Annotated in this window: 57 protein-coding genes, 2 tRNA genes, 1 other RNA gene and 1 pseudogene (1 of these 61 running past the window's edge); 27 read left to right on the top strand and 34 right to left on the bottom strand. The window is 69.7% G+C overall.

Going from position 1 to position 54240, the window contains the following annotated elements; genetic code table 11:
- Positions 1–120 precede the first annotated feature (120 nt).
- A complete protein-coding gene (locus tag ABFX50_RS28365; RefSeq protein ID WP_183653411.1) occupies positions 121–765 on the top strand; it encodes a GNAT family N-acetyltransferase in 645 nt (214 codons plus the stop codon).
- A gap of 267 nt (positions 766–1032) precedes the next feature.
- Positions 1033–3969, top strand: coding sequence for an AfsR/SARP family transcriptional regulator (locus tag ABFX50_RS28360; protein ID WP_346150410.1), 2937 nt, complete (start codon positions 1033–1035; stop codon positions 3967–3969).
- Between the two features lie 264 nt (positions 3970–4233).
- On the opposite strand, the gene ABFX50_RS28355 is transcribed toward ABFX50_RS28360, so the two are convergent.
- Positions 4234–5517, bottom strand: a complete 1284-nt coding sequence (locus ABFX50_RS28355) for an FAD-binding oxidoreductase (RefSeq protein ID WP_346150408.1) — start codon at positions 5515–5517, stop codon at positions 4234–4236.
- Positions 5518–5528: 11 nt separating this feature from the next.
- Entirely contained in the window at positions 5529–5984 is a 456-nt protein-coding gene (locus tag ABFX50_RS28350; protein ID WP_346150406.1) for a carboxymuconolactone decarboxylase family protein, read from the bottom strand.
- A gap of 66 nt (positions 5985–6050) precedes the next feature.
- Here ABFX50_RS28350 and ABFX50_RS28345 point away from each other — a divergent pair, with 66 nt between their 5' ends.
- Complete coding sequence (locus ABFX50_RS28345; RefSeq protein WP_346150404.1) at positions 6051–6920, top strand: sigma-70 family RNA polymerase sigma factor; 870 nt, start codon at positions 6051–6053, stop codon at positions 6918–6920.
- On the opposite strand, the gene ABFX50_RS28340 is transcribed toward ABFX50_RS28345, so the two are convergent.
- Positions 6905–8302, bottom strand: a complete 1398-nt coding sequence (locus ABFX50_RS28340) for a DUF7059 domain-containing protein (RefSeq protein WP_346150402.1) — start codon at positions 8300–8302, stop codon at positions 6905–6907. The two genes, ABFX50_RS28345 and ABFX50_RS28340, sit on opposite strands and share 16 nt — an antisense overlap.
- A 93-nt stretch (positions 8303–8395) precedes the next feature.
- On the opposite strand from ABFX50_RS28340, the gene ABFX50_RS28335 reads away from it, so the two are divergent.
- Positions 8396–8683 carry a hypothetical protein gene (locus tag ABFX50_RS28335; RefSeq protein ID WP_183653396.1) on the top strand — a complete coding sequence of 96 codons (288 nt, stop codon included), beginning with the start codon at positions 8396–8398 and terminating at the stop codon, positions 8681–8683.
- Here the strand turns inward: ABFX50_RS28335 and ABFX50_RS28330 are convergent.
- The 3 genes from ABFX50_RS28330 to ABFX50_RS28320 are packed head-to-tail and all read right to left on the bottom strand — an operon-like array spanning position 8673 to position 10886.
- On the bottom strand, positions 8673–9644 hold the full coding sequence (locus ABFX50_RS28330; RefSeq protein WP_346150400.1) for an NAD(P)-dependent oxidoreductase: 972 nt from the start codon (positions 9642–9644) through the stop codon (positions 8673–8675). The two genes, ABFX50_RS28335 and ABFX50_RS28330, sit on opposite strands and share 11 nt — an antisense overlap.
- 34 nt (positions 9645–9678) lie before the next feature.
- Entirely contained in the window at positions 9679–10293 is a 615-nt protein-coding gene (locus ABFX50_RS28325; protein ID WP_221241269.1) for a TetR/AcrR family transcriptional regulator, read from the bottom strand.
- Positions 10290–10886: a GNAT family N-acetyltransferase gene (locus ABFX50_RS28320; RefSeq protein WP_346150397.1), complete on the bottom strand. Its 597-nt coding sequence runs from the start codon at positions 10884–10886 to the stop codon at positions 10290–10292. Before ABFX50_RS28320 ends, ABFX50_RS28325 begins: the two co-directional genes overlap by 4 nt.
- On the opposite strand from ABFX50_RS28320, the gene ABFX50_RS28315 reads away from it, so the two are divergent.
- On the top strand, positions 10873–11340 hold the full coding sequence (locus ABFX50_RS28315; RefSeq protein WP_346150395.1) for a winged helix-turn-helix transcriptional regulator: 468 nt from the start codon (positions 10873–10875) through the stop codon (positions 11338–11340). The genes ABFX50_RS28320 and ABFX50_RS28315 overlap by 14 nt on opposite strands.
- Here ABFX50_RS28315 and ABFX50_RS28310 read toward each other — a convergent pair.
- Complete coding sequence (locus ABFX50_RS28310) at positions 11314–11952, bottom strand: VC0807 family protein (protein WP_183660318.1); 639 nt, start codon at positions 11950–11952, stop codon at positions 11314–11316. The genes ABFX50_RS28315 and ABFX50_RS28310 overlap by 27 nt on opposite strands.
- Positions 11953–12067: 115 nt before the next feature.
- On the opposite strand from ABFX50_RS28310, the gene ABFX50_RS28305 reads away from it, so the two are divergent.
- The 4 genes from ABFX50_RS28305 (at position 12068) to ABFX50_RS28290 (ending at position 15663) form a co-directional block, all read left to right on the top strand.
- Complete coding sequence (locus ABFX50_RS28305) at positions 12068–12904, top strand: SURF1 family cytochrome oxidase biogenesis protein (protein ID WP_346150393.1); 837 nt, start codon at positions 12068–12070, stop codon at positions 12902–12904.
- Between the two features lie 42 nt (positions 12905–12946).
- A complete protein-coding gene (locus tag ABFX50_RS28300) occupies positions 12947–13681 on the top strand; it encodes a tyrosine-protein phosphatase (RefSeq protein WP_346150391.1) in 735 nt (244 codons plus the stop codon).
- A gap of 67 nt (positions 13682–13748) precedes the next feature.
- A complete protein-coding gene (locus ABFX50_RS28295) occupies positions 13749–14945 on the top strand; it encodes an amidohydrolase family protein (protein ID WP_183653381.1) in 1197 nt (398 codons plus the stop codon).
- Between the two features lie 76 nt (positions 14946–15021).
- Entirely contained in the window at positions 15022–15663 is a 642-nt protein-coding gene (locus tag ABFX50_RS28290; protein ID WP_346150388.1) for a DsbA family oxidoreductase, read from the top strand.
- Here the strand turns inward: ABFX50_RS28290 and ABFX50_RS28285 are convergent.
- From ABFX50_RS28285 to ABFX50_RS28265, 5 genes are all read right to left on the bottom strand, one after another.
- Positions 15641–15982, bottom strand: a complete 342-nt coding sequence (locus ABFX50_RS28285) for a YkvA family protein (RefSeq protein WP_346150386.1) — start codon at positions 15980–15982, stop codon at positions 15641–15643. The genes ABFX50_RS28290 and ABFX50_RS28285 overlap by 23 nt on opposite strands.
- A gap of 51 nt (positions 15983–16033) precedes the next feature.
- Positions 16034–17449, bottom strand: coding sequence for an amidase (locus ABFX50_RS28280; protein WP_346150384.1), 1416 nt, complete (start codon positions 17447–17449; stop codon positions 16034–16036).
- 131 nt (positions 17450–17580) lie between these two features.
- Positions 17581–18531, bottom strand: coding sequence for an LLM class F420-dependent oxidoreductase (locus tag ABFX50_RS28275; protein ID WP_346150382.1), 951 nt, complete (start codon positions 18529–18531; stop codon positions 17581–17583).
- A 99-nt stretch (positions 18532–18630) separates the two neighbouring features.
- Positions 18631–19299 carry a TetR family transcriptional regulator gene (locus ABFX50_RS28270; RefSeq protein ID WP_183653369.1) on the bottom strand — a complete coding sequence of 223 codons (669 nt, stop codon included), beginning with the start codon at positions 19297–19299 and terminating at the stop codon, positions 18631–18633.
- 151 nt (positions 19300–19450) lie between these two features.
- Positions 19451–19606, bottom strand: coding sequence for a hypothetical protein (locus tag ABFX50_RS28265; RefSeq protein ID WP_346150380.1), 156 nt, complete (start codon positions 19604–19606; stop codon positions 19451–19453).
- On the opposite strand from ABFX50_RS28265, the gene ABFX50_RS28260 reads away from it, so the two are divergent.
- Entirely contained in the window at positions 19605–20342 is a 738-nt protein-coding gene (locus tag ABFX50_RS28260) for a hypothetical protein (RefSeq protein WP_346150378.1), read from the top strand. The genes ABFX50_RS28265 and ABFX50_RS28260 overlap by 2 nt on opposite strands.
- A 254-nt stretch (positions 20343–20596) precedes the next feature.
- Here ABFX50_RS28260 and ABFX50_RS28255 read toward each other — a convergent pair whose 3' ends face one another.
- The 5 genes from ABFX50_RS28255 to ABFX50_RS28235 form a co-directional block, all read right to left on the bottom strand.
- Positions 20597–21655, bottom strand: coding sequence for an aspartate-semialdehyde dehydrogenase (locus tag ABFX50_RS28255; protein ID WP_346150376.1), 1059 nt, complete (start codon positions 21653–21655; stop codon positions 20597–20599).
- Positions 21652–22926 carry an aspartate kinase gene (locus ABFX50_RS28250; RefSeq protein ID WP_183653363.1) on the bottom strand — a complete coding sequence of 425 codons (1275 nt, stop codon included), beginning with the start codon at positions 22924–22926 and terminating at the stop codon, positions 21652–21654. The genes ABFX50_RS28255 and ABFX50_RS28250 overlap by 4 nt, the downstream gene beginning before the upstream one ends.
- 72 nt (positions 22927–22998) lie before the next feature.
- The gene (locus ABFX50_RS28245; RefSeq protein WP_183653360.1) at positions 22999–23529 is read right to left on the bottom strand and encodes a DUF5063 domain-containing protein; all 531 of its coding nucleotides are present in this window, start codon (positions 23527–23529) and stop codon (positions 22999–23001) included.
- Positions 23522–24121: a recombination mediator RecR gene (recR, locus tag ABFX50_RS28240; RefSeq protein WP_183653358.1), complete on the bottom strand. Its 600-nt coding sequence runs from the start codon at positions 24119–24121 to the stop codon at positions 23522–23524. The genes ABFX50_RS28245 and recR overlap by 8 nt, the downstream gene beginning before the upstream one ends.
- Positions 24122–24124: 3 nt before the next feature.
- On the bottom strand, positions 24125–24475 hold the full coding sequence (locus ABFX50_RS28235; RefSeq protein ID WP_183653355.1) for a YbaB/EbfC family nucleoid-associated protein: 351 nt from the start codon (positions 24473–24475) through the stop codon (positions 24125–24127).
- 333 nt (positions 24476–24808) lie between these two features.
- Between ABFX50_RS28235 and ABFX50_RS28230 the strand changes: the two genes are divergently transcribed.
- The gene (locus tag ABFX50_RS28230; RefSeq protein ID WP_346150372.1) at positions 24809–26206 is read left to right on the top strand and encodes a helix-turn-helix domain-containing protein; all 1398 of its coding nucleotides are present in this window, start codon (positions 24809–24811) and stop codon (positions 26204–26206) included.
- Between the two features lie 1319 nt (positions 26207–27525).
- On the opposite strand, the pseudogene ABFX50_RS28225 reads toward ABFX50_RS28230, so the two are convergent.
- Positions 27526–29319, bottom strand: a pseudogene (locus ABFX50_RS28225) (DNA polymerase III subunit gamma and tau); the annotation flags it as partial.
- A 31-nt stretch (positions 29320–29350) separates the two neighbouring features.
- An RNA gene (gene ffs / locus ABFX50_RS28220) (signal recognition particle sRNA small type) lies at positions 29351–29446 on the bottom strand.
- An 83-nt stretch (positions 29447–29529) separates the two neighbouring features.
- Here ffs and ABFX50_RS28215 point away from each other — a divergent pair.
- A tRNA-Ser gene (locus tag ABFX50_RS28215) sits at positions 29530–29617 on the top strand.
- A 160-nt stretch (positions 29618–29777) separates the two neighbouring features.
- Here the strand turns inward: ABFX50_RS28215 and ABFX50_RS51410 are convergent.
- The 7 genes from ABFX50_RS51410 to ABFX50_RS28185 form a co-directional block, all read right to left on the bottom strand.
- On the bottom strand, positions 29778–30083 hold the full coding sequence (locus tag ABFX50_RS51410) for a tyrosine-type recombinase/integrase (protein WP_379506627.1): 306 nt from the start codon (positions 30081–30083) through the stop codon (positions 29778–29780).
- Positions 30084–30341: 258 nt separating this feature from the next.
- The gene (locus tag ABFX50_RS28210; RefSeq protein ID WP_346150370.1) at positions 30342–31349 is read right to left on the bottom strand and encodes a hypothetical protein; all 1008 of its coding nucleotides are present in this window, start codon (positions 31347–31349) and stop codon (positions 30342–30344) included.
- Positions 31350–31410: 61 nt separating this feature from the next.
- Positions 31411–31833 (bottom strand): hypothetical protein, encoded by a 423-nt coding sequence (locus ABFX50_RS28205; protein ID WP_346150368.1) that lies wholly within the window; start codon positions 31831–31833, stop codon positions 31411–31413.
- A 421-nt stretch (positions 31834–32254) separates the two neighbouring features.
- Positions 32255–32722, bottom strand: a complete 468-nt coding sequence (locus ABFX50_RS28200; protein ID WP_346150366.1) for an AAA family ATPase — start codon at positions 32720–32722, stop codon at positions 32255–32257.
- A 44-nt stretch (positions 32723–32766) separates the two neighbouring features.
- The gene (locus ABFX50_RS28195; protein WP_183653341.1) at positions 32767–33864 is read right to left on the bottom strand and encodes a LacI family DNA-binding transcriptional regulator; all 1098 of its coding nucleotides are present in this window, start codon (positions 33862–33864) and stop codon (positions 32767–32769) included.
- A 12-nt stretch (positions 33865–33876) separates the two neighbouring features.
- Positions 33877–34815: a PfkB family carbohydrate kinase gene (locus tag ABFX50_RS28190; protein WP_346150364.1), complete on the bottom strand. Its 939-nt coding sequence runs from the start codon at positions 34813–34815 to the stop codon at positions 33877–33879.
- Positions 34816–34906: 91 nt separating this feature from the next.
- Positions 34907–35911 (bottom strand): SIS domain-containing protein, encoded by a 1005-nt coding sequence (locus ABFX50_RS28185; protein ID WP_346127658.1) that lies wholly within the window; start codon positions 35909–35911, stop codon positions 34907–34909.
- Positions 35912–36140: 229 nt separating this feature from the next.
- Here ABFX50_RS28185 and ABFX50_RS28180 point away from each other — a divergent pair, with 229 nt between their 5' ends.
- Genes ABFX50_RS28180 through ABFX50_RS28160 form a run of 5 tightly spaced genes read left to right on the top strand, consistent with a single transcriptional unit; the run spans position 36141 to position 41044 of the window.
- Positions 36141–37448 carry an ABC transporter substrate-binding protein gene (locus ABFX50_RS28180; protein WP_183653331.1) on the top strand — a complete coding sequence of 436 codons (1308 nt, stop codon included), beginning with the start codon at positions 36141–36143 and terminating at the stop codon, positions 37446–37448.
- A 4-nt stretch (positions 37449–37452) separates the two neighbouring features.
- Entirely contained in the window at positions 37453–38340 is an 888-nt protein-coding gene (locus ABFX50_RS28175) for a carbohydrate ABC transporter permease (protein WP_312895740.1), read from the top strand.
- 20 nt (positions 38341–38360) lie between these two features.
- Positions 38361–39170: a carbohydrate ABC transporter permease gene (locus ABFX50_RS28170; protein WP_312895739.1), complete on the top strand. Its 810-nt coding sequence runs from the start codon at positions 38361–38363 to the stop codon at positions 39168–39170.
- A gap of 11 nt (positions 39171–39181) precedes the next feature.
- Entirely contained in the window at positions 39182–40018 is an 837-nt protein-coding gene (locus tag ABFX50_RS28165) for a sugar phosphate isomerase/epimerase family protein (RefSeq protein WP_346150361.1), read from the top strand.
- Between the two features lie 42 nt (positions 40019–40060).
- Complete coding sequence (locus tag ABFX50_RS28160; RefSeq protein ID WP_346150359.1) at positions 40061–41044, top strand: aldo/keto reductase; 984 nt, start codon at positions 40061–40063, stop codon at positions 41042–41044.
- A gap of 4 nt (positions 41045–41048) precedes the next feature.
- On the opposite strand, the gene ABFX50_RS28155 is transcribed toward ABFX50_RS28160, so the two are convergent.
- Complete coding sequence (locus ABFX50_RS28155) at positions 41049–41645, bottom strand: LysE family translocator (RefSeq protein ID WP_281388443.1); 597 nt, start codon at positions 41643–41645, stop codon at positions 41049–41051.
- 102 nt (positions 41646–41747) lie between these two features.
- On the opposite strand from ABFX50_RS28155, the gene ypfJ (ABFX50_RS28150) reads away from it, so the two are divergent.
- The 3 genes from ypfJ (ABFX50_RS28150) to ABFX50_RS28140 are packed head-to-tail and all read left to right on the top strand — an operon-like array spanning position 41748 to position 43944.
- Entirely contained in the window at positions 41748–42704 is a 957-nt protein-coding gene (gene ypfJ / locus ABFX50_RS28150) for a KPN_02809 family neutral zinc metallopeptidase (protein WP_346150357.1), read from the top strand.
- Between the two features lie 33 nt (positions 42705–42737).
- On the top strand, positions 42738–43589 hold the full coding sequence (gene ypfJ / locus ABFX50_RS28145) for a KPN_02809 family neutral zinc metallopeptidase (RefSeq protein ID WP_183653312.1): 852 nt from the start codon (positions 42738–42740) through the stop codon (positions 43587–43589).
- A gap of 58 nt (positions 43590–43647) precedes the next feature.
- Positions 43648–43944, top strand: a complete 297-nt coding sequence (locus tag ABFX50_RS28140; protein WP_183653309.1) for a type II toxin-antitoxin system VapB family antitoxin — start codon at positions 43648–43650, stop codon at positions 43942–43944.
- Positions 43945–44015: 71 nt separating this feature from the next.
- Here ABFX50_RS28140 and ABFX50_RS28135 read toward each other — a convergent pair.
- The 4 genes from ABFX50_RS28135 to ABFX50_RS28120 all read right to left on the bottom strand — a co-directional run bounded on the left by ABFX50_RS28135 (position 44016) and on the right by ABFX50_RS28120 (position 45685).
- Positions 44016–44105: transfer RNA gene (locus tag ABFX50_RS28135), tRNA-Ser, on the bottom strand.
- A gap of 10 nt (positions 44106–44115) precedes the next feature.
- A complete protein-coding gene (gene tadA / locus ABFX50_RS28130) occupies positions 44116–44556 on the bottom strand; it encodes a tRNA adenosine(34) deaminase TadA (protein ID WP_346150355.1) in 441 nt (146 codons plus the stop codon).
- Positions 44557–44679: 123 nt separating this feature from the next.
- Positions 44680–45159, bottom strand: a complete 480-nt coding sequence (locus ABFX50_RS28125; RefSeq protein WP_183653303.1) for a tRNA adenosine deaminase-associated protein — start codon at positions 45157–45159, stop codon at positions 44680–44682.
- Between the two features lie 16 nt (positions 45160–45175).
- Positions 45176–45685, bottom strand: a complete 510-nt coding sequence (locus tag ABFX50_RS28120; protein WP_183653300.1) for a tRNA adenosine deaminase-associated protein — start codon at positions 45683–45685, stop codon at positions 45176–45178.
- Positions 45686–45827: 142 nt separating this feature from the next.
- On the opposite strand from ABFX50_RS28120, the gene upp reads away from it, so the two are divergent.
- From upp to ABFX50_RS28095, 5 genes are all read left to right on the top strand, one after another.
- Positions 45828–46466, top strand: coding sequence for a uracil phosphoribosyltransferase (upp, locus tag ABFX50_RS28115; RefSeq protein ID WP_183653297.1), 639 nt, complete (start codon positions 45828–45830; stop codon positions 46464–46466).
- A gap of 120 nt (positions 46467–46586) precedes the next feature.
- A complete protein-coding gene (locus ABFX50_RS28110) occupies positions 46587–46802 on the top strand; it encodes a hypothetical protein (protein WP_183653294.1) in 216 nt (71 codons plus the stop codon).
- Between the two features lie 272 nt (positions 46803–47074).
- Positions 47075–47605, top strand: coding sequence for a PH domain-containing protein (locus ABFX50_RS28105; protein WP_346127627.1), 531 nt, complete (start codon positions 47075–47077; stop codon positions 47603–47605).
- Between the two features lie 96 nt (positions 47606–47701).
- On the top strand, positions 47702–49036 hold the full coding sequence (locus ABFX50_RS28100) for a helix-turn-helix domain-containing protein (protein WP_346150351.1): 1335 nt from the start codon (positions 47702–47704) through the stop codon (positions 49034–49036).
- A 104-nt stretch (positions 49037–49140) separates the two neighbouring features.
- The gene (locus tag ABFX50_RS28095) at positions 49141–49824 is read left to right on the top strand and encodes a FadR/GntR family transcriptional regulator (RefSeq protein WP_183653291.1); all 684 of its coding nucleotides are present in this window, start codon (positions 49141–49143) and stop codon (positions 49822–49824) included.
- 90 nt (positions 49825–49914) lie between these two features.
- Here ABFX50_RS28095 and dnaN read toward each other — a convergent pair whose 3' ends face one another.
- The 3 genes from dnaN to ABFX50_RS28080 all read right to left on the bottom strand — a co-directional run bounded on the left by dnaN (position 49915) and on the right by ABFX50_RS28080 (position 53196).
- A complete protein-coding gene (dnaN, locus tag ABFX50_RS28090; RefSeq protein WP_346150348.1) occupies positions 49915–51012 on the bottom strand; it encodes a DNA polymerase III subunit beta in 1098 nt (365 codons plus the stop codon).
- A gap of 121 nt (positions 51013–51133) precedes the next feature.
- Complete coding sequence (locus ABFX50_RS28085; protein WP_183653283.1) at positions 51134–51793, bottom strand: response regulator; 660 nt, start codon at positions 51791–51793, stop codon at positions 51134–51136.
- Positions 51787–53196, bottom strand: a complete 1410-nt coding sequence (locus tag ABFX50_RS28080) for a sensor histidine kinase (RefSeq protein WP_346150346.1) — start codon at positions 53194–53196, stop codon at positions 51787–51789. The genes ABFX50_RS28085 and ABFX50_RS28080 overlap by 7 nt, the downstream gene beginning before the upstream one ends.
- A 110-nt stretch (positions 53197–53306) precedes the next feature.
- On the opposite strand from ABFX50_RS28080, the gene ABFX50_RS28075 reads away from it, so the two are divergent.
- Positions 53307–54200: an ABC transporter ATP-binding protein gene (locus ABFX50_RS28075; protein ID WP_346150344.1), complete on the top strand. Its 894-nt coding sequence runs from the start codon at positions 53307–53309 to the stop codon at positions 54198–54200.
- A protein-coding gene (locus ABFX50_RS28070) for an ABC transporter permease (protein ID WP_346150342.1) crosses the window boundary here: on the top strand, positions 54197–54240 show its 5' end (the start). The gene runs 631 nt beyond the window's last position; only the first 44 of its 675 coding nucleotides appear in the window; the start codon lies at positions 54197–54199; the stop codon falls past the right edge of the window. Before ABFX50_RS28075 ends, ABFX50_RS28070 begins: the two co-directional genes overlap by 4 nt.

Here is a 54240-nt window from a genome sequence, read left to right as displayed (position 1 = left end):
GATCGCTGAGCCCTACGATCAGCCCCTTGACCTGGGGAAACGGCATCACTGCAGAAAGCTGCAAAAGATAGCCCGTGAGTCCTGGTATCTCGTGGGGCGCGCAAGCCCCATCATGTGCTCATGCCCGCTTTTGTCACCCTGTCCGGGCGCCTCGTGCGCCTGGAACCTCTCAGCCTCGCGGCGGTCGATGACCTCGTCGCCGCGGCGAGTGAAGACCGCTCCACGTATGCCTTCACTCGTGTTCCCGATGGGCGGGAAGAGATGGTCTCCTACGTGGAGGCCGCTATGGCTGAGCAGGCGGAAGGCCGGACGATGCCTTTCGCCATCCGGTGGCTCCACACCGACCGCGTCGTCGGTGCCACCCGCCTCATGCACCTGGAGTACTGGCAGGGCCCCATGCCCTGGCCTCCGGGCACGCGTGGCGCGGTGGGCGAAGTCCCTTCCGTCGCCGACATCGGCTACACCTGGCTCTCCGCTGCGGCGCAGGGCACAGGCGTGAACAGGGAGAGCAAGTTCCTGATGCTCTCGCTGGCCTTCGACACCTGGGGCGTCCACCGCATCACTCTCAAAGCAGACGTTCGCAACACGCGATCCCGGGCCGCGATCGAGGCTCTCGGCGCGCACCTTGACGGTGTGCGACGGGCAGACAGCCGAGGCGCCGACGATACGGTCCGAGATACCGCCTACTACTCGATCCTGAGCTCGGAGTGGCCCATGGTTCGAGAACGGATGGCTCAGAGACTCGGTCTCGTCGAAGCCGCATAAATACGTTCCTACGAACAGAACTCGGACACGAAGGCCCTGCCCGCTTGCGTCGGGCAGGGCCTGGTGTTCTTTCTGGGCCTGAAAGGCACGACCGCCCCCGTTGAACTGGGTCATGCCCTTGTGAGAACAAGCATCCGCCGGAGGGCTCAACGCCCGATCAACGCGGAATCAACGCTTTGGTTAACGAAGTGACCTGCCTCTATGGGGAGCGAGGTCATGGACCTATCATTGGTAGCAAATTGTTCCATTGCGTTGGAGACTGAAGGCATGGCTGGTGAGGGACTACGTTTCGCCGTGCTCGGTCCCATCCGCGCGTGGCGTGGGGGCGACGAACTCGATCTCGGCACTCCGCTTCAGCGTTCGATCCTCGCGATGCTGCTCCTCAGGGAGGGTCGCGCGGTCACCCCGACCGAGATGATCGACGCGGTGTGGGGCGAGGACGCGCCACCGAGGGCTCTGGGCGCGCTGCGCACCTACGTCTCGCGGTTACGCACGGTCCTCGAGCCCGATCGCTCACCGCGCTCACGCCCTGAGCTGCTCACCTCCGTCGGCAAGGGTTACGCGCTGCGCACCTCCGCCCTCGACCTGACGCTCTTCGAGCGGGGGGTCCAGGAGGCCGAGTCGATGCGCAAGGCCGGCAGGCCGGCCGAGGCCGCCGACAGCCTGCGCGCCGCTCTGGCGCTGTGGGAGGGCGAGCCGCTGGCCGGAGCCGTCGGCCCCTACGCCGAACACCAGCGCGACCGGCTGATCGAGTGCCGCATCAGCGCGATCGAGCAGCTCATGGATCTCGACCTGGAGCTCGGCAGGCACGCCTCGGTGGTCTCCGAGCTCATCGCGCTCACCGCCGACCACCCGCTGCGTGAGCGGCTGCGCGCCCAGCTCATGCTGGCCTACTACCGGTGCGGACGGCAGGGCGACGCGCTCGCGGTGTTCACCGACACCCGCGACGCCCTCATCGAGGAGCTGGGCATCGAGCCAGGGCCCGAGCTGGCCGCCCTGCACCAGAAGATCCTCTCCGCCGACCCCGGCCTCGCTGTGGACGAGCCCGTCGCCGAGGAGCAGGAGAGCGTCCACGACCTGCCTCGCCCCGCCCAGCTGCCCGCCGCCGTCAACGACTTCACCGGGCGCAGGGAACTCGTCGCCAGGCTGAGGACGATGCTGTCCACCCAGACCGACAGCGTCCCCGTGGCGACGATCTGCGGCATCGGCGGGGTCGGCAAGACCGCGCTCGCCGTCCACGTGGCGCACGCGTGCGACGACCTGTTCCCCGACGGCCAGCTCTACGCCGACCTGCGCGGCTTCACCGACGAGGCGACGGCGCCCGAGTCGACGCTCGGAGCGTTCCTGCGCGCGCTCGGCATCCCCCCTGACGTCATCCCCGAGGGGCTGTCCGAGCGGGCCGCCCTCTACCGCTCGCTGCTGGCCGACCGGCGCATCCTGGTGCTGCTCGACAACGCGCGCGACACCCGGCAGGTCAGCCAGCTGCTGCCTGGCTCGCCCGGGTGCGCGGCGATGGTCACCAGCAGGGTGAAGCTGGCCGACCTGCCCTCGGCCAGGCTGATCGACCTCGACGTGATGGAGCCCGACGAGGCGCTGTCGCTGTTCGCCGCCGTGGCGGGCCCCGAGCGGGTGGCCGCCGAGCGGGCCGCGGCGATGGACGTCGTCGCGGCCTGCGGCTTCCTGCCGCTGGCCGTGCGGATCGTCGCCGCCAGGCTGGCCGCGAGGCCCTCGTGGACGGTCGCCTCGCTGGCGCCGCGCCTGGCCGACGAGCAGCGCCGCCTCGACGAGCTGCGCGTGGGCGACCTGGCCGTGGAGGCCACCTTCGCCCTCGGGTACGGCCAGCTCGACGCCGCCCAGGCCCGCGCCTTCAGGTTGCTCAGCCTGCCGAACGGGCCCGACATCTCGACAGGGGCGGCGGCCGCGGTCCTGGCGCTTCCCGCGCTCGAGACCGAGGACCTGCTGGAGTCGCTGGTGGACGCCAGCCTCCTGGAAGCGCACGCGCCGGGCCGCTACCGCTTCCACGATCTGCTCAAGCTCTTCGCCAGGCGGACCATGGACAAGACCGAGCAGCCCCAGGCCAGAACCATGGCGCTGAGGCGGCTGCTCGGCTTCTACCTGGCCTCTGCCCAGTCGGCGCACCGGCTCGCCTACGAAGGCAGCATGATCGCCGACAATCTGGTCGTGGTCGGCAGCGGGCGCACGTTCGCCTCGGCCGACGACGCCGTGGCCTGGCTCATCTCCGAAGGCGACAACCTGTTCGCGGTGATCGGGCAGGCCGCCGAGTTCTCGCGCGCCGCCGAGCAGCTGCTGCCGGCCGCCGATCTCATCGTGGCCATGGAACCGCTGCTGGAGTCCGGCACCCACGCCCGGGAGTTCGACCTGGCCGCCAGGGCCACCCTGGCCACCGCCATCAAGATCGGCGACGAGGGCAGCGAGCTGCGCGCCCGTTACGTCCTCGGCCGCACCCTGTTCGGCGCCAACAAGCTTCCCGAGGCCGAGGGGCAGTTCAGGCTCGTGCTCGACCTGTCCACCACCCGTAACGAGCGCGTCCTCATGGGCGAGGTGCTCAACGCGCTGGCCGTGGTCTCCGGACGGCTGCGCCGCCACAACGAGGCGCTCGGCTGGTTCGACGCGGCCACCACGTTCTACAGGGAGAACGGTGTGCCGGCGGGCGAGGCGCTGGTGCTCAGCTACTCGGCCCGCGACCATCTCGGCCTCGGCCGTCCGGACGACGCCATCGCCGCCGCGGAGAAGGGCCTGGCCATCTTCACCGAGATCGGCAGCGGGGCGGGCACCGCCCGAGCCCGCTACCACCTCGGCATCGTGCTGTCGCGCGTCGGACGCCTCAACGAGGCCGTCCACCACCACGCCGAGTGCCTGGCCTTCTTCAGGGCGAGCAACCAGCGGGTGTGGGAGCAGCGGGTGTGCGTCAGGCTGGCCGAGACGTTCATCGCGGCCGAGCGCTTCGCCGACGCCGTGCGCCACGCGGAGCAGGCCCTGGCCGTCAGCCGCGACATCGGTCACCCCTACGGCGAGGGACTCTCGCTCGCGGTGCTCGGCAGGGCCCTGCGAGGCACGGGGAACTCCTCCAGGAGCGCCGACTGCCTACGCGAGGCCTTCGACATCCTCACCAGGCTCGGAGCTCCCGAGGCCGGGGACCTCAAGATCCTCCTCGCCGGGGCTCCCGTCGTCGTCGAGTCCTAAGTACAACTCCTCATCCAGACGTGTCATCCACACATGGTTGATCAAGGCCGGGTCTCTTTTCGGGTGCGGTGCGTGTTGGCCCGACCGACCGTCTGACCGTCACGCTTCGCCAGGGGGCCCGGTTTTCCGGATGCTCCACGTGACGGCTAGCCGCCTCACATCGACGGCCGGCCGGGCGACACGCCCCGTTTCTTTCGAACCCCCCGGGGCGTGTCCACGACTTCGAGCGTGCTCCGGTGCGCATGCAAACCAATCAACGCCCGATCAAACGGGGAAGTTGGCGCGGATCACCCGCTGCGGGTCGCGTGCCCGCTTGATCTCCCTCAGCCTGGCGGCCGTCTCCTCGGGGAAGGCGTCCGCCGCCCGCTCACCGGGGGCCAGGAAGGTGTACGCCTTGCGCCCGCTGACGTAGCCGTCGAGCGCACGGACGAGCCTGTCCTGGACCGAGGTGACGGCCTGGGCCAGCTGCGGGTTGAGCGACAGGCCCAGCATGTAGAGCAGGTAGGGCTCGGCCACGGCCGCGGCCGCTCCCTGCCCCTGCTCGGCCAGCGCCCCGCCCAGGTGCCTGAGCTGGACGTTGATCAGCGGCTCGGTCGGCTCGGCCAGCAGGATCTCCACGGCCGCGTCGTCGAGCCCGGTCAGCAGCTCCGCGCGGGACAGCGCGGGGCCGGGATCCTTGGGCTCCGCGGCGATGTCGCCCAGGTCGGCCACGGCCATGTCGGCGCGCGTGTCGCTCATCACCCCGTCGATCTTGTCGAGGCGGCTCAGCAGGGACTGCGCCTCGGCGCTCTCGCCCAGGTAGGTCACGTCCACGGCGACCATGGGCGGCGCAGAGGGGAAGCGCAGCCGGTTCAGCCAGACCGACAGCTCGGGCGGGGCCTCGGCGGTGATCTCCCTGAAGGCGTCCAGCACCTCGGCCGTGCGGTCGGCGTGCCAGATCATCCGCCCGCCGTAGAGGTCGGGAGCCGGGTAGAGGTCGAACTCGATCGCGGTGACCAGCGCGTAGTCACCGCCGCCGCCCCTGAGCGCCCAGAACAGGTCGGCGTCGGAGTCGGCGCTGACCCTGGCCATGGTGCCGTCGGCGTCGACGGTCTCGAAGGCCCTGACGCTGTCGGCGGCCCAGCCGTACGCGCGACTGAACCAGCTCAGGCCGCCGCCGAGGGTGTAGCCGGCCACGGACACCACGGGCGAGCTGCCCCCGAGAGCTGTCAGGCCGTGCGCGCCCGCGGCGGCCTGCACCTGGCCCCACCTGGCGCCCGCGCCCACGCGGGCCCACCGCTCGTCCACGTTGATCCGCACCTCGTCGAGCCTGCCCGTACGCAGCAGGATCGCGCCCTCGGTGTCGCCCGACGCGCCGTGACCGCTCGGCTGCGCCGTCACCGACAGTCCCGCCTGCCTGGCGTGGCGGACCACCGCCGCCACGTCGTCGGCGTCCTGGGCCTCCACCACGGCCGCGACCGGCTGGGCGACCGACAGGTTCCACGGCTTCGCCGCCTGCTCGAACCCCTCGTCACCGGGGAGGAGCATCGTGCCCTTGATGTTCGTCATCTCTCGCTCCTCTAGGACCAGTCGCCTGCGACCTGCTTGGTGCTGGCGTTGAGCCGGTTCCACAGATTGACCGTGGAGATCGCCAGGACCAGCGCCCCGAGCGCCTGCTCGTCGTAGTGATCGGCCGCCGCGTCCCAGATCTCGTCCGAGACCGACTCGGGCCGGTCGGCCAGCCGGGTGACGGCCTCGGCCAGCGCCAGCGCGGCCCGCTCCTCGTCGGTGAAGTACGGCGTGTCCCGCCAGCCCGCCACCGACCAGAGCCGCTCGTCGCTCTCCCCCGCCTTCTTGAGGTCGCGGGCGTGCATGTCGACGCAGACGCCGCAGCCGTTGATCTGGCTCGCGCGCAGGTAGACGAGATGGAGCGTGATCTCTGGCACACCGCACTTCTTCACGACCTTGCCGAGCTTCAGCAGGGTCTGCATCGCGTCGGGGACGACGACAGCGGGGTTGCCCATTCGTGCTTTCATGAGTGCTTCCTCCAGTGTTCTTGGCCTGTCACCTCCATGACGACCCGCGACGAGAGAATGTGACCGATGGACGCGAACAATGAGCTGGCCCTGCGATTCGAGGAGCACCGCACCCATCTGAAGGCGGTCGCCTACCGGATGCTCGGCTCGTTGAGCGAGGCGGACGACGCCGTCCAGGAGGGCTGGCTGCGGCTGAGCCGTACCGACACCAATGACGTGGAGAATCTGGGCGGGTGGCTGACCACGGTGGTCGGACGGGTGTGCCTGGACATGCTGCGCTCACGCGAGCGGCGCGAGGAGCCCGTGGGCGAGCGGCTGCCCGATCCGATCGTGGCCGGCGATCAGCCGGGGGATCCCGAACGTGAGGCGATGCTGGCCGACTCGGTCGGTCTGGCGATGCTCGTGGTGCTCGACACGCTCGCACCCGCCGAGCGGCTCGCCTTCGTGCTGCACGACATGTTCGCGGTGCCGTTCGAGGAGATCGCGCCGATCGTCGAACGCGCCCCCTCCGCCACCAGGCAGCTGGCCAGCAGGGCGCGCCGCAGGGTGCAGGGGGTGGCCCCGGTGCCCGACAGCGACCTCTCCCGTCAGCGCAAGGTGGTCGACGCCTTCCTGGCGGCCGCCCGCGGCGGCGACTTCCAGGCGCTCGTCGCGGTGCTCGACCCGAGCGTCGTGCAGCGCGCGGCCGCTCTCGGTCATCTGACGGTCCTGCGCGGCGCCGCGGCCGTGGCCGAGCAGGCGATGACCTTCGCGCGCGTGGCCTCCGGCGCGCACCCCGTGCTGATCAACGGCGCCGCGGGCGTGGTGGCGGCGACGCCGGACGGCAGGCCGTTCTCCCTGCTGGCCTTCACGATCGTGGACGACAGGATCGTCGAGATGTACGCCTTCGTAGGGCCGGAGCTCGTGGAGGAGTTCGCCGGTCAGAGCTGGAAGTAGCCCTCGGCGATCAACGGGCGGAGGGCGTCGGCGCGCAGGTGCTCGCCGTCGTCCACCAGCTCGGCGATCACGTTGAGCAGCGGGCCGAGAGCCAGCTCGCCGTCGCAGACCCCGGCAAGCGCCGCCTCCACCGTGCCGACGTCGGTGCTGCGGAGCAGGCCGCGGGTCTGGCGCAGCACGATGCGTGAGGGGTCCTCGGCTCCAGGCGCGCCGATGCGCTCGTCGAGCAGGCCCTCGGCGACGCGCAGCCTGGCCGTCTCGAGGTCGCGGGTGCGGTGGGCGGCGGCGATCGAGTCGAGCACGTCGTCCACGTAGCCGCCGACGGGCAGCGCGACCTGGTGGGTCAGGCGCTCGACGCGGACCACCGGGTCGAGCGTGCCCGAGTTGCGCAGCGTGATCCAGCCGAAGCCGATGCCCTCCACCCTGTTCGCCTCGAACCAGGACAGCCACTCGTCGTAGCGGGCGGCGTAGGCGGGGGTGCCCTGCTCGGCCGCGTCGCGCAGCCACAGCTCGACGTACTCGGCGGGGTCCTGCACGTCGCGCTCGACCACCCAGCCGTCGCAGCCCGTCTCCCCCACCCAGCCGCCCACCCTGTCGCGCCAGTCCTCGCCCTCGACGTGCAGCCAGTTGGCCAGGAACTGGGCGTGGCCGTGGGGGTTGAGGTAGGTGGGCGCCTGCCGTACGAGGTCGCGGCAGAAGGCGTCGCCCTCGGCGCCGGTCTCGCGGTAGGTCAGGTGGCCCCCCGGGGAGATCACGAAGGGCGGGTTGGAGACGACGAGGTCGAACAGCTCGCCCTCGACGGGCTCGAACAGCGAGCCGACGCGGGCGTCCACGTCCGTGACGCCGGACAGCCGCCAGCTCAGGCGGGCCAGCTCCACCGCTCGCGGGTTCAGGTCGGTGGCGACGATCCTGTCGGCCCGCTCGGCCAGGTGCAGCACCTGCACGCCGCAGCCGGTGCCGAGGTCGAGCGCGCGCTCGACCGGCCTGCGGGAGACGAGCTGGGCGAGGTTGGCCGAGGCGCCGCCCGCGCCGACGACGTGGTCGGAGCGCAGCGCGGGGTCGCCGGGCCTGACCTTCCTGTCGGAGACGACGAAGGAGTGCTCCTCCCACGGCTGCAGGTGCACCGTGGAACGCACCTCGTCGCCGTCGAACTCGACCAGGCCCGACTCCATCACCTCGAACGGCAGGCCGGTCGCGCTGACGGGCACGCCGAGCCACCACAGGCGGATCAACGTGTCGAGCGGATCGCCGCTCCTGGTCGCCCTGAGCGCCGGGACCAGCTCCTCCCTGGCCAACGCCGAGGCCGCCATGTCGCCGAGCCGTTCACGAACGCCGTCGATCGTGTAGCCGGTCTTCAGGAGATGGTCGCGCAGTCGTTCCACCCGCTCATCCTAGATCCGAGACTGAGGGTAATCGCACCGTTACGTCTGTCATACTCCTTGTGCACCACAACCGCGCCGGAGGAAACGGAACCGATGCTGCTTCCCTGCCTCGCCTGCGAGACCAGGTTCAGGCCCGAGGAGTACTTCAGCGCCTGCTCCGACTACGACCGCGGACTCGACAGGGTCGCGTGGACGTGTCCGAGCTGCGGCAACCGCGACGACCTGCGGGTCTTCACCGGTGAGCTCGGCTTCGGCACCGCCGGGCACGGCCGCTTCGACGTCCACGACAGGGTGCGGGTTCCCGGTCTGCGGCGGCACCGGCACGAGATCGCCCTCGACATCACCCTCGACCGCCGCCACTGGCACGTTCCTAGGCGGTGACGCGCGCGCCCACGGGCGTGCAGGCGTGCCTGGGCGCCTCGCCGCGCAGGAGCCTGGCGATGTCCTCCACGATCGACTCGGCCCTGTCCTCGGCCGTCTCGCCCGTGGCCTGGCCCAGGTGCGGGGTCAGCACGACGTTGGGCAACCTGGCCAGCGGGTGCGCGGGGTCCAGCCACTCGCCTTCGAAGTGGTCGAGCCCCGCCCCGCCGAGATGGCCCCATCGCAACGCGTCCACGAGGGCGGACATGTCGTGCAGCGCGCCGCGAGAGGTGTTCAGGTAGATCGCTCCAGGCCGCATCGACGCCAGCTCGGTGTCGCCGATGAACCCTCTGGTCTCGGCGGTGACCGGCACGTGCAGCGACACGACGTCGGCCTCCGACAGCAGCTGGGGCAGGGTGTGGGTGGCCTCGGGCACGTGAGGGTCGCAGGCGATCACCCGCATCCCGAGCCCCTGGGCGCGCCACTGCACGGCCCTGCCCACCCTGCCGAGCCCGACCACCCCGAACGTACGGCCCGACAGCCGCGAACCCCGGTAGCGCTCGGCGGCCGGCACCCGCTTGCGGCCTGCCGTGCCCCGCCGTACCTCTCTGTCGGCGGCGACGATGTTCCTGCTGACCGCGAACAGCAGCGCGAGCGTGAGCTCGGCGACGGCGTCGGCGTCCTGGTCGGTGTCGTGGAGCACGGTCACGCCGCGCTCGGCCGCCAGCGCCAGGTCGATGGTGGTGAGGGCGCCCATGCAGGCCACGATGTCGAGGGGAAGGTCGAGAACGCATCGGCGGACCTCGTCGTGGTCGACGATCAGAACGCTGGCGCCCGTCTCGATCACCAGGTCGGCCAGCTGCTCGTCGGAGAAGCCGAGGCGAGGTTTTTCGGCGACCTCGGCCACGTCGGCCACCTCGCGCAACCGCGCGAGGGCGCGCTCCGGCAAGCCGGTCAGGAGAAGCGCACGCGGTCGTCTCACAATCGCGACAATAACACCACAGAGGGTGCCTGGATCATTGCTCCCTGTCGCTCTGGCGCAGGCTCTGCCATGCCGCCTGACCCAGGCCCTTGATCTCCTCCTCGCTCGGGGCGTGCGCGCCCGCGAACCACAGGCGGCACATCTCCTGGGCGGGACCGAGCCAGAGCACGTAGCACATCGTCGGCGCGACCGGCTGGAGCAGGCCGTTCTTCATGTGCGGGCGCCACCAGTCGGCGACCTGGCGGAAGAAGGCGCGGCGGGCCTCGGCGACCTCGGGGCCGCCCGGCTCGTTCTTGCGCGGCGGGCGCTCGCTGATCAGGATCCTGGCCCGCTCGGGGTGCTCGCCCGCCCAGCGCATGTGGAAGGCCACGACCGCCTCGATGCCGGCGCGGGCGTCCTGGTGTCCGACCAGCTCGGCGACGAACGCCTGCTGGTAGGCGTTGAGGATCTCCGAGTAGAGCACGCCGAAGACGTGCTCCTTGCTGGCGAAGTGGTGGTAGAAGCTGCCGACGCTGACGCCGCTCTCTTCGCGGAGGCTGGCCAGCGTGGTGGCGGAGACCCCGTCCTGGCTGAAACGCCTGAGGGCGCCCTCGATGATGCGGGTGCGCCCGTCGCGTCCGTTCTTGGCACCACTCACGTGCGTCTTCATGAGGTCAATGGTGGTCCAACAGAACGTTGTTCCGCAAATGTCACGGCCGGTTGGATCATAGCGGTCACTTCGACGGCCCCGGAAGAGACTGTCATCTTCGCGTCGGGCCACATCCGCCTGATGAGCTTGAGCACCTTTCTGTTCTCGCCGAGGACGTCCATGCCGACTGTCGTCGCGCCGGCGCCGGCGGCCCTGCCGAGGAGCGTGGCGATCAGCTTGCGACCGAGGCCGCGACCCTGCCACTCGTCGGTGACCACGATCGCGATCTCCACGTCCGCGAGACCGCCCCTGTAGCTCATCGCGTGGCCGATGATCTCGCCGTCCCGCTCGGCGACGATCGCGTCGCGCTGGCCGTCCACCGCCAGCAGCGCGCGCACCAGGGCGTCCTTGGGCGACGGAATCCCGGTGAAGAACCTCAGGGTCTGGGTGTGGAGCGACAAACCCACCAGGAAGCGCCTGATCCGCGCCTCGTCGTACGGCCCGGCAGGACGGATCTGAGTTCCAATCACAGACTCAGCATTCCGCCGCACGCTGAGTCTGTCAATTGGACTCAGCGTTCGCGCGAAGTACTCTTCACCTATGAGCGTGCGCATCCGGGTGGACAACTGCTCGATCGAGCGGACCCTGGACATCGTCGGGGAGAAGTGGACCTTCCTGGTGCTCCGCGAGGCGTTCAGCGGCATACGGCGCTTCGCCGACATGCAGGCCGTCACGGGCGCCCCGCGCCAGGTGCTGAGCGCGCGGCTGAACCGCCTGGTGGACGAGGGGCTCCTGCGCAAGGTGCCCTACCGCGACCCTGGGCAGCGCCAGCGTGACGAGTACCGCCTCACGCAGAAGGGCCGCGACCTCTATCCGATCCTGGTCGCGCTGATGCACTGGGGCGACAAGTACGTGGCCGACGACGACGGGCCGCCCATGCTGCTCACGCACCGCGACTGCGGCGCCGCACTCGAGCAGCACTTCAGGTGCGCCGACGGGCACGAGGTGGAGGGCCCGCGCGAGGTGACGGCGCTGCCGGGCTCAGGGGCGAAGCTGAAGAGCGCCTAGGGTCCTGCGGAAGTCGAGCACCGACCCGAGGGCCACGCCGCCCAGGAGCAGGGCCACGCCGGCCGTGCGGACGACCAGGAAGACGCCCATGGCCTCGTGGAACAGCATCCACAGGGTGAAGGTGCCGTTGAGCAGCTGCGCGCCTCCCCACAGGAGCGACTGGCGGGCGAAGAAGCGGCGCATCAGCGGATGCCGCTGGACCTCGTCGGGCATGGGCACCAGGTCGGCCGCCACCCGTTGGAGCATCGGCCTGCGCGCCCTCGTCGTGCACAGGAAGGTGGCGCTGGCGCAGAAGATGCCCAGTGTGGGGATGAGGAAGAACCACTTCGGGTCGTGGAAGACCACCGCGAGCACCAGCCGTACGGTGACCATCAGGGCGGCCAGGAGCACCGAGCCCGGCACGTCGGAGCGCTTCACCAGCCGCCAGCCCGCGCCGCCGTAGACCCACAGGACCATCGCCGCGATGCCGCCGGGGATGCCGGCCACGATCAGCCCCAGATAGAACGAGGCGACCGGCATGATCATGCTTTCGAGGACCCTGGGCGCGGCATGCCGGAGGATCGCCGACATGCGCGGCATGACGACCGCGTGAGGCGCGGTGAGCACGGCCATGAAGAGGTGCAGCTCCTGAGGGGATGGGGAGACAAATCCCGACCGTAGACGATGACCGCGCTCTCTGTCCCGGGTTCGGTGCGGGACCGGTGTGGAGAGTGCCTACCCTGAAGACGTGTACCGGTTCCTGCTCACGCCCAGGTGGCTGGCGCTCCACGTCGTGGTGCTGCTGGTCATCCCCGCCTTCGTCTTTCTGGGCCAATGGCAGTTCGGGCGCTACGAGGAACGCTCGGCCAACAGCGACGTCGTCACGAGGAACCTCGAGGCCGAGCCCGTTCCCCTCACCGAGCTCGTCGCTCCCGGCGGGGCGGTCGACAACGGCAACCGCTACAGAACTGTCACCGTCCAGGGCACCTACGACCCCGCCCACGCGCTGCTGGTCCGCAGGCGCACGCAGAACAGCCAGCTCGGCTTCTACGTGCTGACCCCTCTGGTGACGGGCCAGGGCCAGGCGGTGCTCGTGAACAGAGGCTGGGTCAAGGCGGGCGCGACGGCCGACGCCCTGCCCGAGGTGCCCGCCGCTCCTTCGGGGCAGGTGACCGTCACAGGACGGCTGCGGCCGAGCGAGACCGAGGCCTCCTCGGGCATCAGGGATCGCGGCGGGCTGCCCCCTGGCCAGGTCCTGCTGATCAACGCCGAGGCCATCGGCAAGGGCCTGCCGTACGAGCTGGTGGGCGGGTACGTCTCGCTGACCGAGCAGCGGCCCGCGATCTCGCCTGCGCCCGAGCCCGTGCCCCCGCCCGACGTGGGCGCCGGCGGCGGCCTCAACTTCGCCTACGGCATCCAGTGGTGGCTGTTCATCGGGGTGGCCGTCGGCGGGTGGCTGCTGATGATCAGGCGCGAGGTGCAGGACAGGTCAGCCGAACAGGCCGGAGAGCCCGGCGATACCCAGCCCGACGACGAAGGCGAGCAGGATCGCCACAAGACAGCCGCTCCCTCCGTCGAGGCGTGAGCGGGCGGGCGGTATCCATGCTCCCAAAGTAGGGTATTTCCCGTGACGCGCCATCTCGAATTCCTGCGGCTCCACAACTTCCGCGATATCGGCGGGTATGTCACCCGCGACGGACGGACCGTGCAGTGGCGGAGGTTCTACCGCGCCGACTCCCTCGGCTGGCTGTCGGGCGACGACCTCGACAGGTTCCTGGCCCTCGGGATCCGCACGGTGCTCGACCTGCGCCACCCCTTCGAGATCGAGCGCACGGGCCGCGTCCCCGACACCGACGGCCTGACCTACCACAACCTCCCCGTGGAGGTCCGCAGGTGGAACGTCGAGACCTACGACCCCGAGCTGGGCGTCGGCAGGTTCCTGGCCGACCGGTACCTGGAGGTCACAGAGGACGGCGCCGACCGGCTCGGCTTCGCCGTCCGGACCATCGCCGACGAGGCCGGCGCGCCCGTCGTCGTCCACTGCGCGGCGGGCAAGGACCGCACCGGCGTCCTCACGGCGCTGGTGCTGTCGCTGGTCGGCGTCGCCGAGGACGACATCGTCGCCGACTACGCTCTCACCGGCCTGGCCACCGAGCGCTTCATCGCCGACTGGAAGGCCAGACACCCCGAGGCCACGCTGTGGCCGGGGTTCGGCATGGCGCCGGCCGAGGCGATGCGCCACTTCCTCACCGACCTGGCCGCGCGGCACGGCTCCGTCGAGCGCTACTGCGCCGACGTGCTCGATGTCGACCAGGCGACGATCGGGCGGCTGCGGGCCGTACTCCTGGATGATCCCCGGTGAGCGCCCGATACCAACAGGTGACCAGTCGGCTTGTTCGACGTGATGCGCACGTCGTACCGTTGCCTGCGTGACTACGCCGCTCCTTCCCGACCCCGAGCCGAGGCGGCGCGACTATGTGATCATCTCTGCCGATGATCACCTGATCGAGCCTCCAGACCTTTTCGAGGACCGAGTGGCGGCGAAACACGCCGACGCGGCCCCCAAGGTGGTCGAGACCGAGGCTGGTCACCAGGTCTGGCGGTACGGCGGAGCCACCTACCCCTGCGCGGGGCTCGACGTCGGCGCAGGGCTGCCACGCGAGCAGTGGACCCTCGACCCCGTCAGGTTCGAGGACATGCGCCCTGGCTGCTACGACATCGAGGCCCGCATCGAGGACATGGACCTCGCCGGCATCTGGGCGGCGCTCTGCTTCCCCGGCATGCTCGCCGGCCAGTCGGGCATGCCGTTCGCCAGGACCCGCGACCAGGAGCTCGGCCTCGCGCTGACCAAGGCCTGGAACGACTGGCACATCGACGTGTGGGCCGGCACCTATCCCGAGCGCATCATCGGCCTGCAGCTGCCCTGGCTGCCCGACCCCGAGGTCGCCGCCAAGGAGATCCGCGCCAACGCCGCGCGCGGCTTCAAGGCCGTCGTCTTCCCCGAGTTCCCCACCAGGCTGCGGCTGCCGTCGATCCACACGCAGCACTGGGACCCGTTCTTCGCCGCCTGCGAGGAGACGGGCACCGTCGTCTGCCTCCACACCGGCGCCTCGTCGTGGTCGCCGGTCCCCTCCCCCGACACGCCCATCGAGGCCATCACCACGCTCATGCCGGCGAGCGCGATGTTCGCCTGTGCCGACTGGCTCTGGTCGGGGGTGCCGCTGCGCTTCCCCAACCTGCGCATCCTCGTCGTCGAGGGCGCCGTGGGCTGGCTGCCCATGCTGGCCGAGCGGGCCGACTACGCCCTCGACCACCCCGTGGGCACCGAGGCGCTGTGGGAGGGCGGCCTGAAGCCCAGCGAGGTCCTGCGCCGCAACTTCTTCTTCGGCACCCTCGACGACCACGCGCTCTCGGGCGTACGGCTGGCCGTCGGCCTCGACCACGTCCTGCTGGAGAGCGGATATCCGCACTCCGACTCGACCTGGCCCGACACGCAGCAGGCGGTGGCCCGCAACCTGGGCACCCTTCCGCCCGCCGACATCGCCAGAGTCGCCTACGGCAACGCCGCCCGCCTGTTCGGCCACCCGCTTCCCTCACGCGCCTGGCTGCGGATGGAGCAGCTCTGAGCACGGCTTGATCTCAAGCGTGGTTGAGGTCGCAGAATGCGGATCGTCTGATCCGTTTTCCAGCAGAGGAACCCCCATGCAGGTGGAGATCTACGTCGATGTCCTGTGCCCCTGGTGCTACATCGGCAAGCGGCGCGTCGCCGCTGCGTTGAGCCAGGTCGACGGGCGTGACCAGGTGCAGATCATCTGGCGGAGCCTCGAGCTCGCCCCCGAGTCAGGACGCGAACCGGGACAGAGCGCCGCCGAGGCGATGAGGGAGTGGTGGGGCGACCAGGCCGAGGCCAGGGTCGCTCACATCCAGGCGCTGGGAGCGGCCGAGGGCCTGGAGCTCAACCTGCATCTGGCCCGGCCGGTGAACACCTTCGACGCCCACAGGCTGTGCCATCTGGCCGCCGATCGCGGGCTGGCCGACGAGGTGATGGAGCGGCTGCTGCGCGGTTACCACACCGAGGGGCTCGACGTGGCCGACCCCGTGGTGCTGGAGCGCCTGGCCGTCGAGGCCGGGCTGGAGGCGGACGAGGTGCGCGCCCTGCTGGCCGGCGACGCCTACGCCGAGCGGGTCAGGGCCGACGAGCGGCGCGCGGCCGAGCTCGGCGTCGCAGGGGTCCCCTCCATGGTGATCGACGGCGGGGCCCCCGTGTCGGCAGTCCAGCCTCCTGCCGCGCTGCGGCTGTTGCTGGAGAACGCGGCTCAGGTCAGCGCTGGACCTGTCCCATGATGCGCTTGCGCTCCCACTCGACGTATCGGCCGCTCTCGCCGAGCATCGAGGCCGCCAGCCACAGGAACACACCGAAGTCGTCCGCGACACCGATGAGCACCAGGAACTCGGGGACCAGGTCGACCGGCGAGACGATGTAGGCCACGCCGAGCGCCATCATGGCCAGCTTGCTCTTGCCCATGCCCTGGTAGTCGCCCCGCATCACGCCGCCGATCAGGCGGGGGATCGCCCTGATCCTGGTCAGGATGCCTGGCGAGCCCGGCGTGCTGACCTCTCTGTACGTCTTCCAGACCGCAGCGGCCCTGGATGCCTTCACCATCGCGAGTACCTCCTCTTCGCGATATAACGCATTACCCGTGAGGGAGGTTCCCTAACGCATGGCGGCGTGATCGAAGGGCCGGGCGTGCTCGATCTGGGCGGCCAGCCGTACGAGCAGATCCTCCCTGCCGGCCGCGGCGATCAGCTGCACGCCGACGGGGAGCCCTGCGGGGGTCCTGTGCAGCGGCAGGGAGATCGCGGGCTGACCCGTGGCGTTGAACGGGGAGGTGAACGCGACGGCGGGCCCCGTACGGCCGAACGCGGTGCTCAGGTCGTCGGGCGGCAGCCAGCCCAGAGGGAAGGGCTGGATGCCCAGCGTGGGGGCGAGCAGCACGTCGTGGTCGGCCCACCAGGCGGCCATCCTGCGGCGGAAGCCGTCGATCCACTGCAGCGCGAGGATGTGGTCGACAGCGCTGCGGTCGCGCCCCGCCCTGGCCATCGCCTGGTTGCGCGGCTCGAGCTCGGCAAGGTCGACGGGCTTGCCGCGCCACCTGCCGATGTTCTCCACCTCGGCGGCCACGTTGGTGGCGACGATCGCGCCGAAGTGCAGGGCGAAGTCAGGTTCGGCCAGAGCCTCTGGCCGGCTCGGCGTGACCTCGTGGCCCAGCTCTTCGAGCAGCGTGGCCGCCGCCGTGACGGCGTCCGCCAGCACGGGGTCACCGGGGACGTCCTCGCGCGGGTGCTCGGCGACGAACCCGATCCTCAGCCGTCCTGGATCGGCGCCCACCTCCGCCCCGAGCGGGCCCGGCAGTCCGGGCGCGTCGTACGGGTCGCCGTGCACGTAGCCCGTGAACAGGTCGAGCACCGCGGCGGTGTCCCTGACCGTACGGCTGAGCAGGCCGAGCGTGGACATCCCGCTCCAGGCCTCCCCCGACGCGGGGCCGTAGCTGGAGCGGCCCCTGGTCGGCTTCAGCCCCACGAGCCCGCACATGCCGGCGGGGATCCTGATCGAGCCGCCTCCGTCGCTGGCCGTCGCCACCGCGACCATGCCCGCCGCGACCGCCGCCGCCGACCCTCCGCTGGAGCCGCCCGGCGAATAGGCGAGATCGTAGGGATTGCGGGTCGGCCCGTAGGCCACGGGCTCGGTCGTGATCGTGGTGCCGAACTCGGGGGTGTTCGTCCTGCCCAGGATGACGAATCCGGCTTCACGCAGGCTGGTCACCGCGTGCGCGTCCTCGCCGACCTCCACGCCGTCGAACGTCCTCGACCCCGCTCTGTACGGCTCGCCCGCCTGACCCCAGCCGAGGTCCTTCACCAGGATCGGCACCCCCCTGAACGGCGCCCCCTCGGGGAGACCGTCCAGCTCGGCGAGCGCCCGCTCGAACCTCGGATGGACGACGGCGTTGATCTCGGCGTCATGAGCTTCGATCTTCGCGATGGCCGCTTCGACCAGCTCTCGCGGGCTGATCAGCCCCTCGCGTACGGCCTGCGCCTGCCCGACCGCGTCCAGCCTCAGAACCTCGTCCACGCCGTCTCCCTTTTCAGGTGATCTCCCTCCACACTCCCTCGGGATCGCCCGCGTGAGAACCCCGATCGGGGCCGTGTGAGCAAGCCCACGTGCGGGGCCCGCCTCGCGACCGGCGACCCTGCCCGGCCGCGTCAGCGAGCCAGGGCGCGGACGGCCTCGGGGACGGGGAGGTCGGCGGGGACGGGCGCGAGGATCGGGGTGTCGAGCCCGTTGTCGACGTACTCCTGCACCCTGGCCCTGCAGGTGGCCGCGTCGCCATGGACGATCAGCGCGTCCACCACCTCGTCGGGGATCGCCTTCAGCGCCGCCTGCCGATCGCCCGCCGCCCACGCCTCGTGCATCGGGCGCAGCACCTCGGCCCGCCCCAGCCAGTCGTGGAAGGCCGCGTAGGCGGGCACGGTCAGGTAGCTGGCCAGCATCCACCTGCCCATCTCACGCACCCTGTCGGAGTCCTCGCTCACGCAGACGAAGATGCGCGCGATGAGCTCGGTCGAAGGGCCGACCTCGGCCCGCACCTGCCGCACGTCCTCGGGTGACAGCCAGTTCGTGATCGCGCCGTCGGCCTCGGAGGCCGCCAGGTGGAGCATCCTGGGGCGCAGCGCCGCCAGCACGATCTTGGGAGCGACCCTGGGCGCCCGCTCCAGCTTGAACCCCTTCACCCCGAAGGTCTCGTACTGCTCGGACACCTTCTCCCCCGCCAGCGCCTTCCTGAGGAAGCGCAGGGTGTCCCTGGTCCTGGCGTACGGCCTGCCGAACTCGGCCGCGTTCCACCGCTGCACGATCGCAGGGGAGGAGGAGCCGATGCCGAGCACGAACCGCCCCGGCGCCAGGTCGGCCAGCGTCGCCGCCGACATAGCCAGCAGTCCTGGGCCGCGGGTGAACACCGGCACGATGGCGGTGCCCAGCCTCACGCCCTGGGCCCACTCCGCGGCCATCGCCAGCGGCACGAAGGCGTCGGCGCCGTTGACCTCCGCCGACCAGACGTCGGTGTACCCGAGGCCGGGCAGTTCGGCGATGAGCTCCTTCGACTCAGCGAGCGAGCGGTCGAAGAAGGGGATGGTCATGCCCCAGTTCTGGGTCATCGCGAGCCTCCAGGGAGGTGTCCGTCATTTACCCAGGACCATACCAACCAGACGGTATGCCGCCAGGGGCATGGCGGCGGCCACCGCCCGTGGCCGGGGTCAGGCGCGCAGCTCGTGCACCGCCGCGATGAAGTCCTTGGTGATGCCCCGCAGGCCCGGCAGGTGCGAGAGGCCGACGAGCCGGTCCACGAGCGGCACGGTCACCTCGATGAGCCTGTAGGTGCGAGCGCATCCTGGCGAGGTGTCGTGGACCCAGTACAGGACGATGCCCATGGACATCAGCCACAGCAGCTCGGGCAGCTCCTCGCGCAGCTCGGCGTCCATGCGATCGCGTGAGCCCTCCACCACCTGCCGGTAGATGGCGATGGAGGCCTCACGGGCGGGCGTGGACTGGGAGCTGAAGGGGCTGAGCGGGTTGGTCGGCTCGGCCGCGTGCTTGAAGAACTTCACCGCGAACTCGTGGTACGGCTCCGACACCCGCACCCACTCCCTGAGCACGCCCGTCAGCCGCGCGGCGAAGGAGCGCTCGGTGGCCAGCAGGTCGCGGCAGGCCTCCTCGTGCGCGATCTGGGCACGGTCGTAGTACGCCTGCACCAGTTCGTCCTTGGAGGCGAAGTAGTAGTAGGCGTTTCCCACGGAGACCCCGGCCTCCGCCGCGATCGCCCGCATCGTGGTCGCATCGAAGCCGCGTTCCCTGAACAGACGCAAGGCCGTCTCGACGATGAGCTCGCGGGTGCTCTCCGATCCTCGGCTGCGCGGTTCGGACACGCTCGTCACTTTACGTTAGACGGGGCCGTGAGGTCATGGAGCCGCACGGTGATCACCGCCACAGGGTAAAGATCGCTTCGGAGGAGGGATCATCCACCCTGAACCGTGGCATTGATGATTTTGGCGGAAGGGCAACTCCGCGAAAAGGGCATCACATGTGGATACGTTGGTTGGTGCGGTTCTTCGTGGCCGCGCTCATCGCCATACAGACCTGCATCATCATGCTGTCGGGATCGGCTTCGGCCGCGCCCGCGCGATTCACCCCGGCCGCTGACGATGCTTCCGCCGAGGCTCTGCCTCCGATCATGGGAACCTATCGACCAGGGGGCGTCATCGAGACCGCCCGCTGGTACGTGGCCGAGGCTCACCAGCCGAAGGCCCGCCCGCACAGGGCACAGCAGTCCCCGGCGAGCCGCTCCGCGGCGAACCGGCCCGCCGGGCGCCGCGTCGAGGCGCCGCGCTATGAGGCGCGTCACGTCGAGGCGCCCCGCTCCGAGGCGCGTCACGTCGAGGCGGCCCGCCATGAGGCGCGTCGCGTCGAGGCGCCCCGCTTCAAGGCGCGTCCTGTCGAGGCCCGTCACGCCGAGACCCGCACCTGGCGGACTCGCGAGTCCGCGGCGCTCCTGTCCAGGGCCCTGCCTCGCCACGCGGTACGCGTCTCGCACGCCTTCGCCATCGACAGGCTGGCCCAGGAGGGGCTGAGCTGGAAGTCCAGCGGCCACTGCGCGGACAGGCACAACAGGGTCTGCACCTCGATGCAGGCCATGAGGTCGGAGACGCTCGCCGGGGTGATCAACCTGAAGCGCGAGAGCGGCTGCAAGATCGTCGTCACCGGCGGCACGGAGGCGGGCCACGCGCCTGGCGCCTTCAGCCACGCGGCGGGCTACAAGATCGACATCCGCCACAGCGAGTGCGTGGACCGCCACATCACCCGCACGTACCCGAAGGCCGGCGTCAGGAGTGACGGCGCCGCCCTCTACCGCTCCGCTGACGGCGCCCTGTTCGCCAGCGAGTCCGACCACTGGGACATCCTGTTCCGGTGAGAGCGCCTCTCCCGTGCGGCACGGCCCTGCCGTCCGTGACGGCGCCGGGCGCGCGCGCCCGAGGAGCGTCCCCTGGACGGGCCTCAGCCGGTGACCACGGGGGCGCGGGGGGCGGCTTGCCGTACGGGAGAGAGACGGACGGCGCCGGCAAGCACAGCGCCCTCCGGTCGCGGTGACCGGAGGGCGCGTGGAGAGGCAGGGCCCCGAGAGAGCCCCAGGAAGCGACTCCAGGGGATCTCGGACGGCGGGCGGGATCAGAACTCGGTGGCCACCAACTCGGCGATCTCGGCCGCGTTGAGGGCCGCGCCCTTACGGAGGTTGTCGCCGCAGACGAACATGTCGAGCGTGTTCGGGAAGTCGACCGCCTGGCGGATGCGCCCGATGTAGGTCGGGTCGGTGCCCACCACGTCGACCGGCGTCGGCCACACGCCGTTGGCGGGGTCGTCCATGAGGACCACGGTCGGCGCGGCCTCGAGGATGCGGTGCGCGTCGGCCACCGTGATCTCGCGCTCGAACCTGGCGTGGACCGCCAGCGAGTGCGTGGTGACGACGGGCACCCGCACGCAGGTGGCCGAGACCTTCAGGTCGGGGATGCCGAGGATCTTGCGCGACTCGTTGCGCAGCTTCAGCTCCTCCGAGGCCCAGCCGCCGTCCTTGTAGGAGCCCGCCCACGGCACCACGTTGAACGCGATGGGAGCGGGGAACGGCGAGTCGTCCTCGAGCTTGTTGGCCAGCGCCTTGCGCACGTCGCCGGCGCTCTGGCCGACCGTGCGGTCGCCCGCCAGCGCCTCGATCTCGTCGTAGAGCCGCGCGGGACCAGCCACGCCAGCGCCCGAGACCGCCTGGTAGGAGGCGACGACGAGCTCCTTGAGCGTGTACTCCGCGTGCAGCGCGCCGATCGCGGCCATCATCGACAGCGTGGTGCAGTTGGGGGTCGAGATGATGTTGCGCGGCCTGTCACGCGCGTCGAGCGGGTTCACCTCGGGGACGACCAGCGGGACGTCGGGCTCCATGCGGAACGTGCCCGACTTGTCGATGGCGATCGCGCCGCGGGCGGCGGCCACCGGCACCCACTCGGCCGACACCTCGTCGGGGACGTCGAAGATGGCGACGTCGACGCCGTCGAACACCTCGGGCGCCAGCGCCTGGACCACGACGTCCTCGCCGCGGACTCGCAGGAGCTTGCCCGCGCTGCGGGCCGAGGCGACGAGACGGATCTCGCCCCAGATGTCCTCACGGGTCGAGACCAGCTCGCGCATCACGGTGCCGACCGCTCCGGTCGCGCCGATCAGGGCGAGAGTGGGCTTGCTCATCGTCCGCTACCTCCGTACACCACAGCTTCAACCTGGTCCGAGTCGAGGTCGAACGCGCGGTGCGCCGCGGCCACAGCCGCGTCGACGCCGTCCTGACCCACGATCACCGAGATGCGGATCTCCGAGGTGGAGATCATCTCGATGTTGACGCCCGCGTCGGCGAGCGCGGCGAAGAACGTCGCGGTGACGCCGGGGTGCGAGCGCATGCCCGCGCCCACCAGCGACACCTTGCCGATCTGGTCGTCGTACTGCAGCGACTCGAACCCGACCTGCTCCTGGATGCGCTTGAGCGCGGCCAGCGCGGTGGAACTGTCCGTCGAGGGAAGCGTGAAGGAGATGTCGGTACGACCCGTCGCCGCCGCCGAGACGTTCTGCACGATCATGTCGATGTTGATCTCGGCTTCGGACAGCGTTTTGAAGATCGCGGCAGCCTCTCCGACCTTGTCGGGAACACCGACAACGGTGATCTTGGCCTCGCTCCGGTCGTGCGCGACGCCGGAGATGATCGGCTGCTCCATCTCGGTTCCTTCGGTGTAAGGGTCGGCCACGACCCACGTGCCTTCCTTGGTGCTGAAAGAGCTGCGCACGTGGATCGGCAGGTTGAACCTGCGAGCGTACTCGACGCAGCGCAGGTGCAGGATTTTCGCCCCACAGGCGGCCATCTCCATCATCTCCTCATAGGAGATCCTGGGGATCTTCTGCGCCTGGGTGACGATGCGGGGGTCGGCGGTGAAGATGCCGTCGACATCGGTGTAGATCTCGCAGACGTCGGCTTCCAGAGCCGCCGCCAGCGCCACCGCCGTGGTGTCGGAGCCACCACGGCCCAGCGTGGTGATGTCCTTGGTGTCCTGCGAGACGCCCTGGAACCCGGCCACGATGGCGATCTGGCCTTCGTCGAGCGCCTCACGGATGCGGCTCGGCGTCACGTCGATGATGCGCGCCTTGCCGTGCGTGGAGTCGGTGATCACGCCGGCCTGCGACCCTGTGAACGAGCGCGCCTCGTGGCCCAGGTTGGCGATCGCCATCGCCAGCAGGGCCATCGAGATGCGCTCACCCGCGGTCAGCAGCATGTCGAGCTCGCGCCCAGGGGGCAGCGGCGACACCTGCTCGGCCAGGTCGAGCAGCTCGTCCGTCGTGTCGCCCATCGCGGAGACGATGACGACGACCTCGTTGCCGGCTTTTTTCGTCGCGACGATCCGCTGCGCGACCCGCTTGATGCAGGACGCGTCGGCGACGGACGAACCACCGTACTTTTGCACAACGAGCGCCACGAGAGTCTCCCAGTCTGGACTGTGAGCTGCCAGTCTACTGGGGGCTTCTCATGGACCCGATGGTTCGGACCACTATGTGGACAACGCCTCTTCTGCCACATCCAGACGGGTGTGCGCCGCCAACGCCTGGAGCGCCCGCATCGCCGCGCCCGCGTGGTTGCCCCAGGTGTTGAAGTAGGAGTACTGCCACCACCACAGCGCCTCCAGCGGCCTGCCCGCGTGATAGTGGCGCAGACCGTGGATGAGGTCGGCCGCCACCGCGGTCAGGTCGTCGGACAGCCGGTACGGCGTGACCGCGGTGTCCTTGTACGGGTCGAACACCTCGGCGTAGTCGTCCACCGCCTCGAGGCGTTCGGCCAGCGCCGTACGGACGCCGTCGACGTCTGGGTCCTCGCTCAGCGGCGGCTCCCAGTTGCCCGACAGGATGACGTCCTGGCTCGCGCCGAGCTGGGCGCCCGCCAGGCTCACCTGGGCGACCTCGACGAGCAGCAGCGACCAGATGGCGTCACCGCCCTCGCCGCCCGCGACCCTGGTCAGGCCATCCAGATAGTTCTGCGCGTGTCCTGCGATCTCGTCGGCGAGAGCGCGCCACTGATCAGACATCCAGCAGCCTCCGTCCTTCGAAAGCGCGGCCCAAGGTGACCTCGTCGGCATACTCGAGGTCACCGCCCACAGGCAGGCCGCTGGCCAGTCGTGTCACTTTCACGCCCATCGGCTTGACCAGCCGGGCGAGGTAGGTCGCCGTCGCCTCCCCCTCCAGATTGGGGTCGGTGGCGAGAATGAGCTCGGTCACGCGGCCGTCGGCCAGCCTGGTCATGAGCTCACGGATGCGCAGGTCGTCGGGGCCGACGCCGTCGATCGGGCTGATCGCCCCGCCGAGCACGTGGTAGGTGCCCCGGTACTCGCGCGTCTTCTCGATCGCGACGACGTCCTTGGACTCCTCCACCACGCAGATCACATGAGGGTCGCGCCGCGCGTCGCGGCAGATCCGGCACTCCTCCTCGGAGGCGACGTTGCCGCAGACGCGGCAGAACCGGACCTTCTCCTTGACCTCGAGCAGCGCGTGGGCCAGTCGCTTCACGTCGGTGGGATCGGCCGCCAGCAGGTGGAAGGCGATCCGCTGCGCGCTCTTGGGACCGACGCCGGGCAGCAGGCCCAGCTCGTCGATCAGGTTCTGGACGACCCCTTCGTACATGGCCTAGAGCCCGGGAAGCTGGCCGAGGCCACCGCCGCCGAGGCCCTGGGCCAGCGGGCCCAGCTTCTCCTGCTGCAGGTCGGCGGCCGCTCGCACGGCGTCGCGGACGGCCGCGATGACCAGGTCGGCGATCGTGTCGGCGGTGTCCTGCGGGTCGTCGGCGTCGATGACGGACGGGTTGATCTTGAGTTCGAGCAGCTCACCTGAGCCGTTGACGACGGCCGTGACCATGCCGCCCCCGGCCGAGCCCTCGATCTGCGCGTCGTTGAGCTCCTGCTGGGCGCTCACGAGCTGCTGCTGCATGAGCTGTGCCTGCTCCAGCAGCTGCTGCAGGTTGACATCCCCTGGGTTCACCTTCGTGCGCTCCTCGCCTGCTCCGCGTCCTTAACTGTCACGAGCCTACGGGTTCTGAGCGCCGTCATGTACTGGGGAGCACATGCGTTTCATCTCTGTGCCACCGACCTGGGCCTTATGGCCGGATCCCGGCCCCCCTCCAGCGTCCGGGACCCGGCCATCACGCCGACCGGAGCGGCCGCACCATGTCAGCGTGGTCCGTGACACTAGCGAGACCAACGTTGCACACAGGTTGCGAGCATTCAATCACCCTGCGCAATCCCCCGAACGGGTTGCGGACGGAGGTGATAACACGGATGCTTCGCCGTACAGCCCGACTACTTGGAGTGGCCGATGGGTGACGCGAACCTCGATGCGTACTCTCGCCGGCTTCGCCGGATCCACGAGACGACGGTCGGAGAGCCCCGACAGCTGATCAGCGCGTCGTGGCGGAGGTCGAAGGCGGCGGGGGTCGATCCGGAGAGCCGTGCGGCGCCGCTGGTGTACGACGGCTCGCTCATCAGGGACGTCCGCGAGTCGCATCCTCTCCAGCCGGTCCTGCCCATGCTCGCCGAGACGCTGCGGCGCATGGCCGACGAGTCCGAGCACATCATGATCGTGACGGACGCCGAGGGCAGGATCCTCTGGCGCGACGGTGACCTCGGCACCATGCGCCGCGCCGACGTCGTCGGCCTGGCCGACGGCCACCACTGGTCCGAGATCTCCGTCGGCACCAACGGCATCGGCACCGCGCTCGCCACCCGCAAGCCCGTCCACGTCTACTCCGAGGAACACCTGCTGCGGGTCCTCCACTGCTGGTCGTGCAGCTCGGCGCCGATCATCGACCCCGACACCGACACCGTGCTCGGCTGCGTCGACGTCAGCGGCATCACCCGCAGCCTCCACCCCGCCACGGTCGCGCTCGTGGCCACCACCGCCAAGCTGGCCGAGGCGCGCCTCGCCCTGATGATGCACGAGCGCGACGAGCGGCTGCGCAGGAAATACGACGCGCTCGTCCAGCGCACCGGCGTCCTGATCACCAAGACGGGACGGGTCCTCGCCGGCGACCACTCGGGCAGGCTCGGCGCCCGCATCACCCTCCCCGAACCAGGCGGCACGGACTGCCCCGCCGGCATCCTCGAACCGTTCTTCGACGGCTACCTGCTGCGGCCCGCCTCCCGCACGGAGGCGCTGCCGCTGCGCCTCGCCTTCCTCGGCGAGGGCCCGCCCATCGCCCGCTACGGCGACCGCTTCCTGACGCTCTCGCTGCGCCACGCGGAGATCCTCACGCTGCTCGCGCTCTATCCCTGCGGCCTTACTGCCGAGCAACTCTCCTATTACCTGTATGGCGACGAGGGCAACCCCGCCACGATCAGGCCAGAGATCTACCGGCTGCGCGCCCAGCTCGGCGAGGCGGTGGCGGCCAAGCCGTACCGGCTGGTCGCTCCCCTGACCGCCGACTTCCTCGAACTGCGGCAGCTGCTGACGGCCAACGACCCCGAGGCCGTCGCCCGCGCCTATGCGGGGCCGCTGCTGCCGCGCTCGGAGTCGCCGGAGATACGCAGCGCTCGCGACGAGCTGGAGGTCCAGGTGCGCGCCAGCCTGCTCACGCACGGCTCGGCCGACGCCCTGTGGACGTACGCGCAGACGGTGAACGGCCGCGACGACTTCCAGATCCTCGAACGGGTCGCCGCCGCCCTGCCCTCCTCCGACCACCGCGCCGCCGCCGCCCGCGCCCGCCTCTCCCCCTGACCCTTCAACCCCATCCCCACCCGTTGCCTAACGTTGCCGCCCGTACGGCAACCCGGGCCAAGCGCCGCGACCCGAGACTGCTCGTGGTGGGGCGGTCCGTGGCGCTCGGGCCGTGGGGCCGGTCTCGGGGGTCGATCAGGTGTGGGCGATCAGGTGTGGTCGATCTCGCCGATCATCTGGGCGCCGAGTTCGCGCTGGAGCAGGGCCATGCCGCTGAGCTCGTCGATGTCGGCGTTGGCGTCGTTGAGCGGGTCCACTTCATCCGACTCGGGACCGCGCCGGCGTCCGGGGATCGCGTCGGGCCAGCCACCCGATCCCGATCCGCCGCCCTGCCTGGAGGCGGGCACCCGGGGTCCGGCCTGCGCGGCCGCCTGAGCCGCCGCCTTCGCCGCCGACCTCGCCGCGGCCAGCCCCGGGCTGGGCGTGCGGCTCGCTCCCTGCGCGGCACCTGAGGAACGGCTCGTGCCCTGGCTCGGACTGGGCATGGGAGGCATGCCGGGATCCGGGTCGTCAGGCGCCTGAGGCCACGACTCGTCGGTGGTCAGCCGCTCCCGCCCCTGGGCGTTCTCGACGCCGTTAGCCTCCCCGGCCGCACCGCCATGAGCCCCTTCGGCCCCGGCACCACCGGAGACCGCGCCACCCCCGGCGCCCACGCCAGTCGCGGAGCCACCCGAGCCGCCGGAGCCCCAGCCATCCGCGGAGCCACCGGAAACGTCAGCTCCGGCGCCGGGCTCACCGCCTCCTGCGCCACCGGAGACACCGTCGGGAGCGCCACCACCGGCACCGCCTACCCCGCCGGGTCCGCCTTGCTGAGCACCGGCCGGGCCGGAAGCACCTCCGGGAAAGCCGCCACCCGGGACACCGCCCTCAGGAGCACCGCCGCCCTGGAACCCGCCGCCCACGACAGCTCCAGGCCCCCCGGCCCCCGTGACGCCGCCAACAGGAGCGCCGTGTCCAGGAGCGCCATCCGCGGGCGCACCACCTTCAGCGGCACCGGCTGGATGGACACCAGCCTCAGGAGCACCACCGCTGGGGGAGCCGCTTCCTGCGGGGTCACCGAATGAAGCACCGGCCACCCCCTGAGGGCCGCCCTGGGGAACCCCGGCCACGCCGTGAGGACCGGCCTGCGAGACCCCTGGGCCACCATGAGGAGCGCCTTGCGAGGCGACGGGCGCCCCGTGCGAGGCGGGCGAGCCGCCGTGCGGGGCGGAGGGAGCGCTGGGGCCGGGCTGGGCCGAGCGGCCCTGCGGGGCGGGTGAGCCGCCGACGACGGCCTCCACTCGCCACGTGCCGCCCAGGACATCACCCAGCGCGGAGGCCACGACGGCGTCCTTGCCGCCGCCTGTGAAGTTCTTCATCGCGCCCACCTGGGTGAACCCCAGCGTGACCACGTTGCCCTCGACGCCGACCACCTGCGCGTTGGTGTTGACGTTCGCCCACACGACGATGCTGCGCTTCTTCAGCGCGGCCAGTACGGCGGGCCACTGCTGCTGCAGCTGCCCGGCTCCGCCCTGAGTGGGTGCCGCGTACGCGGGCGCCTGCTGCACCGGCTGGTGCTGGACCGGCTGCTCGGGCTGCGCCGCAGGAGCACCCGGCCGAACAGTCTCGGGCCAGTCATCCCCGCCGGAAGAAGCAGGGGAACCGGCGACCGCGCCCGCCGCCGTCCCGGACGACGCCGTCCCGTCAGAGATCCCGGCCGAACCCGCGGGCGGCCCGGAAGGTCCGGACGCCGCGCCCGAGGAGCCGGACGCCGCGCCAGGAGCGCCGCTCGCCGTACCCGCAGAGCCGGAGGCGTCCTGGGAACCGGGCACCGCTGCGGCCACGCTCGAAGGGCCGGCCGCAGCCGCGTAAGGAGCGGCCGTCTCGTCGTGGCTCGGGGCCGCCGTGACCTGCGGCGAGGCGCCGTGCGCGCCTGCCGTACCGCCAGGGCCTGGACGGAAGGCCATCTGGGCGACCACGCCGCCGCGCTCGAGGCGTTCGAGGCGGGCCAGCAGCGCGCCCTCCCCCTGCGCCGCACCGGGCAGCAGCACCCGCGCGCACATCAGCTCGAGCAGCAGCCGGGGTGAGGTGGCGCCGCGCATCTCGGTCAGGCCCGCGTTGAACAGCTCGGCCGCGCGGGTCAGCTCGGCGGGCCCCATGGAGGAGGCCTGGGCGACGAGACGTTCGAGCTCGTCGGCCGGACGGTCGAGCAGCCCGCTGGTCGCCGCCTCGGGGACGTTGGCGAGGATCACCAGGTCGCGGAAGCGTTCGAGCAGGTCGGCCGCGAACCTGCGAGGGTCGTGCCCGCCTTCGATGACGCGGTTGACGGTCTGGAAGACGGCGGCGCCGTCGCGCCTGGCGAACGCGTCGACCACCTCGTCGAGCAGGTCGCCGTCGGTGTAGCCGAGCAGGGAGACGGCCTTGGCGTAGGTGATGCCGTCGTCGTCGGCGCCCGCGAGGAGCTGGTCGAGGATGGACAGCGAGTCGCGCGCGGAGCCCGCGCCCGCCCTGACGACCAGCGGCAGCGCGGTGGGCTCGTAGGGGACGCTCTCGGAGGAGAGGATCTCCTCCATGAGCGTCTTGAGCGTCGCGGGCGGCATCAGCCTGAACGGGTAGTGGTGGGTGCGCGACTTGATCGTGCCGATGACCTTCTCGGGCTCGGTCGTCGCGAAGATGAACTTCAGGTGCGGCGGGGGCTCCTCGACGAGCTTGAGCAGCGCGTTGAAACCCTCGCGGGTCACCATGTGCGCCTCGTCGATGATGTAGATCTTGAAGCGCGCGGAGACGGGGGCGAAGAACGCCCGCTCACGCAGGTCGCGCGCGTCGTCGACGCCACCGTGGGAGGCCGCGTCGATCTCGATGACGTCGAGGTGGCCGGGGCCCGTGGGGGCGAGCGCCACACACGACTCGCACTCGCCACAGGGGTCGGGCGTCGGGCCCTTCTCGCAGTTGAGGGAGCGCGCCAGGATGCGCGCGCTGGAAGTCTTGCCGCACCCGCGTGGGCCGCTGAAGAGGTAGGCGTGGTTGATCCGGCCGGTGCGCAGCGCCTGCCGCAAGGGGTCGGTGACGTGCTCCTGACCCTTGACCTCGGCGAAGGTTCCGGGCCGGTACTTGCGGTAAAGCGCAAGACTCATGCGACCATCCCGCCTGCGAGGGGGCTTTCAATGAAGAGACCCCTCGCACACCCGCCAGAGCCCGCTTATCCTTGCTGCCTTCCGGCCCTGGGGAGGTTCACAGGATGACGCCGCGCGAGGGGTCCTACGACAGTCTAGCCCTGTATGGCAGTGCTCGCTCACGCTAAATCGTGGTCTCTTCATCGCGAAGAGTCCGGTAAGCTTCTCGACGGAGGATTCGCCTAGTGGCCGAGGGCGCACGCTTGGAAAGCGTGTAAAGGGCAACCTTTCGGGGGTTCAAATCCCCCATCCTCCGCCAGCTCAAAGGGGTTGTGCCGTGATCAGCGGCACAACCCCTCTTGCTTTGGGGTCTCAGTTTGGGTCTCAGTTGGGCTCGTCGGGCGACTCTTTGATCTCCGCTTGCGCCTCCCAGATGAGACCACCGACTTGCTTGGCAACGGTCTGTCGGATGCCATCCGTCACGTGCTGGTACCGCGCGGCCACCCCATGATGGCCATGACCGTACGCTCAGGCACGCCCAAGATCAGTAGCACCGTGGCGGCAGTGTGACGGGCGTCGTGGAGACGTCCGTCCCGTAGGCCGGCGCTCTTTAGCAGGGCCTTCCACTCGTGATAGTCGGTGTATGGACTCACGGGCTGACCGGTTGCCGTGGTGAAGACCCAACCGCCCTCTTGCCAGAGCTGACGAGCTGCTTTGCGGTCCTTATCTTGCTCTGCCTGGTGTTTCCTGAGGAGGCTTACCAGCTCATCCGGCAGGCCAATCACGCGCCGGCCGGCTTCCGCCCCACTGGTAGGCCGGGGCTTAGGCGATCGCCACAACCTGAGGCCCTGAGAGGGCGGTTCGCGGGTTGATGTCCCTTTGACCGCTTGCGCTGCATGAAGAGGGCTGGCGCGCCAGGGGCAGGTCCAGGGCCAGGCAGAGGTCGCGTGCTCGTGATGGGCGACGACGACCTCGGCCTTCTCCACGTCGGCGATTGTCGCGGGATGACCATCGACGTCGCCACGAGTTTCGCGCGCGACCGCCTAATGGGCCAGCCAGCGCAGCTTTCCTTCGGTGGTCAGGAGGGCCAGCTCACCGTCCGCGGTGTAGGCGGCCGAGGCGGTGCCCGAGTGTCTGGCCACCGTACGGCCGGCCGGGTCGATCACTTCGGCCGCACCGCCGTACGTGATCACGAAGGTTGTGCCGGACGGATGGGCACGGATCTGCGCCTCGTCGGCTATCTCGCGTGACCACGTCTGCTTGCCGAGGGAGTCGACGCCGCTGATGCCGGTGAACCGCCTGCTGCCTCCGTCGCGCCAGTAGGCGTACACGACGAGGCCGTGCGTCCCGGCGGCGCATCCGGCGACGACCGGGAGGCTCGTGGTGATCGGTACCGGCTTGCCCGAGCCGGTCAGCACATAGGCGCGCTCCCCCTTGACCACCGCGGTGGCGCCCGATGCGCAGAGCGACCTGACCGGTTCGTCGAACGTGTTGCCGGCCACCTTGCGCCAACCCCGCCGGTCGTGCCGGAACCACAGCGCCTGCTTGCCGGAGGTCGCGACCGCGGTGGTCCTGGACGCGTCCTCCGCCCAGGAAAAGGCGCCGTTCAGTGGGATGCGCAGGTCCTTGCCCGAGGGCCGGATCAGGCGCAGGCTGCCCTCTTCCGCGCCGTCGCTCTCGACGATCACGGCGTCCGAGGCATCGCGTGCTGTCAGCACTCGCCTGATCCGGGCGTCAGATTGCGCGAACACGCCCGAGAGGGAACGTGGCTCGGGGTCCGGTGCCTCCGCTGAGCCGGAGAACACCGGCTTGGGACAGCGCGCCTGGCAGATCACGTCGGCGCCCCCGGCGTACGCGGCGGGGTCTCGCCAAAGCTCCCTGCCCGACCGGTCCAGACCGTAGAACGCCTCGGCCCGGTTGTCGGCCACCACGACACCCTCCGCGGACACGGCCACGATCGCCGGCGGCCGCGCGTCGGGCTCCGGCTGAGCGGTCGCGGCGCTGCAGCCGGTCAGGAACACCAGCAGGGCGAGCACGGCTCGGGACATCACAGATTCTGCTCCTGGGAGAGAGGGTGTGCCGCGCCGCCCGCCGCACACCCGTCACGTGGCGTCAGGCCTTACCGGTGGTGGCGGTGCACTTCGGGTCGATGCCGCCGACATCGAAGACGAACTTGGCGTCGACGTGCCACCTCTTCTTGTACTCCACCTGCCGCCAGGTCTTCTCTTTGTGCCAGCCCGGCTTGACGTTGTCTCCGGAATTCCACTCCCACAGCGTCTTGTCGGGCCGATCGGCCAGGGACTCGCGGATCCTCAATCTCACGTTGCTCTTCTTGCCAAGGTCCCTGTTGTTCTTGGTGCCCAGCCAGTACTTGATCTCGTCGACAACGTCAGCGTAGCCGTTCGGCGTGTAGAAGACCCTGACCTGCCCTTCGTAGTCGTCCCACTCTACGCAGCTGTCATTGAGCTCCCGCTGCCCCGAGGCGGAGGTCGCCGAGGCCGAGACGCCGGCCGTGGGCATGATCGACAAAGCCACCCCCAGAGCTCCGAAGATCGCGGTCTTCCGAAGTATGCCTGTCACTCGCATGACGCCCTTTCGTCTGGGGTGATTCGGTACGGACGAAGGGCCACTTTAGGGATGGGCGGTATGTCGGTGGTATGTCCACTATGCGCGTGACCCAGCACCCCCGCCGCATACCGGCTCCCTGCGGTCCCCGACCACCCCGCCTACCAGCAGATTTTCACCCTCATGACCAACACCGGCCTGGCCCACACGAGCGCGCGACCTCTGCCTGGCCCTGGACCTGCCCCTAGCGCGTAAGAAACATCGTCTCGAACTCGTCGACCTCCTCGATCAGGTGAACGAGGCCTACGAGCGGTTTCGGCGGCGTCGGTGACGAGCCCCGGGAGCGGGCTCAGGGGGCGGGGGCTTTCTTGCCGGCGGAGAGATCCAGGGGTCAGGCGAGCTCCTCCAGGCGGCGGACGACGCTGTCGAGCGGCACCCTGGTGTCGATCTCGAGGGTCGAGGTGGCGCGCAGCAGCGGCTCGACGTCGGCCAGGTCGCGCAGGACGGCCTCGCGCTCCTCCGGCCGCTTGCCGTACGGATTGTTGGTCCTGGTGGCGATCCTCGCGAGCATCACCTCGGCGGGCGCGCTCAGCAGGACGACATGGTCGAAGCGGGAGTAGAACTTCCCCTGGTTGGACTTGCACCCGGCCACGAACAGGCTGCCCGTGGTGTGGCCGTCGAGCAGCTCGGCGATGGCCTCCTCGCGCCACACCCAGTCGGACGACCCGTCGGGCAGGGTGACCCAGTGGCTCCATCGGTCGTCGTCCGTGTCGACGGTCCTGTGCCCTCGTGAGGCCAGGACCTCCAGAGCGGTCGACTTGCCCGTGCCCGACATCCCGGTGACCAAGACCTTCGGCATGGAGGCGAGACTAGGACGCGAGGGGGCCGCCCCGCCAACCCGGCTCAGACGCCGGCCGGCGGGGCCACGGAGGAGCGGACGATGAGGCGGGAGCGCAGCGTGTGCATCTCCCTGCGGGGCTCGGCTCCCGCGATGGTGTCGAGCAGCACCTCGGCCGCCTTCGCGCCCAGTTCGTGCACGGGCTGCTCGATCATCGTGAGGGGCGGCTCCATGACCGCCGCCCACGAGCTGTCGTCGAAGCCGATCAGCGCGACGTCACGCGGGCAGGACAGCCCCGCCGTCCTGAAGGCGCGCAGCGCGCCTGTCACCGCGTCGGTCTCGGTGCAGAACACCGCGGTGATGCGGTCGGGAAGGGCCAGCATCCTGGCGACCTCCCCCGGCACCCGCTCCTCCGTCTTGCGTCCGACCATCACCAGGTCAGGGTCGAAGGGGATGCGCGCGTCGTCGAGAGCGTCGAGGTAGCCGCGTAGGCGCTCGCCGTCCGTCCACAGGTTGCGGGAGGCGGCGGTGAGCAGCCCGCGCCGGGTGGCGGGGGCCTGCGCGAGCGGCGGGCCCCACACGAACCCGATACGGCGGTGGCCCGCCGCGATGAGCATCTCCACCCCCTCCCTCGCCGCGTCGCGGTTGTCGATGACGACCGCGTCGAGGTCGAGCGAGGAGACCGCGCGGTCGACGAGGACGACGGGGATGCCGCGGTCCATCGCCGCCTTGATGTGGGCCACCTCCGTACGGTCGACCGCGGCCGAGGCGATGATGACGCCGTCGACGCGCTTGTCGATGAGCACGTTCGTGGCCGCCACCTCCTCGCCGAGCTCCTCGTACGTGCTCAGCACGATCGTGTCGAAGCCCCTGGCGCGCGAGGTGTCGGAGATGCCGCGCACGACACCGGCGAAGAAGGGGTTGCCGATGTCGGCGACGATCACCCCGAGGGTGTGACTCACCCCCGTCGACATGCTGCGGGCGAGCGCGTTGGCGCGGTAGCCGAGCTTCTCGGCCGCCGCGAGCACCCGCTCGCGCAGCTCGGGGCTGACGTACCCATACCCGCCGAGTGTCCTGGCCGCCGTGGCACGGCCGACACCCGCCTCGGCGGCCACTTCGGAGATCGTCGGCGGCCCCGCCGCACGGCCCCGGTCAGCTGGCATGGATGGCGTCCCTCATCTCTCGTGTTCGGCGGCTCGCCACATGCTAGCCACGGGAGGTCTTTCCGCGGCTCTGCCGTGGCCGAAGGCTCCTTCGACGAAGCACTGCTCGTACGCTGCCGCGGCGCCGTCGTGCAGAGCCCGCTCGATCGCGGCCTCCCCCGGCGAGCCCGCGGCGGCCGGCGACACCGCAGAGGTCGCGACAGCCGACCAGCCGCCGCGCAGCAGCGAGACGGCGAAGCCGGCCAGGAAGGCGTCGCCGCAGCCCATGGTGTCGACGACCTGCTCCTGCTCCACGGCGCGCGCCGGCGCCGCCACCGTGACGCGGCCGTCGTGGGCGATCGCCCCGTCCACACCTCGGGTGGCGAGCGCCATGCGCGCGCCCCGCCGTACGGCCTCGGCCAGCAGGGCGCGCGTGGCGGACTCGTCGAGGTGGGAGCACGACAGCAGCACCAGGTCGGCGTGCGGGCAGACGCGGTCGAGGTAGGAGGGGGTGCGGAACTCCTCCTCGCTGGAGAGGTCGAAGCTCACGAGCGGACCGCGCCCCGCCAGCTTGGGCAGCTCGCTCTCGCTGCGGGAGTAGACGCTCGAGTGGACCAGGTCGAAGGACGACACGTAGTCGAGCAGGTCGCCTTCGAGCACCAGCGGCTCGCTGACCGTGACGCCGCCGCCGTTCCACCCGAGGAAGATCCGGTCGCCGTCGTCGACGCGCAGGGTGGAGACGCCGCTCTCCCCCTCCTTCACCACGCAGCGGTCGACGGCGACCCCCTGGGCCGCGATGGCCTCGCGCAGGAAGCCGCCGAGGTCGTCGTCGCCGAAGACCCCGAGGTAGGCGGCCTCGAGGCCGAGCCTGCGCGCGTAGACGGCGACGTTGACGCTGTTGCCGCCCGGATAGTCGATGCCGCGGTCGACGAACCGGTCGACGATGTTGTCACCGAAGCCGAGGACTCTCATGGTTCTCCTGTGCGCGGGCGGGAGTGCGGACGTTGACACCGGGACGCGCGGACGGGTGCATCCCGCCCGCCACGGCCCATGAAGAAGGGGCTCAGTACTCCATGACCCGGTAGTAGCGGCGCAGGTCGAGCGAGTGGTCGCGGACGCGCTCCAGGTGCTTGCTGACCCTGCTCAGCACGGTGTCGAGCACCAGCGGGGCGAGCAGGCCGCGGAACTCGGGGCTGATGCCTTCGAGCGGGTAGTCGCGCGTGTCGAAGACGGTGACGTCCTCCGAGACGCGCTTGGCGAAGGCCTCCACCCTGTCGGTGAGGGGACGCGTCTCGTCCTCACCCTGGAAGATGATCACGCTGGTGTCCTTCTCGATCAGCTCGAGCGAGCCGTGGAAGAACTCCGCGCTGTGCACCCTGGTGGTGCGCAGCCACTGCATCTCCTCGAGGATGCACATCGAGTAGAGATAGGTGAATCCCCAGAGGTTTCCGCCGCCGACGAGGAAGTGGTAGTCGGAGTCCTTGTGGGCCTCGGCGAAGGCGGCGGCCACGGGCTCGGCCTGCTTGGCCACCTCGACCAGGACGCCGGGGATGCCCGCGAGCTCGTCGGCGAGCTTCTCGTAGCCGTCGAACTCGCCCCTGCGGGCGAGCAGCCGTCCCATGAACAGCAGCATCTGCATGTCGAAGGGCCACGTCTTGGGCTCGGAGATGAGAGCCACGTCGACGCTCTTGGCGATGGGCGAGTCGGCGTAGCCGGTGAAGCCGACGGTGTAGGCGCCCCTGGCCTTGCAGTACTCGATGGCGCGGATGCTGTCGTCGGTCGTGCCCGAGACCGAGGTGAAGATGACCACGGAGCGCTCGCCCAGGGTGACGTCACCCGAAACGATCAGCTCCGCCGCGATGGCGGACCGCACGGGAAGGCTCGAGGCGCGCCTGGCGAGGTGCTCGTACGGCCACATCTGGGCGTAGGTGCCGCCCGCGCCGACGAGGAAGAGGTTGTCGAACCCCTCGTCCACGAGGCGGTCGACGAGCTCCTCGATCTGGGGGCGCAGGGCCACCGCGCTCGCCGTCTGTGAGAGGAATTCGGGCTCGTTGAATCCGAGCATCATCGCGTCCTTTCGAGAGTGTGCGGCCAACCTGAGACCGGTATCACGCGGGGCTCACGCTGACACAGAGAAACCGATGACGTCAATACAGCAGTTCAAAGCCCTAATAGTAAAGATCTTGGATCTGAGTCTGGTACCGGTATCAGTTCCTCTGTACAGTCAGCCCTCACCAAGCGGATCTGAGGTGCCACTGCACCGGCGGTCCCCTCTCCCCCCGAGAGAAAGGAAGCCCATGCGCCCACTGACGACGTTCGCGGCACTGCTCGGAACGCTCGCCCTCACCGGCTGTGCCGGTGGCTCGGGCGAGGCTCCCGCAGCCGACGTCACGGCGAAGCCGGAGTTCTCCGGCACGCTCAGCATCCTCACGAAGTTCGCGGGCGACCCGTTGAGCCCGTACTTCGAGAAGCTGGCGGCGGCCTACGAGAAGAAGCATCCGGGGGTGAAGATCGAGCTCATCCAGGAGACGGACCAGAGCATCAAGGACAAGTCGAAGACGCTGACCGCCTCCGACGCGCTGCCTGACATCTACTTCACCTGGACGGGCAACTGGGCGGAGAACTACGTCCGCGGCGGTCGCGCGGCCGACCTCACCAAGGTGATCGGCCCTGACACCGAGTGGGGCAAGACCTTCAGCAAGGCCTCCCTGTCGGCCTTCGCCTACGACGGCCGCTACTACGGGATCCCGCTCTACAACAACGGCAAGTTCATGGGCTACAACAAGGCCGCCTTCACCAAGGCGGGCGTCAAGCCGCCCACCACCTTCGAGGAGCTCATCAGCAGCTGCGCCACCCTGCGCAAGGCCGGCTACGAGCCCATCGCCTTCGGCAACAAGGACGGCTGGCCCGCGCTGCACTACCTCCAGCAGCTGTTCGCCTACAACGTGCCGAGCGCCACCCTGCGCGCCGACTTCCACCCCTCGACGGCCAAGCTCGCCGACCCCGGCTACGTCACCGCGCTCAAGCAGTTCAAGACCCTGGTCGACACGTGCACCGACACGGGCAGCGGCACCAACGGCGTGCTCTACACCTCGGCCCAGGAGGCCTTCTCCAACGGCAAGGCCGCCATGTACTACCAGGAGATCCTGGAGTTCGACAGCGCGACGGCCGGCCGCGGGATCACCCCCGAGGACTTCGGCATCTTCCCGCTGCCGGTCCCCGCGGGCGCCGCAGGCAACCCCAAGGTGATCGAGGGGGCGCCGGAGGGCTACCTGGTCAACGCCAAGTCGCCGCGCGCCGCGCTCGCCGTCGACTTCATGAAGTTCGTCACCGAGCAGGAGAACGCGAAGACCCTCTCCTCTCCCCCGTACGGCCAGCCCAGCACGGTCGTCGGCGCCGTCACCCCGGAGACCTCGAGCAAGGCCGTCTTCGAGGGCATCGAACTGGTCAACAAGGCGCCCGAGCTGGCCAGCTGGCTGGACATGGTGACGGTGCCCGAGGTGGCCGACGCGTGGCTGGCCGGCGGTGAGGCTCTCATCAGCGGCGGCAAGAAGCCTGAGCAGGTGCTCGAGAGCGTCCGCCAGGCCTCAGAGTCTGCCAAGTAGTCCGGTGCGCGCCATCGTCCAGCGGACGCTCGGGCTCGCGTGGGTCGTCCCCGCCCTCGTGCTCGTCGGGGTGTTCGTCTACCTGCCGCTCGTGCAGAACATCGGGTTCAGCACGCTCAAGTGGGACATCTACAGCGGGGACCAGGAGTACGTCGGGCTCGACAACTACACCAAGCTCCTCGACGACCCGATCTTCTGGTCCTCGTTCGGGAACAACCTGCTCTACGCGGTGATCTCGATCGTCTTCCAGGTGTTCGGCGCGCTGCTGCTGGCCGCGCTCATCGAGAGCATCCGCAGCGACCGGTGGCGGCGCAGCCTCAGGGCCATCTACTTCATCCCGTCGGCGATCTCGCTGACGGTCGCGGGCCTGCTCTTCTACTTCATGTACGAGCCGAACCTCGGCCCGCTCAACCACGCTTTCCAGGCGGTGGGGCTCGGGCTGTTCGACCAGTCGTGGCTGGGCCAGGAGAGCACCGCGATGTACGCGATCATCGGGATGAGCCAGTGGCAGGGCTTCGGGTACTCCACCCTGCTGTTCGCCGTCGCGATCCAGCGCATCCCCTCCGAGCTGTACGGCGCCGCCGCCATCGACGGCACCGGGCCGATCCGCCGTTTCATCCACGTCACCGTCCCGCTGGTGCGTGAGATGACCGGGCTCATGACGATGGTCACCATCTCGGGGGCGTTCCAGGTGTTCAACGAGGTCATGGTCATGACCAGCGGAGGGCCGAACAACTCGACGCAGGTCATGGGCACGTGGCTCTACCGCAGCGGGTTCGTCCGCAACAACTTCGGCTACGCCGCGGCGATCGCGACGCTGATCTTCGTGATCACGCTCGGCATCGCCATGGCGCAGCTGTGGGTCACCCGCAGACGAAGGGTGGAATGGTGAAGCGCCTGAGCTTTCTCGGCGTGATCGCACGCGTGTTCATGTGGGCTTTCCTGCTGGGTCTCGCGGTGATCGTGCTCTATCCGCTGCTGTGGATGGTGCTCAACGGGTTCAAGACCAACGCCGAGCTGTTCGGCAACCCGTTCGCCCTGCCCGTCGACTGGAGCTTCACGAACTACCAGAAGGCGTGGAACAGGGGGGTGAGCGACTACCTCACCACCAGCGTGCTGGTCACGGTGACCTCGACGATCGTCACGGTCTTCGTCAGCGCGTGGGCCGCCTACGGCCTCACCAGGGTCACCATCCCCTTCAACAAGGCGATCACCGCGCTGATCCTCGGCGGGCTCATGCTCGCCCCCACCGTGGCGCTCGTCCCCCTGGTGAAGATGTTCCAGGCGATGGGGCTGTACAACAGCTTCTGGGCGCTGCTCATCCTGTACACCGCCTTCCGCGTGCCGTTCACCACGTTCCTCATCCGCGCCTACATGATCGACCTTCCGCGTGAGGTGGACGAGGCCGCGGAGATGGACGGCGCGGGCCGGTGGACGGCCTTCTGGCGGATCATCCTGCCCATGAGCAAGCCGATCATCACCTCGACGGTCCTGCTGCACGTCCTGTTCGCCTGGAACGAGTATCTCTTCGCGATGGTGTTCACCAGCGGCAGCGGCGTGCAGACTCTTCCCGTGGGCCTGACCAGCCTGATGAGCAAGCACGGCACCGACTACCCCGTCGTCTTCGCCGGCATGGTGATCGCGGCCGTCCCCGTGGTGCTGCTCTTCTTCTTCGGCCAGCGTTACATCGTCAAAGGCCTCTCTGACGGCATCGGCAAGTAACGGAGCTCCCCATGACCCTCACACTCCAGCAGCTCACCGGCTCGAACTTCGCCTACCAGCAGCTGCCGTTCGAGCGCTTCCTCGACGACGCCGCCGCTCTGGGGCGCGAGAGGCTGGAGCTGTGGGGCATCGCGCCGCAGTTCCACATCCCGCAGGTGAGCGACGCCGAGGCGCGGGCCGTACGCCGGAGCGCGCGGGCGCGCGGCCTGAGCGTGCACTGCCTCACGCCCGAGCAGGTGATGTACCCGGTCAACGTGGCCTCGCCCGTCACCTGGCTGCGCGCGGCGAGCATCGCCATGTTCCGCCGCGCCGCCGAACTGGCCGCCGAGCTCGGCGCGGAGCTGCTGCTGCTGACTCCCGGCCGCGGCTTCGAGGACGAGCCGCTGGAGGCGGCATGGCGCCGCTCGGTCGACGCGGTCGGCGAGATCGCCGCCTACGCCGAGACCCTCGGGGTGGCCTGCGTGCTCGAACCGCTGCAGCGCGTGGAGTCGAACCTCGTCAACGACTCGCGGACGCTCGCCAGGATGCTCGACGAGATCGGCTCGTCGAACGTCGGCGCCGTCCTCGACACCGTGGGCATGGCGGTGGCGGGTGAGAGCGTCGACGACTACTTCGACTCCCTCGGCGACAGGGTGCGGCACGTGCACCTGGTCGACGGGAGTCCCGCGGGCCACCTGGCGTGGGGCGACGGCCGGCTGCCGCTCGCCGAGTACCTGACCGCGCTGGAGCGCAGGGGGTACGGCGGGCGCATGACCTTCGAGCTGTTCGGCGACGGCACCTACGCCTTCGACCCCAGGCCCGTGGTGGAGCGCTGCCTGTCGGCGGTGACGTCGGCACTGCCGAGGTAGGCCGATTGGACAGCCGACGGCCCCGCCTCCGATGCTGAGGACATGGAACAGCGGATCATCGGCAGGACCGGCCAGAGGGTGTCAGTCGTCGGGCTGGGCACGTGGCAGCTCGGCGCCGACTGGGGCGAGGTGGAGGAGAAGGACGCGCTGGCCGTCCTCGACGCCGCCGTCGAGGAGGGTGTGACCTTCTTCGACACCGCCGACGTCTACGGCGACGGTCGCAGCGAGCAGCTGATCGGCGCCTACCTGCGCGAGCGCCCCGACGCGGGCGTCATGGTCGCCACCAAGATGGGCCGCAGGGTGGCGCTCGACCCCGCTCTCTACACCCTCGACAACTTCCGCGCCTGGACCGACAGGTCCCGCGCGAACCTGGGCGTGGACCGTCTCGACCTGGTGCAGCTGCACTGCCCGCCCACGCCGGTCCACTCCTCCGACGCGGTCTTCGACGCGCTGGACACGCTCGTCGAGGAGGGCAGGATCGCCGCCTACGGGGTGAGCGTGGAGACCTGCGACGAGGCGCTGACCGCGATCGCCCGGCAGGGGACGGCCAGCGTGCAGATCATCTTCAACGCCTTCAGGCTCAAGCCGCTCGAGCGGGTGCTGCCCGCCGCCGCCGAGGCGGGGGTGGGCATCATCGCCCGCGTGCCCCTGGCCTCAGGGCTGCTGTCGGGCAAGTACACCAAGGACACCGTCTTCGCCGCCGACGACCACCGCACGTACAACCGCCACGGCGAGTCGTTCGACCAGGGCGAGACGTTCTCGGGCGTGGACTTCGCGACCGGTGTCGAGGCGGCCGCGGAGTTCGCCGCGCTGGCTCCCGAGGGCGCCACGCCCGCGCAGGCGGCGCTGCGCTGGGTCATCCAGCAGCCAGGCGTGACCACGGTCATCCCAGGGGCCCGCTCTCCCGAGCAGGCCAGGGCCAACGCGGCGGCCGCGGCGCTGGCCCCACTACCCGAGGCGACGCTGCGGGCCGTACGGGAGATCTACGACGGCAGGATCCGCGCGCAGGTGCACCACCGCTGGTAGCCGCTCACGCCGCGACGGCGCGGGAGCGGTCGGTGGCCAGGTGGATCGCCATGCCGCCGAGCACGGTGCCCATGAAGTAGCGCTGCATCCGCAGCCACAGCGGGCGGGCGGCGAGGAAGGCCGCCAGGCTGCCCGCGGTGATGGCGATCAGGCCGTTGATCGTGGTGGCGACGACGATCTGCACCGATCCGAGCGCGAGGCTCTGCAGCAGGACGCTTCCCGCCGCGGGGTCGATGAACTGCGGCAGCAGCGAGAGGTAGAGAATCGCGATCTTGGGGTTGAGCAGGCACGTGAGCAGCCCCATGGAGAAGAGCCTGCGGTTCGAGGCGTGCTCGAGCTCGCGCGCCTCGAACACCGATCCGCCGCCTGGCCTGAGCGCCTTCCACGCCAGCCACCCGAGGTAGACCGCGCCCGCCAGCTTCAGCGCGGTGTAGGCCGCGGGGACGAGGGCGAAGATCGCAGTCAGCCCGAGACAGGTGGCGGTCAGGTAGATGGTGAACCCGAGGACCACGCCCGTGAGCGAGACGAGCCCCGCGCGTCGTCCCTGCGCGATCGACCGCGAAATCAGATAAATCATGTTCGGGCCTGGTGTGAGCACCATGCCGAGAGATACCAGTGTGATCCCGATAAGCCCGCCAGTCATATGCCCACCATAGTCCGATTACGGAGAGTATCTGATCTGTTACGAGGGAAGGGCACTGGCATGCAGTTCGACGACGACGCCAGGCTCGACCCCTCGCAGGTGGAGGACGTCAGAGCTTCGGGCCCCAAGGCGGGCGGCGGCGGCGGGGGCGGCCGCGGCATGATGCCGGGCGGCTGCGTACTGCCCGTCGGCGGGAAGGGCGGCGGCTGCCTGCTCCTTCTGGTGGGTGTGGCCGCGCTGTTCCTCTTCCAGATCGTGCCGACGAACTTCAGCGGCGACGAGCCGCAGAGCCCCGCCCCTTCGGCGTCGAGGCCCGAACCGCAGGGCTCGCCGAGCGGCAATCTGGCCTCTCGCTGCCGGACGGGCGCGGACGCCGACCAGTCGGAGGACTGCCGCATCGTCGGCACCGTCAACAGCATCCAGGCCTACTGGAAGCAGGCCTTCACCGGCAGGGGCCGCACGTCGTACACCCCCGCCAGGACCGTGCTGTTCTCCAGGGCCGTCAACACCGCCTGCGGGGCGGCCGACTCCTCCGTCGGCCCGTTCTACTGCCCGAGAGACCAGAAGGTGTATCTCGACCTGACCTTCTTCGACACCCTGCAGCGCGACTTCGGCGCCAAGGGCGGGCCCTTCGCGCAGGCCTACGTCATCGCCCACGAGTACGGTCACCACGTCCAGCACCTGCTCGGCACCATGAACAGGGTCGGCAACGACCGGCAGGGTGCCACCAGCGGAGCCGTACGCCTGGAGCTGCAGGCCGACTGCTACGCGGGGGTCTGGGCCGGCAACGCCGTGCGCACGGGGTTCTACACCCAGCCCTTCACCCAGGCCGACATCGACGAGGCGCTCAGCGCGGCCTCGGCCGTCGGGGACGACAGCATCCAGCGCCGCTCCCAGGGCAGGGTCGTGCCGGACGCCTTCACCCACGGCACCTCGGCGCAGCGGGAGAAGTGGTTCAGCGTCGGCTACAAGAGCGGTGACCCGGCCCGCTGCGACACCTTCACCGGAGGGATCTGACTGATTCGCGGTCTGGAGGGCAGATGCCAGGCCATGGATTTCCGAGACGAGGCCCAGCTCGACTCCTCACAGGTCGAGCAGCGCGGCGGCCGCGGCCTCCCCGGTGGCGGACTGGCCATCGGCGGCGGCATCACCGGCATCATCGCGCTCATCGCGGCCGTGATATTCGGGGTGAACCCCGGCAACATCACTGGCGGTGATCCAGCCGGATTACAGCCCACCTCCAACCTGTCCGAGCAGTGCAGGACAGGGGCAGACGCCGACCAGTCCGAAGAGTGCAGGGTCGTCGGCGTGGTCAACAGCATCCAGGAGTACTGGGGGAACACCGACGGCTACCAGCAAGCCAAGACGATCCTGTTCACCCAGGCCGTCAACACCGGCTGCGGCGCCGCCGACTCCTCCGTCGGGCCCTTCTACTGCCCGAGCGACCGGCAGGTCTACCTCGACCTGACCTTCTTCGACACCCTGCAGCGCGACTTCGGCGCCAAGGGCGGCCCCTTCGCGCAGGCCTACGTCATCGCCCACGAGTACGGTCACCACGTCCAGAACCTGACAGGCCAGATGGAGCGCGTGGGCCAGGACCGCCAGGGTCCCGACAGCGGCGCGGTGAAGCTGGAGCTGCAGGCCGACTGTTACGCCGGGGTCTGGGCCAAGCACGCCGTGGACACCGGGTTCTACGAGAGGGCGTTCACCCAGGCAGAGATCCAGCAGGCGCTGGACGCCGCGGCCGCCGTCGGGGACGACCGGATCCAGGAGCGCAGTCAGGGCAGGGTCGACCCGGAGGCGTTCACACACGGAACTTCCGAACAACGCGTCACGTGGTTCGGAAACGGCTACCAGAGCGGCGATCCGGCCGCATGTGACACCTTCAAGAAGGGCATCTGAGCTGCGATGGGAGCGCTGAGTAACGCAGGGATGCGAATTCTCTTCTAAAATCGATGGGGTGATCTTCAAGTTGGTCGGCGACGGACGCCCCTATCCCGAACACGGTCTGAGCAATCGCGAGTGGGCTCAGATCCCCCCGAGGCAGGTCCGGCTCGACTCGCTGGTCACCACCAAGGCCATGCTCGACCTGCACTCCCTGCTCGCCGCCGACTCCACCTTCTACGGCGACCTGTTCCCGCACGTCGTGCAGTGGCGGGGGGAGCTCTACCTGGAGGACGGCCTGCACCGCGCCCTGCGCGCGGCGCTCCACCAGCGCTCCATCCTGCACGCCAGGGTGCTGGAGCTGCCCTCCTGACCTCAGGATGCGACATGCCCGGAAACGACACGATCCCGCCCGATCGAGATGATCGGACGGGATCAGTTGTCTGGCGGTGGTGGTGGGATTTGAACCCACGGATGAGTTGCCCCATCACACGCTTTCGAGGCGTGCGCCCTCGGCCACTAGGCGACACCACCGCGGACGAGCTTACCGGATTCTCCGAGTAGCGAAGAACTTCTTAAGCGTGGAGGAACACTCCTCCTCCAGAACGCCGAGGATCACCTCGGGCCGATGGTTGAGCCGGCGGTCGCGTACGACGTCCCACAGCGACCCGACCGCGCCGCCCTTCGCGTCGACGGCCCCGAAGACGATGCGGTCCACTCGCGCCAGCACGGCGGCCCCCGCGCACATCGTGCAGGGCTCCAGGGTGACCACGAGCGTGCAGCCGCTCAGCCGCCAGGTGCCCAGCGAGGCGGCGGCGCCGCGCAGCGCCAGCACCTCGGCGTGCGCGGTGGGGTCGTGGCTGGACTCCCTGTCGTTGCCGGCTCGCGCGAGCACGTCCGCGGGCTGGGGCCCCACCACCACCGCGCCCACGGGGACCTCTCCTCGCTGACCCGCCAGCTCGGCCTGCTCCAGCGCGAGGCGCATGGCGCCCTCCCACGGGCTTGGGCTCACCGCAGGCTCACCCGCTGGCCACGCGGTCGCACGGCAGGCCCGACAGGCTCGCCGCATGGCGGGCTCACGCGGCCTCCTCGCAGGCTCATCGCGGGCTCATCGCAGGCGGTCGAGCTCGTCGGCGAAGGCGAGCCTCTCGGCGATGATCGAGAGGATGTCGGCGGGCAGCACGCCCTCCTCCATGCTCAGCTCGAGCAGCTCCTCCTTGCTGACGCCGAAGTCCTGCAGCAGCTCGAAGTCACCGGCGGGCCGTACGCCGAGGTCGGTGCTCTCCTTGTCGGGCGCGACGCCGGCGAACTCCGCGAACAGCTCGCCCAGCTGACCGTTCACGCCCGCCTGCGCGTCGGACAGGAAGACCCTCGGCTCCTCGTCGCCCCTGTAGCGGGCGATGGCGAACCATTCGTCCTCGACCTCGACGCACAGCAGCGCGAGCTCGTCGCCGACCAGACCCAGACTCTCCTGGACGGCGTCGCCGAGGTCGTCGACGATCTCCGCGGCGCTCAGGTCGACCTCCGCGCCGCTCCACCCTTCGGGTGTCCTGACGAACGCGGCCGAGAAGATGGCGCTGGAGGGCATGCCGGTGCTCCCGAGATCAGCCGAAGACCGAGTCGATCGCGCGCTCGAACGGCTCGGAGAAGCCGAGCCGCGCGGCGATGCTGGACAGCACGTCCTCGGGGTGAAGGTCGATGTCACCGGAGAGGATGCCCAGCTCCATCTCGTCCAATCCGAGGTCCACGAAGATCGACAAATCGCCCGCGGGCAGGACGGTGTCCTCGTCCTGGAGAATCTCGTCTAGCTCGTCCTCGTCGGGGACCGGGACGTCGAGATATTCGAGGACCTGCTGCGCCAGCGGGTAGTCCCACGAGGCGGCGATGTCGGAGAGGAACACGTCCACCCGATCGCCCAGCACGCGCAGCGCCACGAAGAACTCGTCGCCGACGGCCACCAGGCCGATGGTCCCGCTCTCGCTCGGCTGCTGCTTCAACGCGTGGATCAACCCGTGGAGATCGGAGGTGAGTGCGACGGGAAGCAGCTCGGCGTCCCAGCACTCGTCCTCTCGATAGACCACGATGGCGAAGTCGAGCGCATCTTCGTCTGTCATCGTCCACCCCACCCGACGTGGCCTCTACGACCTTCAATGCTTCCAGAACCGTCCACTGAGCGTAGGGCCCTCCGACCAAATTGTGATCAAATCCAAGTACGCGACGTGCCGGTACCTTCCACACAAGATAGCGTTGTCCGTTATGGAGACCCTCGTCGTCGATCACCCCCTTGTCGCACACAAGCTGACCACGCTGCGCGACGTCCGCACCGACTCGCCCACATTCAGGCGGCTGGCCGACGAACTGGTGACTCTCCTGGCCTACGAGGCCACCCGCGACGTCCGGGTCACGGACGTGACCGTCCAGACCCCCGTGGCCCCGGCCGACGGCGTACGGCTGGCCAAGCCGTACCCGCTGGTGGTGCCCATCCTGCGGGCCGGGCTCGGCATGCTCGACGGCATGACGCGGCTGCTGCCCACGGCGGAGGTCGGCTTCCTCGGCATGATCCGCAACGAGTCGACGCTCCAGGCCGAGACCTACGCCACCCGCCTGCCCGACGACCTGTCGGGGCGGCAGTGCTATGTGGTGGACCCGATGCTGGCCACGGGCGGCACGCTGGCGGCGGCGATCCAGTTCCTGTTCGACAGGGGCGCCGTCGACGTGACCGCGCTGTGCCTGCTGGCGGCGCCGGAGGGCCTGGCCTACATGGACAAGGTCTTCGCCAACTCAGGCAAGCCGATCAGGGTCGTCACCGCGGCGCTCGACGAGCGCCTGAACGAGCACGGCTACATCGTCCCGGGTCTGGGGGACGCGGGAGACCGTCTCTACGGCGTGGTCTGATCAGCTCTTTTCCTCCTCTAGGCGCTCGCGTTCGTTACATTCTGTGGTTGCATGGGTACGTAGAGTGATGAACGCATCTCTTAGGCACCGCGTTCCGAGCGGCGCATACCGGGGAGCACCATGAGCGAGCCAGCCACGAGTCCGTACGCGGAGGTCGAGTCCGCCCTCCGTGACGAGTTCGCGGGGATCCACTCCGCGAGCACCGTCACCCGCTGCGTCGAGGCCGCGCACTACGGCGCGCTCGAGGTCACCGGCTATGCCCACCCGGGCCTGGTCGAGAGGATCGCTCGCAAGCACCTTCATGTCCTCGCGCTGGTGGCCAGCGAACGAGGTTAGTCAAGATCGAAATCCCGTGACGCTTAAGACTTGTCGTGGTCTGTTGCGCTTTACCGGGCCACCTGGCTGGGTAATGTATACGGCGGGTGTAGTGGGTACGTGGTAGTGGAGGCGACAGTGCAGGTCAAAAAGGTCCTCACGTATGGTGGTATCGCATTCGTTGCGTACTACCTCTTCGCGCGACCAGCCGACGCAGCGGACGCGGTACGAGGCGCGTTCGACACAGTGTTCAACGCGGCCGACTCGCTAGCTCAATTCTTCAACAGCCTCGCATGAGACTTGTGACCCACGGGGACTCTGCTCCGTCGTCGGTCAACCGGTACCTACTCCCCCACGAACACCAGGTCATCATGGTACGGCGGCATCCCGCCGTACTTCTGCGTCCGGTCGCCGAGGTCTTCGGCGGCCTGATCGTCGCAGGGCTGCTGAGCAAGTTCTTCGGCGACCAGGGCGGCGGCACCGCCTTGGTCGTCGTGTGGTGGCTCTGGCTCCTGTTGCTGATCCGTTTCGTATGGAAAGTCGCGGAGTGGTCGGTCGACTACTTCGTGGTGACCTCGAAGCGGATGTTGCTCACCACGGGGCTCATCACGCGCAAAGTCGCGATGATGCCACTACAGAAAGTCACGGACATGAGCTTCCAGCGCTCACTGCTGGGGCGCATGCTCGGTTATGGGGAGTTCATCCTCGAGTCAGCAGGTCAGGACCAGGCGCTGTCGACCGTGGAGTACATCCCGTATCCCGAGACCCTTTATCTCGAGGTCTGCCAGATGCTTTTCCCGAGCAAGGACGAAGGGGACGATTAACCCTCTGTGAAGAGATTTCTCGGGTGGGGATACCCGATTCGGTCGCTTCATGCAATCATTGCGACACATTGACCCTTCCCCGCCCTGAGAGATGAGATGCCGAGTCAGGGAACAATCGGTGACCGCGTCCGCGGACTGCGGCTTAACAGGCGGATGTCCCAGGCCCAACTGGCCGGGCCCGACCTGTCGGACAGTTACGTCTCACTCATCGAGTCGGGCAAGCGCACGCCGACTCCGGTTGTGGCACGACTCTTGGCCGAACGGCTTGGATGCACCACCGAGTTCCTCCTTCACGGGATAGAACCTCGGCAGCGCATCGACACCGAGCTCGGCCTTCGTCATGCCGAGCTCGAACTGCGTCACGGCGACCCCAACGTCGCCGCTGAGCGCTTCACAGAGATCATCAAGGCCGCCGGTGAGGAGAACGCTCTGCTCGCCGCGCATGCCAGGCTCGGCAGAGCGCGCGCGCTCGAGGCACAGGGCAGGCTCGGTCCTGCGGTCGAGGCTTATGAGCGGCTGCGTAGGGAGGCAGCCGCTCATCCCGAACGCCTTGCCGACCTGCCGCTGACCGTCGCGCTGTCGCGCTGCTACCACCTGGCCGGCGACCGCCTGCGCGCTCGCGACCTCGGCACCACCGCCTTCGAGCAGGCCTCCAGGCTTGCCGTCACGCAGGGCGAGCTCGCCGTCGACCTGGCCGCCGCGCTGGTCGAGACCCGCTCCGACGACTCCGCCGAGCTGGCCTACGTCCGACAGGTGCTCGCCGCCACCGGCTTCCCTGAGGTTGTGGACCGTTCCGCTGAGATCCACGCGCTGTGGAAGGCCAGCATCGTGGCCGCCTCGGGTGAGGACTCCGCGCTGGCCGTACGGCTGGCCGACGACGCCATCGCCGCAGGTCGGCCGACTCGTCTGGCGGTGCGCCTCGGGCACGTGGCGATGGAGTGGGCCAGGCTCGGCCTCTCCTCCGCCGAGGAGGCCGAGGAGTTCGCCGTGGCCGCCACGCGGATCCTGTCGGCCTTCGCCGACACGGTCGCCGACCACGCCGAGAGTCTGATCGTGCACGGCCGGGTGCGACTTCGCGCAGGTGACGCCACCGGTGCGGCCGAGCTCGGGGCCAATGGTCTCGCGCTGCTTCGTCACGTTCCAGGAACGGTCCCGGCCACGGCGCACCTGCTGCTGGCCGACGCCGCCCTGGCCGCGGGGCGCGAGGCCGGCGAGCATCTGCGTGCGGCACGGGTGCTGCTCGACAGCCTGCACGGGCCCGTCTACGGCACGGACAGGAAGTCCGCCCGCTGCTGGCGGGAGCTCGGCGACCTGTACGGCAGGGCCGGGCACAGAGAAGAGCAGACAGCGGCGTATCGTAGAGCACTCGAGGCTGCCGGAGTGCGTTCCGCCATGGCAGGAGTGAAGGTCGACGTACCGATTTCCCGTTGAATAGCACCTCCGGGAGCTCCAGATTTGTGTTTTCAGGTCTGGAATAATTAGGGTCTACCAGTCATTGACTCATAGGATGATTGGTTTCCCGGAGGAGGCGGACTGTGAGTCTGCGTACGGCGCAGCGAGCTTCGCTCGTCGACCAGGTGATCGATCAGCTCAAGGAGCAGATCACCTCAGGGTCGTGGCAGATGCACGGCAAGATCCCCACCGAGACCGTGCTCGCCGAGCAACTGGGCGTGGGCCGCAACACGGTCCGTGAGGCCGTGCGCGCGCTCACGCATGCAGGGCTGCTGGAGTGCAGGCAGGGCGACGGCACCTATGTCAGGGCGACCAGCGAGCTGTCCGGCGCGATGCTGCGCCGGCTGCGGCAGGCCGAGCAGCTCGAGATCCTCGAGGTGCGGCGGGCGCTCGAAGTCGAGTCGGCGAGGCTGGCGGCCACCAGGCGGACCGACGACGACATCAAGCTGATCGAGGCGAGGCTGGCCGAGCGTGACAGGGCGTGGGAGGCGGGCGACCCCGAGGCGTTCGTCGAGTCGGACCTGGCCTTCCACATGGCGGTGGTGCACGCCACGCACAACCTGGTGCTGATCGACCTCTACGAGGACTTCTCCGCCGCCCTGCGCGCCTCCATCACGGCCGCTGGCACCTCGATGGACGCGCTCAACAGCAGCTACATCCCGCACGACGCGATCGCCAGGGCCATCGCGGCGGGCGACGCGGCCGCCGCCGAGCGCGCGGGCCACGCCTGCATGGAGCACATCCTCATCGCTCTCACCGACGTGTGAGCCGCTTTCTCTCCTTCACGGTATCCCTGGAGGGACGCCGGCCCCGTGCCATGGGTGGGGCTGGGGTGGCCTGCCGTACAGGGTCGGAAATCAGACGATGCGCAGGGACATGACGAGGTAGTGGAAAGCCGGGGCGGCGTCGCCGGGAACGTCGGTGATCAGCGCCGGACGGGTCGGGGACTCCATGTTGACGCGGGCGAACTCCGTGTCGACGCCCATCAGCCCGTCGAGCAGGAACTGCGACTGGAAGGCGATCTGGATGTCGTCGCCCCGCAGGTCGCACTCGACGACCTCCGCGCCCCTGCCCACGTCTCCCCCGCCCGCCTGGATGAGCACCTGACCCTGGGTGAAGGAGAGCTTGACGCGGGTGTTGCGCTCGGCGACCAGCGCCACGCGCTTGATCGCATCGACGAACGGGCCGACCCGCACGTCGGCGCGCAGCGGCCAGTCGCCGGCCAGCCTGGCGCGGTAGTCGATGAACTGCTCGTCGAGCAGCCTGACCGTGGTGCTCCTGCCGACGCTCTCGAAGCCCGCCACCCCGTCGCCCATGGCGATGGACACCTCGCCGCCGCGCAGCGACTTGGCCACCTCGACCAGCACCTTGGCGGGCACCATCGCCGAGACGTTGAGGTCGGGCTGCGAGGGACGCCAGGTGAAGTCGCGGGCGCCGATGCGGTAGCGGTCGGTGGCGGCCATGGTCACCGCGTCACCGGCGATGTCGACCCTGATGCCGGTCAGCATCGGCAGGGTGTCGTCGCGGCTGGCGGCCGGCGCCACCTGGCCCACCGCGGACGCGAACACGCCGCCGCCCACGGCGCCGACGGCCGGCGGCATCTGGGGCATCGTGGGGAAGTCTTCGACCGGCATCGTCACCAGGCCGAACTCGGCGCTCCCGCAGGTCAGCACGGCCTCGGCGCCGTCGGTGACGATCTGCACCGGCTCCTGGGGCAGGCTGCGGCTGATCTCGGCGAGCAGCCTGCCGGGGATCAGCACCTTGCCTGGCTCGTCGACCTCGGCCTCGACGCGCGCCTGGGCGGAGACGTCGTAGTCGAACGCGGACAGGGTGAGCTCCTCCCCCGCCTCGAGGAGCAGGCCGGAGAGCACGGGAGCGGCAGGGCGGGTGGGGAGAACTCGGGCAGCCCACGCCACCGCGTCGGCCAGCACATCGCGGTTAACCCGGAACTTCACCTGAGCCATCCCTTCGTCGCCGGTTTCTCACCAAACGGTAGCCTGCGCGACCGACAAAGCTGACGGTGCGTGTCCGAACTCGTGCGGAAGGACGCCACCGGCCTGTCGCAGGCGCGGCGGCTCAGCGGCGCGCGGCGTTGAGATAGGCCAGGACGGCCAGCACCCTGCGGTTGTCGTCGTCGGAGGGCGCCAGATCCAGCTTGGTGAAGATGGCGGCCGTGTGCTTGGCCACGGCGCTCTCGCTCAGGTGGAGGCGCTGGGCGATGGCCGCGTTCGACCTGCCCTCGGCCATCGCGCCCAGCACCTCGCGCTCGCGCGGCGTCAGCCTGCCGAGCGGCTCGTGCCTGGCGTTGCTGGCCAGCAGCTTGGCGATGACCTCGGGATCCATGGCGGTGCCGCCCTCGGCGACCCTGCGCACCGCGTCGACGAACTGCGAGGCGTTGAAGACCCTGTCCTTGAGCAGGTAGCCCACCGCGCCCGAGCCGTCGGCCAGCAGCTCCCTGGCGTAGAGCTGCTCCACGTGCTGCGACAGCACCAGGATCGGCAGCCCGGGAATCTGCTTCCTCGCCGACAGCGCGGCCTGCAGCCCCTCGTCGGTGAAGGTGGGCGGCAGCCGTACGTCCACCACCGAGACGTCGGGGCGCAGCTCGATCAGGGCCCGTTCCAGCGAGGGTCCGTCGTCGACGGCGGCCACGACCGTGAAGCCGTGGGCCTGGAGCAGATGGACCAGTCCTTCCCTGAGCAGGTAGAGATCTTCGGCGATCAGCACGCGGTTCAGCATCGGCTGAACCAGGGGCGGCGGGGGGAGGCCTCGGCGATCCAGCGTTCACGCGAATGCCGCATCGGCAGGTACAGGGCCACGCCGTACATCAGCATGCCGAGCGACACCATTCCGACGATGGCCGGCCACTGCCAGAAGTCAGGAAGGTACAGGGCGAGGAACCAGCTCCTGTGCTCGAACCCGATCGTCTTGAACACCCCCGCGACCAGCCCCTGGGGAAAGAGCGGAAGCCAGGAGAGCGACCAGCAGAACACCACGACGGCCGCCTGCCACCTGGGCATCGGGTTCTTCTTCTTGCCGTACTCCTCGGGCAGCACCTTCGGCACCGACATCGCCACGGTCGTGGGACCGCCCTGCGGGCTGGACAGGGCGAGCACGCCGTCGAAGGCGGCGAGCCTGCGCTCGATGCCGTCCAGCCCGCTGCCGCGCGAGGGGTCGGCGCCGCCCCCGCCGTCGTCCCAGACCATCACGGCCACGTCGCGCTCGGTGTGGCTGATGTCGACGATGACGTTGTCGGCGCCCGAGTGCTTCGCGGCGTTGGACAGTAACTCGCTGATGGCGAAGTACAGCGCGGTCTCGACGGGCGTCTGCAGCCTGACAGGCAGATCCACCTCGACGTCGGTGCGCAGCGGGCTGTCCAGTGCCAGCGCCTTCACCGCGTCGCCGAGCCCGCGCTCGGCCAGCACGGGCGGGTGGATGCCACGCACGACACCGCGCAGCTCGACCAGCGTCTCCGCGGAGGCCTCACGCGCCTTGGCCAGCAGCGCCACAGCCGCCGCTGGGTCGGTTCTGACCAGCTCCTCGACCGCGCCGAGCGTCATGCCGAGCGCGACCAGCCTGGCCTGCACGCCGTCGTGCAGGTCGCGCTCGATCCTGCGCATCTCGGCCGCCTGGGAGTCCACGGTCAGCGTGCGCGACTCCGACAGTTTGCGCACCTGCCCCGTGAGCTCGCTCTTGGCCGTCGGCCCGAGCAGCAACGCCGCCCAGTACCCGTAGACCCGCTGCGTGTGCCCTGGCAGTACCAGCAGCGGTACGGCCAGCACCAGCTTCACCACCGGGTCGAGCAGCAGCCACAGAAAGTCGCGCCAGGTCGAGGGGTCGCCGAACAGCCACTTCCACCTGTCGTTCCACGCGGGGATCCTGGGCGTCTTGTAGAGCGTGCGATCCGAGCGGTACCAGCCGTCGGCCTGCGGCACCGGAGGCGGCGGCTGAGGATGGTAGGGCGCGGCGATGCCCATCAGCTTTCTCGTCCGCCGCGTCACGCGCCTGACCAGCGCCACGCAGGGCGGGAAGAACGGGACCAGTCCCACGGTGAAGGAGCCCAGCAGCACGAGGGCCGACAGCAGCACCAGCGGCACCTCGACGACCACGAGCGCGAGCAACCAGAGGCTTCTGCGCAGCATGCCCTCCAGTCTGAGCGATGTCGCCGCCCTCGGGTACTGCACCTAGGTACACCATTGTCGGGCATCTAGCCGTCTTATCCGCTGATCAGCGGCTTCCTACCGTGATGGCCATGAAGGTCATAGAGGTCATGAACCTCCACAAGCGCTATCGCGACCAGGTGGCGGTGGACGATGTCTCGTTCGCCGTCGACGAGGGCGAGATCTTCGGCGTCCTGGGCCCCAACGGAGCCGGCAAGACGACCACGGTGGAGTGCGTCGCGGGGCTGCGCACCCCCACGAGCGGCACGATCACCGTCGGCGGCAGGACGCCGCTGGAGGCCAAGCACCTGCTCGGTGTCCAGCTTCAGAGCGCCCAGCTGCCCGAGAAGATCAAGGTGTGGGAGGCGCTGGACCTGTTCGCCTCCTTCTACCGCGACCCCGCCGACTGGCGTGCGCTGATGGAGCGGGTGGGCCTGGCCGACAAGCGCGACACCCGCTTCACCAGCCTCTCGGGCGGCCAGAAGCAGCGGCTGTCGGTCGCGCTCGCCCTTGTCGGCAAGCCGCGCGTGGCCATCCTCGACGAGCTGACGACCGGCCTCGACCCGCAGGCCCGCAGGGACACCTGGGACCTGATCGAGCAGATCCGCGCGGACGGGGTCACGATCGTGCTGGTCACCCACTTCATGGAGGAGGCGGAGCGGCTGTGCGACAGGGTCGCGCTGATCTCCTCGGGCCGGGTCGTCGCCATGGACGCGCCCAGCGCGCTGATCGGCCAGGTGGAGGAGTCGCAGCGGGTCAGGTTCAGGCCCTCGGCTCCGGTCGAGGACGCGATGCTGCTCGCCGTACCCGAGGTGACAGGGGTGCGTCGGAACGGCGAGCAGCTCACGGTCACCGGCAGGGGCAACCTGGCGCCCGCGGTCACGCTGGCGCTGGCCGAGCACCAGATCGTCCCCACTGACCTGCGCATCGAGCAGGCGACGCTCGAGGACGTCTTCCTCGCACTGACAGGAAGGAAGCTGTCATGAGCAAGCTTCTGCTCGTCGAGGCCAAGCTCCACCTGCGCGA

It is taken from the genome of Nonomuraea recticatena (assembly GCF_039533245.1).
In the GTDB taxonomy this organism is placed as follows: domain Bacteria; phylum Actinomycetota; class Actinomycetes; order Streptosporangiales; family Streptosporangiaceae; genus Nonomuraea; species Nonomuraea roseola.
The sequence above is the reverse complement of the archived record's forward strand: the minus strand, read 5'-3'. Positions and strand labels throughout refer to the sequence as shown.

What these genes read in the sequence shown, in the direction of transcription:
- ABFX50_RS28125 (WP_183653303.1), bottom strand. Translation starts at nt 45,159, where the DNA reads ATGCCCTCCAGCGCCATCTTCTCGGCCGCGTTCGTCAGGACACCCGAA.
- ABFX50_RS28285 (WP_346150386.1), bottom strand. Translation starts at nt 15,982, where the DNA reads ATGGTGAAGGCATCCAGGGCCGCTGCGGTCTGGAAGACGTACAGAGAG.
- ABFX50_RS28085 (WP_183653283.1), bottom strand. Translation starts at nt 51,793, where the DNA reads ATGCTGAACCGCGTGCTGATCGCCGAAGATCTCTACCTGCTCAGGGAA.
- ypfJ (WP_346150357.1), top strand. Translation starts at nt 41,748, where the DNA reads ATGCAGTTCGACGACGACGCCAGGCTCGACCCCTCGCAGGTGGAGGAC.
- ABFX50_RS28360 (WP_346150410.1), top strand. Translation starts at nt 1,033, where the DNA reads ATGGCTGGTGAGGGACTACGTTTCGCCGTGCTCGGTCCCATCCGCGCG.
- ABFX50_RS28160 (WP_346150359.1), top strand. Translation starts at nt 40,061, where the DNA reads ATGGAACAGCGGATCATCGGCAGGACCGGCCAGAGGGTGTCAGTCGTC.
- ABFX50_RS28335 (WP_183653396.1), top strand. Translation starts at nt 8,396, where the DNA reads ATGCTGCTTCCCTGCCTCGCCTGCGAGACCAGGTTCAGGCCCGAGGAG.
- ABFX50_RS28075 (WP_346150344.1), top strand. Translation starts at nt 53,307, where the DNA reads ATGAAGGTCATAGAGGTCATGAACCTCCACAAGCGCTATCGCGACCAG.
- ABFX50_RS28320 (WP_346150397.1), bottom strand. Translation starts at nt 10,886, where the DNA reads ATGCGCACGCTCATAGGTGAAGAGTACTTCGCGCGAACGCTGAGTCCA.
- ABFX50_RS28155 (WP_281388443.1), bottom strand. Translation starts at nt 41,645, where the DNA reads ATGGTGCTCACACCAGGCCCGAACATGATTTATCTGATTTCGCGGTCG.
- ABFX50_RS28345 (WP_346150404.1), top strand. Translation starts at nt 6,051, where the DNA reads ATGGACGCGAACAATGAGCTGGCCCTGCGATTCGAGGAGCACCGCACC.
- ABFX50_RS28365 (WP_183653411.1), top strand. Translation starts at nt 121, where the DNA reads ATGCCCGCTTTTGTCACCCTGTCCGGGCGCCTCGTGCGCCTGGAACCT.
- ABFX50_RS28110 (WP_183653294.1), top strand. Translation starts at nt 46,587, where the DNA reads ATGAGCGAGCCAGCCACGAGTCCGTACGCGGAGGTCGAGTCCGCCCTC.
- ABFX50_RS28355 (WP_346150408.1), bottom strand. Translation starts at nt 5,517, where the DNA reads ATGACGAACATCAAGGGCACGATGCTCCTCCCCGGTGACGAGGGGTTC.
- ABFX50_RS28190 (WP_346150364.1), bottom strand. Translation starts at nt 34,815, where the DNA reads ATGAGAGTCCTCGGCTTCGGTGACAACATCGTCGACCGGTTCGTCGAC.
- ABFX50_RS28350 (WP_346150406.1), bottom strand. Translation starts at nt 5,984, where the DNA reads ATGAAAGCACGAATGGGCAACCCCGCTGTCGTCGTCCCCGACGCGATG.
- ABFX50_RS28265 (WP_346150380.1), bottom strand. Translation starts at nt 19,606, where the DNA reads ATGATCGGAGGCAGAGCCTCGGCGGAAGCATCGTCAGCGGCCGGGGTG.
- ABFX50_RS28200 (WP_346150366.1), bottom strand. Translation starts at nt 32,722, where the DNA reads ATGCCGAAGGTCTTGGTCACCGGGATGTCGGGCACGGGCAAGTCGACC.
- ABFX50_RS28325 (WP_221241269.1), bottom strand. Translation starts at nt 10,293, where the DNA reads ATGAAGACGCACGTGAGTGGTGCCAAGAACGGACGCGACGGGCGCACC.
- upp (WP_183653297.1), top strand. Translation starts at nt 45,828, where the DNA reads ATGGAGACCCTCGTCGTCGATCACCCCCTTGTCGCACACAAGCTGACC.
- tadA (WP_346150355.1), bottom strand. Translation starts at nt 44,556, where the DNA reads ATGCGCCTCGCGCTGGAGCAGGCCGAGCTGGCGGGTCAGCGAGGAGAG.
- ABFX50_RS28180 (WP_183653331.1), top strand. Translation starts at nt 36,141, where the DNA reads ATGCGCCCACTGACGACGTTCGCGGCACTGCTCGGAACGCTCGCCCTC.
- ABFX50_RS28275 (WP_346150382.1), bottom strand. Translation starts at nt 18,531, where the DNA reads ATGACCCAGAACTGGGGCATGACCATCCCCTTCTTCGACCGCTCGCTC.
- ABFX50_RS28080 (WP_346150346.1), bottom strand. Translation starts at nt 53,196, where the DNA reads ATGCTGCGCAGAAGCCTCTGGTTGCTCGCGCTCGTGGTCGTCGAGGTG.
- ABFX50_RS28165 (WP_346150361.1), top strand. Translation starts at nt 39,182, where the DNA reads ATGACCCTCACACTCCAGCAGCTCACCGGCTCGAACTTCGCCTACCAG.
- ABFX50_RS28310 (WP_183660318.1), bottom strand. Translation starts at nt 11,952, where the DNA reads ATGGCCGTGCTCACCGCGCCTCACGCGGTCGTCATGCCGCGCATGTCG.
- ABFX50_RS28315 (WP_346150395.1), top strand. Translation starts at nt 10,873, where the DNA reads ATGAGCGTGCGCATCCGGGTGGACAACTGCTCGATCGAGCGGACCCTG.
- recR (WP_183653358.1), bottom strand. Translation starts at nt 24,121, where the DNA reads ATGTACGAAGGGGTCGTCCAGAACCTGATCGACGAGCTGGGCCTGCTG.
- ypfJ (WP_183653312.1), top strand. Translation starts at nt 42,738, where the DNA reads ATGGATTTCCGAGACGAGGCCCAGCTCGACTCCTCACAGGTCGAGCAG.
- ABFX50_RS28245 (WP_183653360.1), bottom strand. Translation starts at nt 23,529, where the DNA reads ATGTCTGATCAGTGGCGCGCTCTCGCCGACGAGATCGCAGGACACGCG.
- ABFX50_RS28195 (WP_183653341.1), bottom strand. Translation starts at nt 33,864, where the DNA reads ATGCCAGCTGACCGGGGCCGTGCGGCGGGGCCGCCGACGATCTCCGAA.
- ABFX50_RS28105 (WP_346127627.1), top strand. Translation starts at nt 47,075, where the DNA reads ATGAGACTTGTGACCCACGGGGACTCTGCTCCGTCGTCGGTCAACCGG.
- ABFX50_RS28255 (WP_346150376.1), bottom strand. Translation starts at nt 21,655, where the DNA reads ATGAGCAAGCCCACTCTCGCCCTGATCGGCGCGACCGGAGCGGTCGGC.
- ABFX50_RS28100 (WP_346150351.1), top strand. Translation starts at nt 47,702, where the DNA reads ATGCCGAGTCAGGGAACAATCGGTGACCGCGTCCGCGGACTGCGGCTT.
- ABFX50_RS28290 (WP_346150388.1), top strand. Translation starts at nt 15,022, where the DNA reads ATGCAGGTGGAGATCTACGTCGATGTCCTGTGCCCCTGGTGCTACATC.
- ABFX50_RS28230 (WP_346150372.1), top strand. Translation starts at nt 24,809, where the DNA reads ATGGGTGACGCGAACCTCGATGCGTACTCTCGCCGGCTTCGCCGGATC.
- ABFX50_RS28185 (WP_346127658.1), bottom strand. Translation starts at nt 35,911, where the DNA reads ATGATGCTCGGATTCAACGAGCCCGAATTCCTCTCACAGACGGCGAGC.
- ABFX50_RS28260 (WP_346150378.1), top strand. Translation starts at nt 19,605, where the DNA reads ATGGGAACCTATCGACCAGGGGGCGTCATCGAGACCGCCCGCTGGTAC.
- ABFX50_RS28120 (WP_183653300.1), bottom strand. Translation starts at nt 45,685, where the DNA reads ATGACAGACGAAGATGCGCTCGACTTCGCCATCGTGGTCTATCGAGAG.